Here is a 57,671-nt window from a genome sequence, read left to right as displayed (position 1 = left end):
TTTTTATCATGATTGTCGTTATCCTGCTCTATGTAAAATTTTACTCTCATCAGGCCCTTTCCAGTTGTCCCGTTCGATCCCAGTTGAATTAAATTGTTTGCCGCATTGAAGAGACTTCCAACTGCTTCAAAAACCCCCGCCGCACAGAAGTATTTGCCTTCAAACGCTTTTTTAATCCTTCCTTCTTCATTTTTTATTGAATCCTCAATTTCTTTTTCTAGGTCATCCCATTTTTTACCTGCAGAACATGCTTCTGAAAGCTTTTTATATGTGTTGGCATCAATCCCCAGGTAAGGGTCCGTTGCAAATACCAGGGAGTAAAATATGCTTTCAGAAGGTACATATTCTTCGGTAAAAAGAGCTTTGTCTTCTACCGTCCCCGTGGTCGGGTCGATTTTTATTCTCGTGCGTATCTCCACCGCATAGTTTATAAAATTTTTAAAAATATCATCTGAAACTATGGCCATACGTCTTCCCAAACTTGCTGTTAAAGAATTGTCCGGAAGCAGCTTTGTTATAGAGTTCGCAATTGAAAATAAATCTTCTTTTTTAGCTGTAAATACAAACTCTTCTAATACTACTTTGCCCTTATCCCGGATTTCAAGAAAGCTGGTTTTGTCTGAAATTTCTTTTGACGGCCCGCATATGATTATTTCGCCATCGGTCGGTTGGGGAATATTATCCAAACCCCTACAATTAATACCAGCATTTTTTAAATCATTTTTAAACCTTTCCAGCACAAAAGGACAGGTAATCCAAGCAAAAACCCCCCGGCCGGATCTTACGGGATAAAAAAGAATTTTTGCATCAGTAAAGCTGACGCAGGAAGCCCTTGTATCTTCCGAATCGTTCCCCTCAAAGCCGAATATAACATTCACCTTATCATTGTCCATATTCCACACTCTCATAGCCGCATCTTTAATAACTCCCTTTATACCGCTTGCCCATAATACGGGATATGAAGTATGTCTTTCCCTCTGTACCGGCAAATCAACATATGAGACGCTCTGACCGGTCCCCATGTGGACGGGCGTTTCTGCATAAAAGGTTAGTAGTGCCGCTCGTTTATACATTTTTCAATACCCCCAATTTATAATAGTTTTATGCTCTCTAAAAAAGATAACCCTTTAATATATTTTTCCAGCTCCGTTTTTTTATAATAAACGTTATATTCTGGATTGTCTTGAGACAACACTATCCCGAAATAATTATTGCTGTGTGTGGTTTTCTTTATCTGGATTATCATGGGTGAAGCTCTCCTGGGCTTTGCTCCGCCAATCGCCGATATTTCCTTCTCTTTTTTAAATGCTCTATAAAAATTATCCCTCAGGTCGTCCATCGCACCATTCCAGCTGTGCCAAAAATCCTTTTCCGGTTTCATCAGATAGATATGGGTATTGCCGAGATGCATAAATTTAAGCGAATTGTCATTTCCTTTATATCCCTGAAGCATGCTAGTCATTTTTTCTGCGATTTGCTTTAAATTATTGCCTTCTATCTCATAATAATTTCCATCATGTTTTTCGACCTCATCAATTGAAATGGAGCCAAAGCCTCTGCGCCATCTGGCGCCCAATCCTCCCAAGGAGGAAATGAGCCATAGCGTCTTTTTTAAATCTTCCACTACGATATTTTCGTGCTGAGGAAAGTAAAAAAAGCTGAGGTCAAAGATTTTTGAAGGAGAAAAGGATTTTCTTTTAATATGATCATAAGCCTTTGGTACATCCCCTTCTTTTTTTCTTCTATCGTTCATGCATAAAAATGCCGCGCATATATCCGATTCCGTAAGCCCCGATGTTATTTTTAATCTCAATCTTGATGCATTCTCCTGGGAACCCCAAATGTAAGATTCTTTTTCTTTCAATTTGTCCAGCGAAGAAGCATGAGTCCCCTTCCAAAATCTATACCACCATCTCAACATACCCTTTATTGAAGGCTCCCTCAATTCCACATCGCTTGAATCTGCTCCGCTCATTATAAGCGGTGTCAATATTCTGCATCTCACTCTGTACTCTTTCATTTTCTCATCCCCTTCCGAAAGCAATCAGATTGCTGCCTATAAAGCTTTTTATGCTCTGCTGCCCGTCTTTTTCTTCCAGCACGCTTGCAGAAAGTATTTTTTGAGCCACTTCTTCATCGGTAACTTCAGCCCATATTGCGGTACCGGCAGGTAAAACTTTCCTTACAGTTTTTTTATCCAAGTTATTTGAATTAATACCCATTATTTTATAGCCATTTGATGCCATTGACTTTATCTTTAATCCATTTATTTCCGGCGGGAAAGTGCTGCAAACTGCAGGAGTTAAAAACACAATTCTTATAATATCTCCTTGCCTTACCCGGGTTATCAATTTTTGATGCTTCAAATTGAAATCATCCGCTTTTATCGTATAATTTACGCTTCTCATTTCTCCCCCTAGTTTCAAAGCCCTGGGATATTCATTGAAAAAACTGTAAATCATATCATCAGAGGTTTTATTTCATATAATTTTTCAATATTTCTATGCTTTTTGTCAGTATATATATTTGCAGGCTTGGGGAAACACAGAATTACATCTTTGCTTTCCCTTTTTTCAATGAAAGGCCCGTACACCATTTTCAAAATTTTTGAGGTGTTTATCCTTTTGTGCTGTGTTATCCTGCCGCAAATCGCTCCTGCAACGGTATGCGGAAAAGGCGGAAAGGTCGATTGAACGTCGCTACCTATATTGAAGGGCTTGCCCCGGCCGAAAAAGAGAACATCATAAGGATTTAAAGTAAATTTCAGCATTGTCATACCCCTTCCTCCAAATTCCATATCTAAGCAATAAATCCCGCTATTGCAAAAAGATTAGCAAACTCTCTATATCCAAATTCGTATCGCGTAAATTCATCGATAATGGTTTTTATAAATTCTTTGGTAAGCATATTCTCTTTATCCTTAGATTTTTTCCGAGTAAGAATTCGCTTTATCTCAGAACCCAAGATATCCGTCAGTAACTTCGTTTTTTCTTGCGAATTCTCATCGGTTAAATCTTCCACAATCCTTAATAAATCGCTGCAAATAGACGGTGATAATTGATCATTTTTAAAAACATTGATTAAACCGTTCATGAAATTATACATTTCCCATTTTCCGCCGCTTACCCTTTCTTCTCCCGACCGGGTTATGAGCTTTATGCAAAAAGCATTTCTTTTATAGTGATTCTTCGCCATCTTTTCCGCTTCATTCGCTTCCGTCAACGCAATGGATAAGGGAAATTTATGATGAACAATTACAATCCCCCCACTCATACTCGCTTTCGACCCCAAAATCTTTTTGAACTCCTCCTGAAGACGGAAAGCACAATCCAGAGCTTCCCCTGCGGGCAAAAACGCCAGCACATCGTCCCCTCCTGCATAAATCAATTTTCCCCAATGATCGTTTTCGACTATCCCTCTTACCTTTTCTAATGCAAAAATCCCCAGTTTCCTGCTAAAGGTTTGATGGAGCGAAGGGGTGATAGGATGTGTTTTATGCAATATATCCTTGTTTTTTGAATTTTCGTTTATGTGTTTTAATTCTTCAATTAATGATTCCCTCAACAAGGAATGAACAGTTTTTTCTATCTCCGGATTCATTTTGCCAGCCAGCCACTGGCCCATATGGTCGCCGTCCATCTGTAAGATTGCATAATACCTGTTCGCATCGATATTATGTTGATTTAAAAACTTCACCATCTCATCAATATCATTTTCATCCACATTCAGCCCGTACTCATTTTTGAAATATTCCTTCCTGTAGCTTTCCTGCATGAGCCACTGGCCGTCGATCTCATTGAGGGGGCTATCTTTTAACGCAGGGACGGAACTGCCGCTCGGAATTTTTTTGCCGTTATTTTTGGCTTTTATTTTATTGTCGAATTCATTGAATTTATATTTAAACTCCCGGGGATCAGCGATTGTTTTCTTTGCCGTAACAGCGGCCATTTCAGAAGTGGACGGGAATCTTATTTCTTCACATTGTTCCCCGACCCCTAAAATATCCGCAAAAACCCGGGGAAAAAGTCTTTTCGTCAGGCAAACACCGCAGAGCCGTTCTTTTTCTCTTATAATGCCCGGATGCTTATTTCCAAGCGCCTCCCAGTTTGCATCGATTATTTCGTTTTCTCCGCACAGATGACATATTTCGGCAGATTTATTATTATGCTTTTGAGAAATTTTAAGATCCCTTACACTCTTTCTCGCCCCAAGCAATCTTTCTGTAAGCTTTATCAAAAGCGGATATGCGTGGCCGATTTCCGAAAGAGGCGTTTTACTTTTTCGAAAGGTGCTGTATTTGATTATCATTTTTACAAGGCTATAAAGTTCGTCTTCCCCTATCGCTTCGCAATATTCATTTAGAGCATCATTGCAAACAGATTGATCGTTCAAATTAATATCTTCGCCCATCCACGGCAAAACCGCCCAATACACCTGAAAATACGATTTCAGGTGTCCTTCCACCTGCCTTTCCATTTTTATTTTTTTCTCCTTATCCGCCTCTTCGGTCAGTTGACATAATTTTTCTGTCACTCTTTTTGCAAGATTGGCCAGTTCCGACTCCAAGGCTTTCTCACACTTTTCGGCAATATACTTTTTCTCATATGGTATGATAGCCAGGAAACGGTTGGGAAGATTTGCTATTGTGATTTTTTCTATACTATCATCAAATAAATTTTCTTTAGTTTTAAGGAACATTTCTAAATATTTTTCTGTTATTCGGCCAAAATCTTTATCAATTCCACCTACATTAAACTTTTGTTCCTTAAACCACTTATCCATTAACGGCTGACCCAATAAATTCGGATAAATGACGGCATCCGGGCCCAATTCCTCTATCAAAAGCTCTATGCTTTTCCATGTAAGATAGGATAGCAAATAGCTTCCTGACCATAAATCCTGAGTCTTTCTGGCCGTTGAAATAAAACTTTGAACGGGGCTGATGGTATACAATAAAAACGCAGGTTTTGGCAAAGCTGATGCAACAGAACTTACCTGGACGATATGGTCGTAAATGGAATGGTTGGGCGTTCGGGAATCTGCGGGGTGGGTGTACATCCAGGGGAAAATCAGCGGATAAAACCTCCATAAAAACAGAAAGGCAAATCTCATTTTTTGCGAGCGGTCTCCGAAAGGTATTTCTCCTATTCCTTTAAATAATTTTTTAACTTTATCGTGTTCAGATTCAGAAATCCGCTTTAACACATTGTATATTTCGCATTCGTTAAACATATCAAAAAAATATACATTATCTCCCCTAACCGTGGGATTTCTTGCATTTTCATCGAATTTCAGCAGCACTCTGTTCATCGGATACGAAATATAGTCAGCATTTTTTATCTTTTCAGCTAATTCTTCCGGCTCATCTATGCATTCATCCGAACATATATAATCGAGTAATCTTTCAGCTAAAACTTCATGGGTGTTTCTGTGATAATTGCCATCCGGGCATGAATGGGTATCCAGTTTTAAAATTTCCCTTGCATTTTGGTTGCCACCGATAGAAAGGACCCATTGTTTATGAGGAGGATCATGAAGTAATGCCTTGAGTTTTAAATTCCAGTCAACCATCTTAAGACACCCCTCCGCTTTCTTTATTAAAATTTTCCGAAATTGTCCTTCCACACATTACAAATAATAATAAATCTATTAGTCAGGGCGATGTTATTTTCATTTTATAAAATTTTTTATTGTTAATATTTTTCTACATAAATTATCATATTCCTGCTAAAAATTTCATATTTTTTAAAATAAAACAAACAAAGGGAAGTCGGCTACTCGTAATATAGCAAATTAACCAAATTTAGCCTTGTACACTACAGCGTTTTGAATTCCCTTCAGCTTTATTGACCAAAAAAAGAAAGCAGTGTGCATTTTTTTGCACACCGCAATATGGCATTTGAGCGCTACACATCTTAATTATACGGCAGGAGATACTCTTATCCCTTTAACGCCCGTTATTCTGTCGGCAAGTCTATTAGGTGTAAGAAGTTTTACGGATTAATTTAGGAATCTACAGAAAGGGTGGCGGCGGATTGGCTTGTTTCTTCTGTTATTATTTTTTATAACGCGGAATTGTTTCCACATTTCTATCTTCATTGCGTATCAGATCAATATACGGAAAGCGGGCAACTTTAACGCGAATCTCCTTCTGCGGCGTACCCGGGGTTCCCCAGATCAATGTGAGTTCTTTTCCTTCTTCCGCATATTTCGGATCAATAAATCCCAGAGAAATCATCCTGTTGTAATAATAGCTGCAAATTCGGCCGGTGCTAATGCCGACCATCTTTCCATCCGCCATGACCTTATCCGCGCGGTAAATAAATCCTTCGTCAGGCCATCCGGCAATATTTTCCTGATAAGCCATATCAAGCGGCTCTGCATCGATTCTTTCACAAGGTTCTACTTCCCTGCCCTGGAACTGAGTAGCATAGACTGCTGCAATATCCGCTGCGTTCCACTCCAGGGTAACCACGGTTCTCGGGGGATTCTGGGCGATTTTTTCCAGGGCCTTCCTGCCGGGAAATTCATGATTGAATTTTATGAGGAAGCCCGCCAACATTGTCTGCGTTGGCCCCCTGGACGGCAAACGGTTCGACGAGCTCCCCTGCAATCTTATCAATATAGACGCCGGCCTCGATCTCCCGAAGGTCTTCAATATCTTACAGGACATTTTCGAGAAATACGCCGCCTGGAACCGGCAGATGATCGAGGCTATTATACAAAACGAACCCCTGCAAAAAATATTCGACATCGGTGCCGCTGCTCTGGAAAACCCCATAGCCCTGTTCGATGCCTCCCTCGCCCTGATCATGACCGCGGGGAAACTGCCGGAGAACTACCAGGGCACCATCTGGGAGGAGGTAATACGGTACGGGTATTCCCCCGTGGAAAACCTGCCCTTTCCAGAGCGGAAAAGGATGAGCGAATGGGTCCGCATCAGGAAAGAACCGTTTTTTTATAAAAGCAACCCCTCGGACAGATATACTCAAATGATAGCCGGTCTTAGCATTAACGGAAAACACTTCGGAAACTTCGGTCTCATCGACATCAATAAACCCTTCACCCTTGGCCAGCTATCACTTGTCTATCACCTGAAAAATATAATGGAGCTGGCCATCTCCAAAAACCGGGAGCTCACAGACATAACAGAAGAACCCCTTTACTTCATCAATAGGTTGATCAACGGTTTCGAAGTGGAAAAGAAGGTGGTTGAGTACCACTTAAAAAAGAGAAAATGGGGCCTCGAAGACGGTTTTTACATCCTCAATTTCTCACCTCCCGAAGAAAGCCTGGATGAAAAGCTGTTTATGACTTACATTTACCGCATAAAAAAGCTGATTGGAAAATCCATTATCTTTGCCTACGAAAATTCAGTCATAGCTGTCCTCCGTGAAAAGGACTATTCTCTCGATGATCCAGGCTTTTTACGGGAGATCGACGACCTGCTTTCCCGCATTGACATCAAATGCGGGATCAGCCTGAAGTTCTACAACTTTATGAGCATAAAATATCCTTACATCCAGAGCAAAACCGCTCTGACGGAAGGGGCCAAAAAAGATCCCCACAAGCTGAGATATTACTTTCGGGATTATTACATAGACCATATTATGAACTCCCTGGACAATTCGACCAGCCTGAAGAGCCTGTGCCATCCTCAAGTACAGAAACTGAAGGAATACGACGAAAAAAACAACACCGAATACGTCCGGTGTTTGTATACCTACCTTCAAAATGGCATGAATATCTCACAAACCGCCAGGAAGCTTTTCATCCATAGAAATACCCTGACCTACAGGCTGAATCGAATAATCGAAATCCTGGGGACCGATCTCCGCCGCGAAGAGGAGCTCTTTCTTCTCTTCTTCTCCTGTTTAATAGCGGAATACCTTTTCTAGAAGGGGCGCGTCCGACCGACCGCCAGGAACGAGATTCGCGTGGTTTTAATGGTTTATATCCTTCTCAATGCTCTCCTCCAGCGCCGTCGCATAGCCGAGGCCACATCATATCCTATGACGCATATGCTTTTTGCATTTTTCCAAACATAGAGCCATTAATTGAAGGGTCAATATCATGCTTGTATACCCCTTGGTCTTGGGCCCGACCTGCTCCTCCCAGCACAAGATGAGTCAGGGGACGGTTCTCTGACTCAACTACTTTACTTTTGAGTCAAGGAACCGTCCCCTGACTCTATCCCCTGACTCTATAATTATGATAGGATATATCTCTTTGTTTTTCATCCATTTTATTTTATCAACTCCACCATATCAATTATTTAATTTTTTTGTACCATCTTATATTAAACTGTTTGAATCGGGAGAATTGGATAAGAGAGCTCAAATTCTTAAGGAAAGGCTAAAAAGTTGTATATTACGTCCCCACCACTGTAAAGTAAACAGGCTGGAAAACCAGATGGGATTCTGCAGGGCAGGGGCGGAAATGGCCTGTTATTTAACACCATCGCGAATTCTTATCAATCTAACGCGATAAATAATTTTGTATGAAATCTTCTGGTGAAATTGCTTTATTGCTTATCTTTCGAAATTTTTTGTCCCTGGTGATTATAAAATCGCCTTTTATTTTCTTTAAACATTGCATTTGTAAGGCATCTTCCAAATCAGTAAACTCAGTAAAAGACATGGCCTTTTCTATATCTTTATTTGTTATACTTACAACATTCATTATATTAAATAATGCCTTTATTGCCATTATCCTTTCCTCATGGGTAAGGTTTTTGCTAATGAAATAATATATATCCGTTATTGAAAATGCAGCTATATGAGCAATTATCTTCTTTTCTTCCGCCAGTTTCAATATATTGTAAGCATCTATATCAAAAGGGCTTCTTTTCAGTAATACATCTAGAATAATATTTGTATCAATCAATATCTCCATATTTTAGTTTTATCCTCTCTTCTCTAATTTGTTCAGCCGTTACATCCTTTTTTTCTCTATTTGCTAAAAGCCCATATAAAAAATCTGCATTGGGAGTCACCTGGTGTTTTACTGGTACAAGTTTAGCTACTTGCTTACCATTCCTTGTTATAATAATTTCTTCTTTATCTACAATTTCCAAATATTTTCCCACTCTTGTTTTAAATTCAGTTGCACTAACAATCATTTTAACACCTCCTACTTTTGATTAATTAAATTATATCACTATTAATTAATCATTTACAATATTTGTTGACCAATTATTATAAAGGCAACTCATAGGATATAGAAAAATAGGCCTCTTGGCTGCTTAGTTCAAATACTTTTTCCATTCCTTCTTTTCCATGTGCCTCGGAAAGCGATTTCCAACATATTTGCGCAAAGATCGGCATTTTCAAGTTCAGTATCCTCGACCAAGATTTTGTTCAAAACTTCTATATCCAGTCCCTCATGTTTGCCGCTTATGCCTAAAAGTGGAACAACAAATTCTATTGAATAAATCATCATTTAAAAGCATCCTGGATAACTTTCTGTAATCGGAAGAATTCTCTATAATATAATTAGATACTATAGGTACTAATGACAACGGATATCGCATCTCGGGCGGCGTAGATTGAAAATTATCTTCTTCGATAAGCCTGAAAAGTATGAGGACTTCTTCTGCCGGGGGTTTTTTATGATCGCTCACGCATTTAGATAATATGCCAAGCATCTCAATAACTAATGTTTTTACAAGAGCATAAAATTCATTATCAAACATGAAAGTATACACCCCACCGGATGCTTTTTACCGGACTTCTCCATTTTATTACTTTTACTGTTGCCTCAATATCATTAAGAGGGACTAATAATCCATTAAAACCATCGCAAACCAAATCTCTGTTTCCCCTCACATCCGTTGCAATCACCGGCTTCCCCGCCACCATAGCTTCCATAATGCATCACAAATTCAATTCTTTTATCATTTTTCGGCCAACACGGCTGTGTTGAAATATTTTTTTCATAAATGCCCGCTCTTGCATCTTCGACTATATTATTTGAAGCAGGTTTTCCGTTTGCCAGATAATCAAACATTTTATTATGGCTTATTCCAACTCTGATTCCCCTTATTTTTAATTAGCATTAGCGATATATTCTTACATAACATCCTCGCGTCTATTTTCAAAATCTCTAATAAAGGTATCATCATCATATATTTGCCTTTCAGGGTCATACACAATAAATAATAAGCCGTATGCTTTTGGTACTTTTGTCATATCTTCAGCGATACCACTGGTTGCAACGGAAGGTGTTGTATTCTTACGAATAAATTTAGTTTCAATCAGCAAATCATCTTGTGAATGATCGGGATTATATGTGGTAATTCCAAATCTTATTGGCGGATATTCTCGCTCGAATTTAGTACTTTTCTTTTTTTCGAGTAATTTGAAGTTTTTCTCATTCTTTTTATATATATTGGCAAAACTAATATAGCATCAAGTTTAGGAATCAGCGGACCGTAATTTTTAGACCAGGAGACTATTGCATCTATATTTTTCGGATTATTTGTTTCTACCGATAATATCACAGAATAATAAGCATTGATTTTATTTATTATGTCATCAATGAATTCTCGACAAGATCGATTTATCTGAATAACATTTAGCCAGTTTAACAGATCACACAAAGAAAATATCATGAAATCTACATTTTTATTTTTTAATACATTTAACACTTGCTCCAGACAGGTTTTTTCAGGAAAAAAGCCTTTTATTATTTCTATATTTGACTTTATAGAGATTTTTTCCGAAAATGATGTAATCAGTTTTCTGGCAATAGGATGAAATAATTCATTTGGCTCTCTCTTTCCCACTCATTTATCTCAATAAAGCCATAAATGAGTTCCCTAATTTCCCAAATTTTATCCTCCAAATACCTCCCCCCTCGTAATGCCTATAAGAATATACGTTCGCCATAAAATTGAGATTTCCTGCCAGAAAATATGCAAGTTCAAAATTCTTTTTACACCAAACGTCTATTAATCAATCGTCTATTGTCATTTCCATATCTATATCTTCTTCTTTAAGCCATTCTATTATCTGTTCTTCACAGTATTTTCGGAGGAACTTATAATAGCGGTCACGTTCCTCAGGATAATCTTCTAAAACATCTTTAAACCTTCTAACCTCCATTCTGCCGCTACCGCTGGCGGCACAAATAGTAATGAAAAAAATGGTGCGCGGCTTTCACCACTTTGTTATTATTAGCTTGAGGAGAAGATACACTACAAAGCACGGTGAGGTGAGTCGTAGACTGCTCTTTGCGGCTTAAATCAGTAGTTTAACCAGTGTAAGAACCATCTTTCAAGCACAAATAAGTGGTTCTACAAGACCGCAAGCTAATCATTGTTTTAGCTCTTTGTTAATTGTGTGATGGTTCAGTCAATGTCTTCCTCCTCAACTACTAAATTAGCAAAGGAGGCTGTGCAATGAAAGTTGTTTATCCCATTTGTTGTGGTGTCGATGTGCATAAGACTTTTCTCGTCGCCACACTCATTACTTCAGAGGGGATAATTCCCCATTACTCTAAAAAGAGGTTTCCAACTTTCAACAATTCCATTCTCAAGTTCAAACAGTGGCTGATTGATAACAACTGCTATGATGTGTGCATGGAATCCACGGGAAAGTATTGGGTGCCCATCTACAACCTTTTGGAAGATACTATCCATATTACCGTCGCCAATCCCAAATGGGTGAAGGCTGTAAAGGGAAATAAGGATGATAAAAAGGATTCCAAGTGGATTGGCGATCTTTTCCGCCTTGGTTTAGTTCCAGGTAGTTATATCCCAGATAAGCCAATTCGTATTCTTCGTGAATATACTCGCTATCGATCTAAACTTGTTTCTTGCAGAACCAGTGAGAAGAACCGTTTCCAGAATGCCTTCACCGTCTGTAATGTAGCCCTTGATGCTGTCGTTTCCGACATGTTTGGCAAATCTGCCTCTTCCATCACGGACTACTTGATTTCTTCTGATACCTTCGACCCGGATTACTGTACTTCTCTTCTTCAAAAATCACTGAAGAAAAAAGCGGATGCTGTGGTTGAATCTATCGAAGGATATCAGATGACCAGGGAACAAAAAGAGCGTATGGTAATGGTTCGTTCTCATCTTGAATACGTAACTAAATCCATTGCTGAATTGGATGAAAAGCTTGATAAAATGGTTAAACCTTATGAAAGTGCTATCAAACTCCTTTGTACCATTCCCGGAGTTGATAGGACATCTGCCATCACTATCATCTCCGAGATTGGCACCGATATGTCTCAGTTTTCCAACTCCAAGGGTTTGTGCTGCTGGGGGGGACTTACACCTGGCAATAATGAATCTGCTGGTAAGAAGAAATCTGTCCGTATTACACGTGCCGGTGTCTACCTCAAACCTGCATTGGTGCAAGTTGCCCATGCAGCCGTGAAGTCGGATAAATCTTCTTACTACAGAATCAAGTATGAACGCATTTGCAAAAGGAGAGGCAAGAAAAGAGCCATTATCGCTATCGCAAGGATGATTCTCACCGCTATATATCATATGCTTGTTACTGGTGAAGTATGGAATCCAAGCGATTTGTATAAGATTGATATGCCACAAGAAATATTAGAAAAGCAGAAGGACAAGGCTATTAAACAAGCAGTGAAACTTCTGATTTCCAATGGTGTCATAAAAGCTTCTGATATTTCTGTGGCGTAAATTATAGCTTAAAACTGAGATTTAATTTTTTGGGCTTTCAAAGGCCTTGGTTTAGTGCGCCCTTTTTTACCTTATGTTGTGTTATTTTTCAAGCTATCACTTTTACCTTTTAATTTAAATGTATCTCAATATCATTTTTCTGCCATATAACCTGGCACCAAAATAATTATAACTTTATAGTTGCTACAACGTGGAAGAATACGGCATTGCCCTGGCTGAAGTACACAGTGCCGGCCTTAACCCCGAAGAATTTGAAGAAAAAATTGCAAAAAATGATTCCTAGCCGTCTTATATATGGAATACCAATCAGTGGCTTTGCTCACAGTTGGGCTGGAGTATGTTTATGCTGAAGGGGAAGTGGACACCAACCTATAGACCATCTACGGTGAACCAAATACTACACTGAAGATTGAACAACCGGCTACAGTAGAGCTTACCTGTGCAACTATAGTAAACCGTATCCCGCAGCTCATCATGTCCCCGCCGGGATTTTTCACAACGGAAAAAATGCCACCGACCAAATACCTGGCCTATCCGATGAACTTTTATGTTGATGATTGCTGTAGATAATTAAATTAGAAAGGAGGGGCAGTTGCCCCTCCTCTTTTTTCTCCTTGATTTCTCGATTGTTAATCAGAGACAACCATTAATCCTTCTAATCCCATTAATTCGACCCCTATAGCCTTTAATGGGAAATCATGTCTACCTATTACACTCTTGACAATTCATCTCTGAACGCAGGTCTATTTGCATATTTGTTAAAAAGCTTCTGTTTGATTTCCAATGCCTGCTCTTTCCCACCTGCTTTTTTCAGATTCCGGATAATAGCACATATTCCCTGATAATCTTTCCTGTTGCCCGCCCTTGCAGCAGTCTGCTCAATATGTTGCAAAACAGCGTGTAAACCTCTTCTTTGAATTCAGGAATAAGATGCTTGTAAAAATTTTCTACTGTTGACGGTCTTCCTTTAACATACTCAAGAAGCTTTTGTTTTTCTCCTTCCTCTATGAGAATACGGGTATATGCATCATAATATGTTTTCTTCTGGTTTTCCAACAGGAAAATGATCTTGGGGTAAACAGAGAACCACTCGCTTGAATCATATGTGCTTTTCAATTCCTAGTAATATTCAAAACTTCCATCCAGAATAAACTCCATTACAATTGCGTGCTGCTCATCAAGCTTGCCGGAAAGCTGATATGATTTGTACCGGTATTTCTTCCACCGATCTACCAGTCCAGGCCATCTTTTATCCTTCTCTTCTCCATCAAGCGCAAACTTTATTGCCGAGTCATAATCCTTTTTCTTCATTGCAGTTTCTATTGCCATTTCCCTGAAGTTTGAGTATTGAACATCGAGTTCGACTTCCACAGTGTATACATAAAAATGGTCCTCTTTGGCCTTATTAACAATTTTTCATATTGTGTGAGACAGGTGAGACAGGGGACGGTTCCTTGACTCATTTTTGAGTCAAGGAACCGTCCCCTGTCTCACCTGTCTCATCTCCCAACATCATGGAAGGTCAAACAATTTCTTCCCAAAATACTCTTCAAAAAGCGCCGGGCGCTCATCAAATTCAACCAGGCATCCGGCAACCTTTACCGCTTTTTTTGCACTCTCAACCCCTTGCGGGCAAATAACTATATATCCAGAAGCAAGTTCCCTGCCGGGTATCGCCAGGGCAGTGCATCCGGCCATATTTGCCGATCTCAACAGATATTTACCAGAGGATTTTTGCAAAAGTTCTCCCGTTTCTCCCAACAATCCTGCCACCGAATCACCAATTCCAAAAAGGTCTACAGGCCCTTCTCTGGTAACAATAACATCACAGGGATTTTCACAACTGTTTTTTTCACTCCATATGGAACGAAGCCATGATAAGGATTGTTGCCTGTCCCATAGTCCATCAGGAGCTTTGATTTCAAAAGTTTCGGCCCCTCGTGCCTCCAGGTTTCTTGCTGCAGGTCTGAGGGCATCAGCCATGTCTTTACCGTCTGGCAAAGTAATGCCGGGCCCTGGATACCCGATCTTGATTCCTGATAAATCTTTATTTTGCCTTTCTTTCAGAAACACCCCGGGCATATCCATTAAATCTTCTACTGTTTTTAGTATTTCTTCAAGATTTCGCCCCAGTATTCCTATTGCAGGCTCAAACCATTTTCCATCAGTAGCTTTATGGTGCTCGCCGGTTCCTAAGCCCAGTCCTTTCCCCATTACCGCAAAAAGCTGTGTAGCCAGAGCAGGCCCCAGTACCGAACCACCGCCATCGGTTCCTATAGCAATATCGGTTATGCCTTTTAGCAGATTAACAGCACCACCGCTGGTGGAACCGGTCATCATTTTCCCTGTGAGAGGGTTTATAAGTCCCGTATCAATAGCTCTTCCGCCGGGTGCCATCCTATCCACCGTGATATGAATGTAACCCTTTTCTGGAGTAAGGCAATCTTTTACCCAGGTAGGCACTCCTTTTTCCTTTATGCCCAAAAGGCAAAGGGGGCGTTCTATATCACTTTTCACATACCTTTCAGCCTGTTCCTGAATATCTCCAACTAGAGAAACTACCGAAGTGCTTAAATGTTTTTGGGCCCTCATAAGGGCTCCTACCAGTCTGATCATTTCAGTAGATTTTTCAAAAGAAGTTCTTTGAGACATGAAATTCCTCCTAATCAGTTCCTAAAAAGCGAGGAATCTGCTCGGATTTTCTACAGTCATTTTTTTAATGATGTCACAGGTCACCCCATGTTTTTGCAGTTTTTCCAGGAAAGACTCATATAAATATACATAGCCATGGCCTCCGAATTTTTTTAAATAAGTCTTCCTTGTAATATCACAGGAAAGCAATATATTGTTTTCAAAACCTTTATCTAACAGCTCAAGCAAATTTTGAATCCTTGCTTCATCAGTGCGATATCGGACCTTCCCTACAGTGTCAAATTGAATAAAAGCTCCCCACCTTAACAGCTCTAATTGCTCATGAATATTTTCGTTTAGATCCTGGTGGCCAAAAGAAATTTTTTCAGGTGAAATGTCTTCTTCATCGAAAATCTTTCTCTGCTCAAGTCCCATAGTTCCAAGTTCGCAATGAGTACTTATAGGTGCTCCGGTAACCTTATGGGATCTTGCTACGGCCCGGAAAACCTTTTGTTCCGACGGAGTTATAACGTTGTAGCTACTGCCTATTTCGCCATATACCCCTGCTTTTATCCCGGTGTTCTCCATATCTGACAAAATCTCATTCGTCAACTTTTCCGCCAATTCTTCAAAAGATAACTCAACAACTTCCGGAGGATAGTATTCTTCTTTGTAATAACCGGTTCCCGCTACGATATATAGTTCATTTTTCTCCGCCAATTCTTTAAGAAGTCCAGGATTTCTGCCCATTCCTATGTTTGTCAGCTCAACGATGGTATTTACCCCTAGTTCCTTGAGAGTATTAAGCTCTTCACTAATAGCCGGAAGGGTTTCCTGGTTGCCAAGAATCGACGTGGTTTCGCCCCTCACACCGGAAAGGTCCATAGCCAGATGTTCATGTACCATGGCTCCCTTGATTTTATCCTTCTTTATTTCGCCGGTGACGGTTTGGATTTTTTTATCCATTCTAAAAAACCTCCTTAGGAAAAAAGGGGAGGAGAAAATTGGCAAACCCAATACCCCTCCCCAAAAACTTTACTACATTAGATGAATCAAATAGAAGATATTTACCAGAATCCCTGTAATTATAGCCGCCAGCGGTGATGATGCGAGCCTTATGATAGGACGGCCAAGAGTTTCGTTTATCATATAAAGTGATGCAAATATAGCAAAGGCAAGCCAGTTCTGCCCCTGCACTCCCGGCGGGTTCATGTTGAGCACCGCCATGGCAGAACCTACGAGAAGGGCAATTTCCAGCACATTATTCATGGAAGTCCTTATATTGTCAGATGCCTCACGGATTGAAGGGAATTTTTCCAGGCCCACGCCCACCAATCGGAGAGCGGACACCTCGGCCAGTATTGTCAAAGCTCCCAGTACAAAGGCCATAATATGACCAAAGAAACCTTCGCCAAATAGCGTTGGCGCGAGCCAGTAACCTACAGGATATACGAAAGTCAAACCCACAACTCCGTAAACACCGGATGCCAGTGATGTCGTGACAATTAGCGGTAGAAACGCCAATCCACGGACGAAGTCAGCAGCCGCCACACTTATGAGCTGGCCTTTATTTCCCGTTGCATATATCTGACTTAAGAGCTGAAAGTCAACTTCGGAACCCGCAAACCATTTCATGTTGCTGATGAGTGCCACAAGACCGCCAATGACCATCAATAAAGGCAGTGAATTAAATATACGTCTGGTGTTAGCCTCAAAAATATTTTCACCTGATGCTTTGTCTTTTGCCCCCATATCTTTAGATATCGCAAAAATTATCAACATTATTACACCAATGAACATTTCCAGAGCTTCCGCATATATTGGGGTTCCGCCTACGGTAATGATTTTTAATGCCGCCAGCTGCCTTGCGATAAGTTCAAGGACAAGAGTAATGGCACCTTTCTTCCAACCAAACTGAGAAAAAATAGCCAGCACAGGAAATAGGGCAAATCCTGCTATAACCGGGGATGACAGTGCTCCTAAGGCATCCAGCATATTGACAGGCATTAATTTGAACAGGGTGTTCAATGCACCAAAAAATGCCGTCACACCTATACCCCAACCTGCGCCCAGGACTGCCGCCAGCCATGAATACGGGGCCACAACCCCCAGAATATCCGTGGGCAAAAATAGCAGCCAGGGGTTGAGAAGGTTTGAAGAAAGCGTAAAAGCAAATCCAACCGACACGATAAATCCCGCACTCAAGCCAAAAGCTACCGAGCTCATTTCAGCCCTTTTCATGCGTCCTTGATAATACTCCGGCATGATGGGACGTATACCATCATGAAATACCGCGCGACCGTAGTGAGAAGCTAAAGAAGTAAGAGCACACAGAACCGCTACCACACCTAACTTGATAAACATTTGTTTGTTCCCCCTTTACACTAATTTAAAATTCCATGTTTTTTAAGGATGCTTTTTACCAACATGGGCACCGCCTCGTCAATAGCTTCAACTGACATACCGAAGGCAATCTTTCCGGCCTGAACAAGCTTGTCTATTTCTTCAGCTTTGGGGCGGCCACCAGCCTTTGCCACAGTGGCACAGTTGGCATAACCTAATATTCCTATTGGAATCGACAGAGCAGCACCGCCCCCGCTGTTGCAGGCACCGAAATAGTAATCGGCCTGGCCCTGTTTTATCTTTTTTGCGGCTTCAAAGTCTGACATTACAGCCACGGTAACATTATCCCCTCCCGCAGATCTTGCGGCTCTTTCAATAGCATCCTTATTCAGGCCTCCCACAACAATGCGTATAGGCATTATTCCCAACTCCTTTCTTTAAAAAAATTTCCTCCGATGGTTTTGAACTTTTATGAACCGCCCACCACCTCCTTATAAAATTATGAGTTCAACAGTAAATTCATATACATAGCTATAAAGTTTATTTCACCTTTTGGAACATCTTTTATACCAAGAGTATCCTCAAAAAGTATTTCGGCCTCTCGTAAAATCTCAGGATGTTCTCTTACGGCAACTTCAGCTTCCTCACTACTCTCCTCTATGGCTTCATTGCAGGCAATACGGGAAAGAGCCTTAGCCAGATGAGTGGCAAACATCCCGCCTATTTCTTTTTCCACCTTAATCTTTAGTTTATTTTCTAAATATTTTATAGCCTTTAGGGTCTTGTCCTTATCCTCTTTGCTTATTTGACCCGATGTATGCAATATCTCAAGTCTTTCAAGAATCTCGCTGTCCATCTTGACTCCCCTTTAACCAATCAAGTTTAGAAAACTACTCCCGTGTTCGGGCTTTTGTATGCCGAAATAATCGGCTATGGTGGCACCTATGTCGGAAAGGGTATCCCTTTCTCCCAGATTCACGGCCTTCAGTTTCTTTCCATACACCAGCAAAAGGGCTTTTTCCCTGGTGTGATGGCTGTGGCCTATGGTGGGATCATTGCCGTGATCTCCTGTGATAATAAGCAAGTCCTGCTCTTTCATCTGCTCTAAAATACTTTTAAGATAAAGGTCCGCCGTCATCAACCTTTCAGCATATCTTGAGGCATCCATAGCATGGCCTGCCAGGTCCGTCTCCTGGACATTGGCGGCGATAAGGCCGGTTTTCTGGGAAACCATTTTTTCCAGAATTAATTCCATGACTCCTTCCGTCTCCACCATGGGAAAGTATTCAGCACCATCACACTCTATCACATCTGCCATCTTGCCGATGAGTGATACGGGATAGCCTTGCCGGTGAAGCAGTGTCGGGACCTGAACTTCGGGGTTTACACCGTATCCCAGGTGTCTTACCATGTAGCCGCTCCTGTAAACCCCGGATTTGGGGCAATCGATGCCGGTAATGGAACCATCCTTGAATTCAACAGCTTTTAAAATATCATCCACGGCAATATCCCTTCCACCCAGGACAATAACCCTGCCGACTTCCACATTTTCCCTGACAATCCTGCCTATGGCCAATTCTTCCTCAAAAGATATATAATCCAGGGGTGCGGTGACATTGTAGTTTTGCCCTGGGTCCGCCTCTATGTTGTCCGCCACTGTCACAAGGCCGTTCACGAGGAGGAAAGGGTGTTCCGGATCCGGTATTTTTACATCATATCCTGCTTTTTTAAGGGCTTTTTCGACCCGGTCCATAAATTTAATAAAAGGTTTTACTACCGGCATTCTGGGCTTGCTCCCCATTATCTCCTGATGCCCCTGATAGGTGTCGGCTCCAAAATGGGCAAGCTTGCTTTTGCCATAACTTCCAAGAGGGTTTGCCGGCCTTTTTATTTTCTCCGAATCCACCAGATACCCGACGCCCAGGGCCTCAAGGCTCGAAATTTTAAAATCTTTTACGGCTTCGGCCACATGCTTTAAGGTATTGGCTCCCTTATCTTGCAGCCGCACTTTCATCACATCCTCCATTTCACCAACACCCAGACTATCTATTACCAGCAATATAACCCTCTTCATCTTATTCTATCTCCCATAGAGTTGAATATGCCCAGAATTCTGGGTTCACCTTTGTGTATCCCCTCTATGATTGCCACCTTTGACCTGGTAACGAAGATCTGGGTCCTGAAAGAATATATCACCGTTTCACCGGGGTAGAGTTTGGTACCTTCGGTTTCCAGTGAAGTATAATAATCGATGGATTCAGGAGAAATATCTCTTGCCTCTAATATAAGTTTTTTATCGGGAATATACGCCTTTTCCAACCGGGAGCGTGGGTAGAAACCGCCGCCGAACACATAAGCTCTTTTTTCATTACTATGGGAAACTTCCGTAACATAAACCATGGACTGAACTTCCGGCTCCTGCCCCCTTGAATGAAGCGGCGTGGTGCCCGTAAGGGAATGGCCGGGTTCTCCGTGTGTAGCTCCCGTCTCCTTTAAAAGAGGCATAGTTGATACACAGGTGACGCTGGGAGCATTGATCTGGGCAATATCAAAGCCCATATCCTTTAACTGCCGTGCCGCCGTTGTTATAGTGTATAAATTTGCCGTAGGCTCTATTTTTGCAGAATCATAGTCATACAGCAGACATGGGAAAGATGTTACTCCTACGATCCTAACGTTTGCAAACTTTTTTATGGCCAATGCAGTCCTTTCCAGATCTTTTAAAGGGATTCCTCCCTCCTGCCCCGGATATATGCAATCGCCATCATCTACAACCCTTAAAAGAATATTTTGCACTATCCCCAGCTCACTGGCCGCATCATTTATCTCCCGAGCTTTTTCCAGGCTGAAACAGGTGACAACTTCAGGTTTCATCTGCAAAGCTTCCTTTAACAATGCTCGGGGCACCTGGACTATGTGGCCCATATGTCCTATAGTAATACCGTTTTTATAGAGAACCCTGGCTTCATCCATATCCACTGCTACAGCACTTTCAATGCCCGCCTGCACTATAGTCTTTGCCACTACAGGATTTCTGCCAAACTGTTTTGTCATAAAGTATAAATTTATTCCAAGCTTTTTGCCCGTTTCTGCTATCAAATTCGCGTTTTTCCCGACCGAATCCAGATCTATACAATAGGTATTGGGCTCTATTAAACCTTTTTTATGAAAAGCCGCAGCAGCTTCTATCAGTTCTGGATTGTTCTTCAAAGTTGCCTCTAAAAACATTTGAATCACCTGACTTTCTCAATGGCTTGTTTTAAAATCCGCAGCACGGTACCACTCCCGGCACGCATGGGGTTCACCCTTATGAGGTAGTCCTTCATTTTAGGGTTATCCTTAATAAATGTGCCCGACGCCCTGTAAAACATTGGAGTTATTTCATACCTTGATTCTGCACCGACGGGATAGGGAGCAGCTCCCAATTTATTGGCTTCTTCAATGACTTTTTGAGAAATAGGTTCTTTTAGCTCCACCAGCACCGTTCGCGACTGGGCATTGGCTATATATGCGGCAATAGCTCCAGGTATCTTACCTTCGTTTACGGCTTTTGCTACCTTTTCTATCTCCTCGCTCTGAATGGCCAGCATGACGGGGACATATACCATAGCTCTGAGGGCTTCCATGGCCTCCGGCCCCTGAACCTGCCCGCCGCCGGAATAATTCATCTCTCTGACTCTTTCGACGACCTTCTTATCCCCCACCACACAGCCTATACCTTCAGGGCCCAATAGCTTGAATAGTGAAAAACATGAAGCATTAGCTCCTAACTGGGTCCCAATATAGCGGGTCTTGAAAACGGTATAATTTTCATCGGTGACAATCGGAACACCGGAGATCTTTCTTATTGCTCTTATGATTTCATACATGTCATACCTGTCAGAAATCGTCTGGCGCGAATGTTGGATGTAAACCATATCGATATCGGAAGTAAGGGCTTCCAAAACTTTTTGTGTCTCATTCATATCGACTTTCACAATGTCAAGGCCCATGGTCCTGAAAGTGGTATCGGTAGTGGAATAAACAGGAGCATCATGGACTAGTATTTTATCCCCGGGTTTTAACAAGGCTTGCAAAGCAAAACGTATGGAACCCGTACCGGCACCTCGAACCAAGGCTACATCCTCCGCCCCGAAAAACTCGGCTATTACCCTTTCAACCCTGGCGGTGGTCCTGGGCCTGCCCAATCCCGGAACCACTCCTACATCTCCCATCGAAAGAAACTCGGTACCGGAAAAATGGCGTGTGATTATATCAACCAGTTTGAACTGAAGCTCTTTTGCCGCTTCTAAATTTATAGATTCCAAAGGAAATATCTCCATTTTTTTACCCCCAAGTATTATTCAATCTACAGAATTTTGTATTGTATCGTAAATATAAATATCAGTACTCGGGCAAAATATGACCGTCCAGGACTTGCCTCTGCACGTCCAATACAAATTGCCTATCGATGGCATGCCTTAAGACTCCGTCAACGCCCCAATTGGTCTTTTTGACCACAAAAACCGCCTCGGTATCATCTTCGTTTAGTTTCGACACCTTGGGATTTGTTAGATTATAATAGGGAAGATTCAGATTGCGATCTTCTGTTTCATCGATATTCCATACAGCGGCATCAATCCTTTTTTCCAGCAGGCTCTTTAAAATCTGGTTGTAAGAAAGCTGAACATATTCTACAGATTTCCCCTCACATTCATATCTGGTGAGAACATAATGGTCTATGGAAGTATTGTCTATGGCAACTTTCATGCCGTCCCTTATCTCTCTATATTCAGGATCGGCAAATAAAATCTTGTGACCTTTGACATAAGAATACTTGCCAAGACTCAATATTATCACTATGTCCCTGCCTTCAGCAATATTTATGTCTGCTGCCAATTTTGACATAACTGCAAAATCATATTTACCCTGCTCTAATGCTTCAATCCTGTTGTAACCGCCCCTCATATATGCCATGTTAAAGGGAATGCTGGCTTTTTCAAAAACTTTATAAAGCCCCGTGGCCAGCCCTTCATATCTTCTGGAATACGGCAGCGGCATAACACCTGTTATACTACTCAACCCGGAAACTCCCCAGAGTTTTTTATAGTCGATTTCTTCAATGTAAGTTCCGAGATGGCCTCTTGCCTCTAACCTTATAGCCCCGGTTTCCTCCAGATATCTCATGGCTGACTGTATGGTACCGCGGCCAAGGTCCATTTTCTCGGCATAGTCACCCACAGTTTCTATCCTATCCCCAGATTTCAGGGACAAGAACTCCCTGGCAAGCCGAAGAACGGCTATTCCATTTTTAGTCAAAAGCTGTCTGTCTATCATTGAATTTTCACCCATACAATATACTATACGTTGTATTTTAATTATAGCACATGTTTTTAAATAATTCAACAAAAAAAATTCCGCCATTACCCCGCCCTGAATAGAAATCAAACATTGAAAAACCGCCCCGGTTTTTGAGCCGGGGCGGCAAAATCGGACAAATCACATATTTCGCGCCACCTCGTAGGCATCCCAGATGGCGTTCATAATGTTTTGCGGGTCTCTCGCATCGCCGATGAGATATAGATTTGCAATTTTCCCGGATAGCGAACGGTAAAGGGCATTATCCGGCCTGTACCCGGTAGCCAGGACAACGGTGTCCGTCGGGATGGTGGTCCTGGTGCCGGAGTCTTTCCTCATGACCACGGCGCCGCCATCCGCCACTTCCAGGAGATATGCGGATGTCATTATATCCACGCCGTGAAATTTCAGGAGGTCTATGAGCATTATCCTGTTCATGTGCGGTACATATTTGCCTGCCCGAATTATGTCCGACAGCGCTTCCACTATAGTCACTTTCTTTCCCTGCTTTGCAAGCCACAGGGCCGTCTCCGACCCCACCAGACCTCCGCCCAGCACCACCACCGTATTCCCGGCTTTCTTTTTACCCAGAAGCAGGTCCGACGCCGTGAACACATTGTCCCTATTTATTCCCGGTATGTCCAGTATGATGGGTACCGATCCCGTGGCAACAACAACCTCATCGGGTTTTTCGTTTGCCACCATGTCCGGGGTAACTTCCGTATTTAGTCTGACATTTACTTTGAGCTCATTAATCTCGTTTATATACCATTCCAGGAGCCTTCTGTCATCCACTTTGAAATCGGGCACCGAGCCCTCGACAACGTGTCCGCCCAGCCTGTCGGTCTTTTCGTAAAGGATAACCCTGTGGCCTCTTATGGCAGCGACCCGGGCTGCCTCCAGGCCGGCTACCCCGCCTCCGATAATCATAACATTTTTTACTTTCTGAGCCGGTTCTATGGCATATTCCTTCTCACGGCCCGTAGCAGGGTTTACCGTACATGACAGGGGTTTGGACTGAAACACCCGTCCAAGGCAGCCATCGTGGCATCCTATACACGGGCGTATTCTCGCCGTCATACCCTCCATTACTTTCTTTGGCCAGTGAGGATCGGTAAGCAGGCCCCTACCGATGCCAATCATGTCTGCCTTGCCTTCTTCAAGGGCCCTGGCGGCAAGTTCCGGAATTTCCAATCTGCCTGCAACTATCACCGGTATATTAACCACTTTTTTCAGTTTTTCGGAAAACGGCAGGTAACAGCCGTGTTCTTGATAAACCGGCGGATGAGCCCAGTACCACGCATCATAGGAGCCGCAGTCGGCATTGAGTTCATCGTAGCCGGCTTCTTCCAGTATCCTGGCCGCCTCAAGACCTTCTTCAACGTCACGGCCCCGCTCGACGAAATCCTCTCCGGGAAGGCCACCCTGACCCCAGTCCTTAATGAAACTTTTAAATTCCTTCAAACACCGGCCCTAAATCAATCACAAGGTCCGGGAAAATAGATACTTTAATTTTATCCCTTTCGTTGTATAGTTCCGGCCTTCCGTACCTTTTATTTCCCTGTAATGTAAAAACACTGACAAACTTCCCTTCGGAATCTACTATCCAGTATTCTTTCACGCCGGCTTTTTCATATTTGTTGAACTTCAACAGCCTGTCTTTCCTTGATGTAGAAGGTGAAGTTATCTCAATTATAAGATCAGGAGTCCCATAATAGCCGGTCCCTTTAAGTCCATTTTTATCACAAACTACCACAAGATCGGGCTGGAGTACATTTTTCGTATCTTCATCTTTCTCGTTTTCTTCTGGAAGCCTTAAATCAAAAGGAGCTGAAAAGGCAAGGCAAGGTTTTCCGGTCAGATATGTTAAAAACTGCTTCAATAGCTGTCCTGAAATAGCCTGATGCTGCCATGTCGGCGCAGCCTGCATATAGGCAATACCGTCAATTATTTCCCATCGTTCATCCTCAGGCCAAGTCAAATAATCGGCATAAGTATATTTATTTTCTTCATCATGGGGTAACGGCACGACACTCAGCCTCCTGTGAATTTATTTTAAGGCTGCTTGATCAACTCTTATAAATACACAATATACATCCAAAAGCCTCTATATATAGATTATATCACAAAAATAATGTTTTCTAATCTGCCCTGTCAATTTCTATCCAGAATTCCACACCGCCTTCTACGTTTGCGACTCATATGCATTTTTATGCGTTTCCTGAATGGCCCTGACTATGGATAAACCGAACATCCCCGATTCAATCTGGGAAAGATCCAGCATAATAAAATTCCTGTCCATCCATTATTTGGTAAAAAAGTGAATAAAACTTCCAACGGTTAATGCTCGGCCTGACAAGTTTGATTAGAATAGAAAAGCCGCGCCTTTTGCACGGCTTTCTCCGTAAAAGAAAAACCCCCGGTTGTAACCGGGGAATGGGAATTGTCAAACAAGGCTGTCATCAGACTCCAGAGGAAAGTTAGTTATCTTCTTGCTCAGGATCAATTTCAATAGAACAAATGCGGTTTGCGGGAATTATGATTTTCTTCATAGTCTCTCTATCAGCGATCTTACCACCGCTTATAACTTTCAAGAAGAGGCAATCGCCCGGCTCAGGAAGAAGAATGGCAAAATTAAAGATGAAAAATAATTTGGCCCCGTTTATGACTTTTTTGCAACAATCTCCACATTCGAACTCAATACCGATTTTTTTGTCTCCGTTGAGCTGCATTTTGTTGAGGGCAGACTCCAGTCCTTCCAATGATGGGTCTTTTTGTTCGGGTAGCCCCTCTTTAAGTTTATCAAAAAATGTGTTCAGGTCAGTATGTTCAGTCATTGAAATCGCTCCTTTCTTTATCTTTTGATAAAATAATATGATTTATAACAGAAATTGTTGCATGATAGACCGGCTATTTTAGTAGAGTTTGTTAATGAAAGGATAAGAAAAAGTTTCATAATGACGACAGAAAGATATAGCTTCAGTCCATACAGCGTACATTAAAAAAGTGCCACACACCTTTCACCAGTGCCTGGCACCTTTCACGGGGGGATTTTTTACTAACAACAATATTAGTGCCGAACGGTTGGCCTGAACATATCCAGGACGCCGAGAACTACATGCGCCAGGCCAAAGCCAGTTATACCGGCGCCGATTGTTCCACCTGTCATATACCCTACGGCAGTAACAACAGCACCGACACCAGTCACTACCCAACTTGTAGTTTTTCCGTTCATGAAAATCGCCTCCTGGATAATATTATTCCCATGATAAGAAAGTTTTATGAATAAAGAGGCCCCCGGTTTAAGGTCGGGGGTTGTAATTAGCTTCTTGTTGCTTCAACAAACCCTGTAATTTTGTGATCATGCCCTTCATTAAAGCTCGTTCTAAAAGAAAAATAATGGGTATGATATCCATTCTGCAATGGTATTGATAGGCCTGTATCAGCTTTTAAATCAGTTTGTAGGCCCTGGCACCTGGATACTTAACTAACTACCATACTGGTCATCATCCCTCCAGGAAAAGACTCCTTATTAACTATGTGATTGTAATCCCTATCATATAAAATGTATTCCCCTCTAACAGTTGGAATTATTATTACATCGGCGGTTTGACCGGGAGCTAAGGTTATCCCGTTCTTTTCATAGGATAAATCCGAATCCGCTGACACCAGCGGATAACTGTCTTCTGCTATTATCCTTCCTGTTAACCCACCGAAATAGAAAGTATGTGCCTCATATCCTGCATTTGCTATTCTTAAAAGGACCCTGTCATTTACTCTGCAGTTTATTCTGGAACCATATGGTTGACTGGAACTGTTGTCGCTATCTATTGTATGAGGATAGACTCTGCCATTTAATATCCAATTATTTGGTTTAAAATCCAGCATATTATAATTTTTTCCAGGCACAACATTCTCATGCATTGTGGTGTCTATTTCACCCATAACCAATACCTTTTCCACATCATAGTTCGAGTTGGTTCCCGCACCATAAGCGGTTTTATAGTTACTATGACCTGGCATGTTATATCCTGCCGGTTTTACAACGATAATGCCGTAAACACCCATTTGTATCTGTTTTTCACTCTTTACTCCACTTTCATAAAGATATATACCGGGCTTTTTAGCCTGGAATTTATATATCAATCCCTTTGGCAAAAAAATATTTCCCCTGTCTACATAGTCTGTAAAAGCTACTAATTCACCATTTATATATTGGGGTTGAACAGGTCTTGAATTTCCAGCAGGCCATTCCTCAACCATGACTCCTTCTATACCAGGAAACATTAGCCCCACCGGTTCGCCTATCTGTTTTATATTAAGAAAACTATTACTCAATCTAATCCTTATATCGTCATTTACTTTCGCCTTTATCGTCGGGCCGGGGAGCCTGGGACCGGTAGCAAGCGTAGCCAGTCCCCAGAAAGGAATATTTTGATTATTTATCGTTATAATGCCTCTCTTCACCCATAAACTGAAAAAAAGTGCAGCCATACTTTCACTCCTTCCCTACAGACTGACTTAATACCCCGACATCTGGACTCAGAAAACCGGCCGGGTATATGGAAATCATAGTCATCATTCCTCCCGGAAATACGCCCCAATTTGTAATCTTAGGCTCTGAGTGAGAGTGGAGCATGAAATGATACTCTCCTGCTTCGTTAAATGATACTACGCCTTCCGGTATTTCACCCTTTTCTCCCAAATACGGGCTTCCACTCCACATAGTCCAGCCCGCCTCTCCTATGCCTAGATTTCTTCGATTTGGGATTATAGTTGGTATTGGATTATCCGGAGTATACCCTAACCCGGTCCACTGAAATATCTGATCATAAGTTTGCCCCGGACCTACTAAAACGGTAAAACGTTTAAAGGACCTGTCCCTGGCTCCATTTTTCAACAGCCTTCCATCCATAGCTATTATTCTGGTATGATTGCCATGAGGGTGTAATGGATGACTGTCAATCCCTGCACCAATATACCTTATCAAGACTTTTTCATTTGGCTCTGCCTTTACCATAGCCCCATAAGGCTGATTGGGCAAATATGGCGCATTATCAGGCAGCATCGTATCTGGAGCACACCGCCCGTTCATGGTCCAGTAGCGAGGATGGTGTTTACTGATCATGTACGGTTTTCCTTCAATAACTGCTTGATGAAGGCTGGGGTCAATTTCTGAAAATATTATCAGATATTCCCTGTCAAATTCCGTATCAGTACCGCTGCCATAGGCGGTCCTGCTGGTATTTTCATCGTAATCATCCGGCCTTACTACAAGACCTCCATACAATCCTAATAATACTTGCTTGTGAGGATTGGTTCCGCTTTCGTAAATATAGGTTCCGGGGCGGGTTGGTGTAAAAGTATAAGAAATGGTCCCCCCATTGGGGGAAGCATAATTCACAAAGGAAATTAAATTTCCACCACTGTATTGAGGTTTAACAAATTGAGAACCCACTTTTACTCCTTTCTGGCCCGGCAGGAAAACAGATACAGGTTCAGGCAGGTTGTTTGTTAAATTTATAGTAACGGCTTCACCTTGTTTAACTATTACAGGAGGTCCCGGCAACTGTGCCGGTTCAGCTGCTCCTCTGGAGTAACCCCAGAAGTATATGCTTTGGCCATCCGGAGTGCTCATATAGCCTTGCTTTGCCCATAGATTTATTACCGCCATTCTTCTCCCCCCTTTACACTTCTAAAACATTTATTTCTGTCATCATTCCGCCTGATGGAATCCCATTGTTAGTGTTCCTTTGCAGACTTCTATTATATAAAATGTATCTGCCTGCATCCGGCAGTGTTATTATTGCATCCACAGTTTGGCCCGGAGCCACATATACTGCATTCCTCCATTGACTTAAGTCTTCTCCATTTAATCCTCGCAGCTCTTTTGCATCCAATCCTATTACTTTAAAAGGAATGCCTGTTATCTGAATGGAATGATTTTCAAAACCCAAATTTACAAACCTCAGTAATACTTTTTCACCGGTGAATCCTTCTATATAGGCAGAGTAAGGTTGCGAAGGAAATGAAGGATCATTTGGCGGTTTTACTGTGTCCGGATAGGCCCTGCCATTTATCATCCAGTACTGAGGACAATAATCAGTCCAATCAAAAACTTGAACATTGGCTACTAAGCGGTGAGGTCGTGCATCCATTTCTGTTACAAATATAATAGCTTCCCTGTCGTATTCAGTAGAAATATCATTATATGCAAACTTTCTTCCCGTATAGTCTGGATCCTTTTCTATCGAAGGTCTAACTATCAAGGGGCCTACCATTCCCATCTGTATATGCTCCACCGGTTCAAAATGGCAGTGGTACATATAAGTGCCCGGGTCTAACGGTTCGTAATAGTACTCAAAATTTCTTCCTACCGGCACCGAGATAGAAGCTTCGGGCACTCCATCCCATAATGTTATCTGGTTGGAAAACCCGTGCCAGTGGATTGTGTGAGTATCATCCAAATCCGGTCTTTGAGGAAAACCTAAATTTGTTAAAGTCAGATATATTTCATCACCTTCGTATACTTCTAACAATGGTGCAAGTAAATTTGCTTTTCCTCTATAGCTAAACACTTCATTTTCAGGCACATCGGTTATGTCACAGAAACCAAAGATATAGTGAACAGTGCCGTCGGGCATGTTTATCCACCCGTCAGTGGCACCAAACCTTTTCTTTATCACAGCCACTTGATTCACCCCTTTCCTAGGCCATATACTCATCGGCACCGATGTCATAGCCTGCGCCCTGCGGTCTTGGATTGTCATCAAAATCAGTGTTTGGTGCAAAATAAGTAGTCGTGCCATCAGTTATAGAACTTACCCCCTGGTCAATGGCAGGAGAACCGCCAGTTATGTGATAATTCCCCAAAATCTCCGGAACTACAGTTACAATTTTTACCGATATAAAATCCGGTTCCATGTTGAAGGCTACAGCTGAAAGTTTTATATTGTATTCTTCTACAAACAGCGGATCCGATACAATATTGTTGCTTCCACCGCCATAAAGATTTGTCAGAATGCAATATCTTGGATTAAAGGTCTGGCTGGTTCCAAATACCTCCAGATCTATAACCGTTACAGGTTCACCATAATTTCCAATTCCCCAAATTCCCCCGGTCCCGCCGTTCAAAGTCTGATCATAGATTCCGGCCCTGTTATCCCAGAAAATATTGTTGAATAATATAGGATTGCTAAAATTATCAGATCCTGGTGGGAGTACGGCCTGGAATGCTGCACTATTGAGTTCACTTGCAAGTCCTGCTCCGTGGGCCAGCCTGTCACTATCTTCGGCTGTAGCTGTAGTAATGTTTTTAGCTATAGTATTGTTTACAATGACAACATTTGAAGCATCATCCAGGGCTATTCCTCCGCCCAAATCTGTAGAAACATTATTTACTATCATGTTGTTGTATATGTTGATTCTATAGTCAAGAGGCTGTAATAATCTTAATCCTCCTCCGTCATCATTGGCCACATTACCTCTTATCAGGTTGTTATATATATCAACTTCTCCGGAACCTCTGGTCAATACAGCCGGCGGTACAGGCTGCTCTCCGCCTATGAGTATTCCTGCTCCTTCATCAAAGGAGTTGTTGAATTGAACCACATTATGATGGATCTTTCCCCTCCTGCTCAGGCCAAAATGTGAAATACCTCCACCGTATTCAGCAGAATAGTTTCCACATATAAAGTTATACTCAATGGAATAATCATCGGCCCCGTTAAATATTCCTATGCCGCCTGCCAGGCTGATGCCGCCGTTATTTAGAATTTGATTATGGCTTATGGTTATATTGGAATTGTAATTATTGCCTGCATAGGCCTTTCCAATGGTAATTCCTCCGCCAAATCCTCCGCCATTGCTCTGTATTACATTGTTGCTTATAACAAGATAGTTGCAGTGGGCATTGATATAGATTCCTCCTCCGTCTTCTCCCCTTGCTCCCGTTATCTTAAACCCGTCAATTTGAGGTCTAAAGCCGGATGAAAACCGGTTTTCCTTAGCTACAACCGTAATCACTTGCCCTCTGCTTATCTCCTTGACCTGACCCGGATCCACCAGCTCCGGTCCGTCAAAATCAATACTATTAAGCTTTGCCAGCCATTGATCTAGATAAGATAAGAAGAACCTGCCATCTACAACGGAACCGATTACCGGATTATTGTTCGGGTCTAATCCTCCCGGCCCCAGGCCTTGAAGCTTCACATTCTTATACAAAATCGGACTTTCAAAATATGTCCCTTCATGACCAATTACAATAGTCCCATCCAGAGCATTATCTACAGCTTCTTGAATAGTCGTATAATCCCCGGTTCCATCTTTTTTTACATGAAGGATATCCGGCCAATAAATATTGTTCTTACGAACATGGAAGGTGATGCCATTTATACTCCTGTTCCCCAGGGCATTGGTCACTATCAATTGGGCAGGTCCTGTGGTTGTAAAGCCTGGAGGAATTTTTGCCTCAATACTTGTAGGGGTCCAGTCAATAATATCAATTTCCACACCATCTAAAGTTACCTTCCCGGAGCTGCCAAATCCTCTCCCGTAAATAGTAAAGGTTCTATCCATGTCATTTGGACTATCCGCATCTGCTTCAACTCTGCTTAGCTTAAATACCTGCGGAACATCATCTTTCAGGTTGCACTGAGGCGGCTGTGAAAAATGGGCTCCACCCACTTCTCCGGTAAACGCTGTGATGGGGAACAATGCTACATCTGCATAAGTGGTTTTTCCCGGCCATACATCAAACACCAATGTTAAAGATTGGTAATTTGGATTATATAATGGGTTGGGATGGTCCGGGTCTCCAGGATCATTTCCAACCACTAAATACATTCCGGGAGCCACTCCCGACGGTATGGGAACATTCCGTGTATAAGTTGACGGCAGCAAAACTTCGAAAACCCCATTTATATCCGAATGGACCGTGGTAATCAGCTTTCCTTTAAAATCCCTTATTCCAACCGGAGTATTGGGTATACCCCTTTTTTCCCCAAAATATATCCTGGCGGGGTCCGTTTCTATATTCACATCATCCAATAAGAAACCTACTATTCTTCCCGGCACCGGTACATCTGTATACAGGAAGAAATCTGCCGTACTATTTCTGCCCTCTATAACTTTGACTATCTTTTTATAGATATCTATTGACCCGGGAGTTTCCGGCGGCTCATAGTAAGGCGGCGGTGTCATAAGGTCTTTTTTGTCCCGGGCCCATTCATCTATACAGCCGGTAGCGGAAATCTCTTCCTTCAAGCCTCGTGCCCTAGAAGTTATGGTGGTATCAATAAAATATTCATCTCCCTCGCCGGTATTTACGGAACCCGTTTGGTCTATTACCTTATATCCGGCCGGCGGTACTACCTCCACTATATAAGTGCCACTCGGTAATGGTTCAAAAGCATATCTTCCGTCGAACACTCCGGGCCTGATTTGATTTGATATATTGGGGACTTCCAAACAAGGTACAGGATTATTGTCCGCATCCGTACAGCCTGTGGGATGCTGCCATGCATCGGTGGTCACCGTGCTAATCAGCTGCCCCTGAACTATTTGCCCGTCTATTTCTTCAGTGGCATAAAGATTTACCGTCACATTGGGTATCCCGGGTTCATAATCTTCGGCTGCTGCCATCCTTGGATCCATTTCATTTCTCATGGTGGCATAATAAACCATACCTGAAATTCCACCGTTTTCCGCCGAGCGGTAAGCCTTTTTACCCCAGTCAATCTTATTGGTCTTGGCAGCCCAGGTTAACTCCGCCATAGTCAGTGCTCCCTGCTCCGTTATAGGTGGCTTCTGTGCAGGGTTGCCATAATCCGGTATGGCTGTTCCCCCGGTTTTTTTAAACCTGGTGAAACCGACTTCAGCTACTGCAAAACGCTCTAATTCAAATACCTCGTTAAACAGATATTTTCCTTTCATATCAGATATGGTCATATATTGAATACTGCCATCTTTAAATCTTGTAAACATTTCGACATTTGGTATCGCTGTATCTCCGGGTTCCGGTTCAGCGTCTTCGTTCTCGTCATAAAATACATCGCCTTCAATATATCCGTACCATCTCGGTATGCCTATATCCCCCATATTTACCGTTTGTCCGGCTGCAACCTGGACTGTACGGAAAGAAATAATATAGTCTAAAGGTTCATCCTATATGGCCATTTGATATATGCCCGGCGGTACGTTTTCTATTGTAAAGGTACCATCAACATTTCCTCTTCCCGTATATACCTGCTGGTCATTTGCCCCAATGTCCGTAAGGGCAATCCAGGGTCTTTCCACGGGTCTTCCTAAAGTTAAAGGTCTAAAAGGTGGTACAAATTCTATAACTGTCATTATCCTGCCGGTTATGGTCCCCACTTCTGAAGGAGGCTTTACTTCAAACTTCATGGGTTTCACAAAACCTATCCATACTAATGGAACCATAAAACCTTCCCTCGGGCTATATCCATCGTTGCCCTCTTGAATCCATACATCGATTTCATGAGTTCCTTCAATAGTAGTAGTTTGTATCCAATCCGTTCCATCCGGCGGTATAGCCTGAACTGCGTATTTTCCGGGCGGAATATTGTCTATCAAGGCCAAGCCATTTTCATCTGTAAGAACAACTCCTCCTGTATCAGGTATGGGAATTGGGTTTCCTGAAGGGTCAAACACTATATCCCCATTTATATCCTTCTCGTATTGGGTTCCTAGTGGATTCCCAAAATAGTCTACGGTTACTTCACCGACAGCATCGCTAATTACAACCCGAAACCCTTCCAATCCACCTTCCAGTGGTATATCATCTTCCCCGTTTACAGGATGATTGTCTTCAAAAACCCGAACTCTTATTTTCGACAGCGGCAGCGGATTTGGATAAAGTTTTACTTCTATAATAGTATCAGCACCCGGCAGCACCGTCACCCAATTGCCACCCATCTTATACCCGGGTGCCAAAACAGAAATTATATATTTTCCCTCGGGTATTGTCACGTTTGCTTGAGAAGTTGCGCTTTCTCCCGTCAAGATTACAGGACTGTAGCTTTCTCCCGGTTTTAACGATGGAAACAAAGATGGATCTCTGCTATTCTCAGGGAGTTCCACTTGAGGGTCTCCTACATTGTTTAAATTGATAATATACTTGAAACCATTTATTAGATTGTCATTAACATCTTTAACAATAATGGTCACGCTTCCGTCAGCCATTATAGGTCTACACCTCCCCTTAAAATAAATCAAGTCCACTGCACTTTTATTGAAGGCCATTGACTTATCTTCTTTGTCGGTTACTACATAATATGATAATAAAATTATAATGAGTTACATCAATTAGATGGTGAGTCAGGGGATGAGTCAGGGGACGGTTCTCTGACTCATGCTGACTCATGACTCAATTACAATTTCTTAATAAAAAATATGCTGCGGGCAAACTGATGTGCGGCAGAATTGGCGGCCCGTCGTCGTGGAAGATTATATCAGGTTCGTATATCTTCACGTATTACTTCCTGAATGAAGCATAAAAAAATAGACAGGGAAAGCGTTCCTTGTCTTTTGTTTTAATTTAAGTCTTATTTGATTATACCTTTTACACGACTGTTGCGTCATCGTAAGTACCGGTACCGTAACCACCCTCAATTTTTGTGCGGCTGAGTTTATTTTCACTGCTTCAAGAATCTGTCAAGATCACTTAGCGATTCAATCTCAAAAATGTTTTCCGCAATCAATTCAAGAGTCTGCCTATCCTGGCCCAGAATTCTTTCTTTGTACCTGCAGGGCAGTTCTCCAAGTTTTTTGCAAAGTTGCCTGATTATGGTCTCAGCTATACCTTTTCCTACACCTCTTTCAATTCCTTTTTCAATTCCTTTTTCAATCCCTATTTCAATGCCCTCTTGAAAGCCTTCTTTTTTTCCTCTTTCCTCGGCATATTTAAATACATTCAGCATTTTAAATTCCTCCCATAATTTTTCTATGGTTTCTTCATCCAGCAGCTTATCTACGAGGATTATCACCGTGGCTATCAGTTGATCAATCTCATGCTGTCTGTTTTTTATCTTCTTTATGATTTCTATTGTTTTTAGAGTTATATCTTTAACCTTATTCTTACCGCTCATGACAGGCAGAAATACTATTCTGGCTATATCGGGTTCCTCATTTTTTCGTATCTTGCTTTCTTCCTCTATAAGAATTTGGTCCGGGTCTTCTATCTTTACTTTTATTATATCGGTTTTATAAGTTATAGATCCTGCGTCAATTTTACCTATATCATAGGTATCTATATCTCTCCAGCATATGATAGCTGTTTTTATAGTTTTTTTATATTGCTCATATAGTCTGACATCATATATCATGAATCTGACCATATCGTCTAAGGTTATGGTCGACTGGTATTCAAGGTGTAGCAAAGTATCATCCTGAAGTCTGAATATATAATCTTCATTGATTCTCCGTGCCTCTATATATGGCAGTTCAGTGGGTACTACTTCTACTATAGGTGCTGTATGAAGTCCTAGAAAATCAAGCATTTTACCCTGTAATGTCTGGGTGGCATATTTGAATACGATGTCATAATTCTGATAAGAAATTTCTCTTTGTTTTTCATTCATTTTATCAACTCCATCATATCAATTATTTAATTTTTTGTAAATAGTTTTATATGGAACACATGTTCGTTATAATTACAGTATATAATATTCAATCATAAAGTTCAATATTTATTTTTAAAATATATTGACGTGTCCCTGCGGTCTTTATGAACCACATCATAGGTTTTGGAAAGGATACCATAGAAGTGGAACAAAAAGATGCCCAGGGCAACCCCGTAAGAACCGCGGCTTTTTACCATGGCATGAAGATAGCCCTCTTTGATGTCAGCGATGTGAATCATCCGGTGGAAAAATTCAAAGAAATCATCGGTGACCGGGGAACGGATTCGGAACTTCTAGAAAACCACAGGGCCTTGCTCTTTTCCAGAGAAAAGAACCTCATGGCCTTCCCCGTCACCGTTATGGAGATAAAAAACAGGGATGATGCAATAAAAGGCAACATCCCGCAGTACGGCGAGTTTTCCTTCCAGAGGGCGTACGTATACGATATAGACCTTCAAAAGGGCTTCAAACTGAAGGGCCGGATCACCCACCTTTCCCCCGAAGACTACCTCAAGTCCGGCAAAGGCTGGTACGACAGCGAAAGAAACGTGGAGCGCATCATATATATCGGCTACACATCATGACAGGCAATAACAGCCTTTGCATGCCAGGTAGCAGTGCTATGAGACAGGGGACGGTTCCTTGACTCAAAAGTGAGTCAGAGAACCGTCCCCTGTCTCAGTCTCACATGGCTAATCTATTTTGAAAATATTTATAGTTGAATGATTTTGAAAATAAAATGGCGCTTCAAACAAAACTTTTTAAATCATAGATGGGGATTTCTATTTTTCTAAATCCTGTATCCACTGTTATGATACCGCATTTTAATGATATTGCGGACGATACTATCAAAGCATCGTGCATTTTTAACCCGTACTCTGCCCTTATCTGTGCAGCTACAGTAGCCACATGTTTATCTACAGAAACCAGGTTCAAATTAGGAAAATTATTAATAAACTTATTTATTTCAGTAACCAATTTTGCATCTTTCATCTTCAAGGGTTTCACGAGCAGTTCAGCAAGAGAGATGACAGAAACATAGCCTTTCACTTCGGCATTTTTTATTAATGTTAGAACTTTTTTTGAAGCCAAGCCAAATTCATCATTTCCTTCTAAAAAATAAATAAGGACATTTGTATCTATCAGCACTTTTTTATCCTGTTTAATGCGGTCAATCAAGACGTCTATTCCCAATCTTCTCTCTCCTTTTTAACATACTCATCCATCTCTTCAGCGCATTTGCCATAGGTTCCCTTTGCGATTCCATAATAGTATTCTACATAATCTTGTGGCTCCGGTGTTAATATAATTCTATTATCTTTTTGTTCTATCCAAAGTTTATTGCCTTTTTTTATTTTTAGTGCTCTGCATATTTGCGCCGGAATAGTAATTTGGTTTTTGCTTGATAGTTTTACAATATGCATGATTTCTTTACCTCCTTCAATGATTCTTTACTTTTAATTATAATCTTTACTTTCAAGAACCTCAACTTTAATATCAGTTCTTCGCATCGACTAGGATATAAAAAAGCTGTGGAAATTCCACAGCTTAACTTTTTCAAATACTCAATAACTAATCTTCGCGTTCTTCATCATCAGTCTCATATTCTTCATCATAATAACCGTATGGTTTCTATAATATTATCCGGAACATATAAGATTATATCGGCAGAACTGTGATTATGTAACCTCCTGCAAATAAGCTCAATAAATTTGCTGTAATAACATATAAAAATGTCCTCATCGGGTGATGCTCCTGTATAAGGGTTAAAAATGCGACAATTTCAGCAATGAATACCAGGATTTCTCCCAATACTAGCGTAAAAATAATATAGTTTGCCAGAGGACCAAAACCATTCAGCCAGATATTTAATGCCCCCTGGGTGATTAAATTAATTGCAAGAAAGACAATCCAGGACTTTTTACATCTGAAACCATATAACCAGAATACGATGGCTTCTATCAAAAGTGTCAAAGCTATTCGCAGAGACACTAAAACAATAGATCTCGACAGTAATTTCCCCGGTGTAAGTGTCCGATTGTCCAGGTTCAGCGTATAGATGTTGTTATATGATTTTAAAGGCTCTTCCAATAATATTTCAAAGGCGCTATCTCCTGTGTTTATTTTTATAGTGTAACTATCGACAAATCTTAAATCGTGTGAATAAAAAGCATAATACGTTTCTACAGCCTTGTCGATTTTGCTGGCTTTTGCATATGTATTATCTGATCCGATGCTTATTTCAAGGTCATCAGGTGCATTTGGGACTATTATCAATATCGATGGCGGCTCTCCCGCATTCCCATAGCATGCGGGTGTGACGGCAATCACCATCAACATCAATAGAATTATTGTAAAGAACAATCTGCTTGTTTTAAACATATTTTTAAACATTAAAGAAGACCCCTTTTACGCCCCCGCTTTTCCGACATCACCCGGCCTTAATGCGCTATTCTCAACTTATTTATTTCTCTAAATCTGCTTCTTCATCTATGCAATTAAAAACTTTCGAACCACAATTCCCACACTTCTCACTATACCAACTAAAATTTAAACCACACTCAGGACAACTCCACCTGGATTTTTGCTCTCTTAACCAATATTCAACCCCGTGTTTTTTTATGAAATCTAGATTTTTTATCACTACCGAGTGGTGAGAATATTTATCATGTCTGAAATCTATGAGTCTCTGGCAAGGATATTCCGGACATTCACAACAAAATTCAATCTTTCTATCTTTAGCACATCTCTTTAACTCACATTTCCTACAATAGACACTATTTACTGTAGTTTTACAACCATGACATGTTACATCTTCTGAAGTCCTTCCTAGATTTTTGGCTAACTCATTAACCTTATTTTCCATATTTGCTATGAGAGTGTCACATGCTCCACAATATAAGCCACAAAATGAATCAAATCGAAAGCTCATTCAACTAAACCTCCAATCAAATAATGATCAGCCATAAATTTTATACTTTTATTAGGTTTCCGTTTGATTGCCAAATCTTTTTATATCGTTAAATAAAGAAGTGTCTGTCAGTTCAAACATAAGCCATTTCCCATCATGATAGGTCGTTGTTTTACCATATACTTGGCAAACAGCGGTGGAATAACTTTGTCTATCAGCTTAAAATTCATCTTTCCTTCCCCAAAATCACTATAAACCTTAAGCAGTTTTCTTTTGCATACAAAGCACAAATGTCTTTCCGCCTCGACGATATTTGTACTCATAGGGATGTGAAGATTTAGATAAACAACTTAATGTATTGTTTATGCGAAGCGGCAACTAACATTTACTCATCTTTTGTGCCCAAAATTCTGTCCACTCTCGATCCATTTTGTTTAAACGATTCTTTTTAAGGTTCTCTTTGATTATCCAAATAATATCTTTGTCTGTACTGGATGTCCATTTTTCAAATATTTTTTTGCCTTCTTCAGGGGTCCCAACTATCGCGACGCTCCAGCAATATGACATTCCCTTTTTCAGAGCTTTAAAACTTTCGTCTTTTCTATCCGGGGTTTTTTTAATTGAATCTGTAATGTCATCCAATATTTGCAGCACTTTCAATACTTGCTCTTTTTGTTTTAACAATTTTGGTTCACAAAGTGCTGCTGCCGCAGCTCTTTTTTCATAGTTGTTACCCCTTGCCCATTCTTCCATTTGTTTTATTAGTTCTTCCATATGATTTTCGCCGTAAATCTGCAAGGCCATTGCTACCGCTTCACGAATTCTCCACCTGGTGTCTGATGCAAGTAAACGTAATTTTTCAAGGTATTCTTTTTTCCCTTCTTTTATAAGCTTACCTAATCCCAGCGTTCCGCAAAAAGCCAAGAATTCCTGTTGTGAATTTACTGGAGCTTTTTCAGGTGTATAGCTGAGCAGGTGCAAAAATTTTTCTTCATTTCCTACCTCTGCAACGGCCTGGGCTAATTCTATGTTGGCGCGGTGGCCAGGTAGTCCCGATTCTTGCATCAGGTAAGAATCCCAATATTCTAAGCTTTTCAATTTCCCAATATACGCTTCAACTTTTTTCATACATTTTCTCCTTTGAGTCGGCCTTGTTTTCCTTTTACCATTCTATCAAGTTTTTGCTTATTCAACAATGCCATAGAAATATTAATTCCTACTCAGTATTTGTTCCACTTTTCCTTCAGTATTAACAGGTTTGGTTCATGTCGGCATATTCCTGCCCATATTAATATACAAGCAACGGGCGTTATCCTTCTGAATACACTTTCCCCAAGTTTCTTCCTATATACTTTTAATGCAATATTTCCTTCTACTGAATCAATCGGCAGTCCATTTTCACCTAGTCTGTAGTTAATGGCATTACCCCTTTCTTTTTAATTTATTTTGTTAATATGATTAGACTGGTAATTATTGTAGGTTTTGTGATAAATATCGGTATTATCCTGACTTTCTCAATCGCGACAGGACATCGCGAATATTAAGCGTGGTATGTTCGTATAACGGTCCCGCATTGCCAACATCTCCCGATCTTAAGGCAAAGGCCAAGCCCTAGAAAGCTCTTTTCTTAGACCTCGACCAGCCGACCGCCGCCACAGTTAGGCCGGGGTATGTGGCGCGTACGCTTTAAACTCTTGCCCTATGCGTCCTCCAGTAATGCATTATTAGACAAAGCTTCGTAAATACTGAAAAATAAAAAGCAGTAATAATTCTGCTTTATATTAATAAAATCATTCTGTATCTTTTGCAGTAGCAACTTGTATCTTATAAGTCTTTATCTCATCTTTAGATTTCCTATCCAAACGGTTTAGCTTCTCAATAATGTTTCCAAAATTAGAATACTTCAGAATAAGTTTATTGAAAAATTCAGGTTCTATATCTTTAATAAAATACAAATAACCAAGTATCTCTTTACCATTACCTTCATTGTATTTTAATTTTTTATAAATCATCTTTTTTATTTGTTTTTTACGAGATAGTCCAACTGTAACCTTACCGCGATCTATTATTAATCCAGTCGCAATTCTTCTGTCCTTGGGAGACATGAAGCTTGTTTTATTTTCATTTAATTTGAATCCATATTTATTTAACGTATTTTTTACTATTTCAACAACTGAGTTGCTAATATATGTTGAGGAAGAAAATAGCATATCATCAGCATATCTACTGTAAGTAATACCATATGTAGACAACTCATTGTTTATCTCATTATCAAAATCAAACATAACGCAATTTGAAATTATTGGTGAACTCACACTTCCAATAGTTAGCTGACCTTCATAGAGGCAAACATTGTTTATGAAATCTATATCCTCCTTTGATAGAGAATCTATTACTAATTTGTCTTTATTAGCCTCAAGCAACTTACTTATATGTCTCTCATTTATAGATTCAAAAAAATCTTTTATGTCCAGATGTAATAAGTGTTTACAGTCTTTGTGTAAATATGCATTCTTTTTAATTGAATTTCCTTTTTGATATGCTGTAGCAAATTTTGATATGGGCATATGAGAGAAAATACTATCGACCATCCAGTATTGTAATGCTTTCAATATTGGAGAAGGGTGATATATTTTACGGATTCCCCCATTTTTTTTGGGAATTGAAAAGCGACTATAATATCTGCTACTGTCCGAATCAATTAAGTTAATTAAAGCAATAGATATGTTTAATTCATCTGCAATTCTTGCTTTTATAGACATTCACGATCTTCCCTTTTAATAAAAATACTTTCTTTATTATATTTAAACTTCCTAGATAAAAATTTGGCGCGCAAACTTGAAAATTTAATATTATCAAGATTAAACATAAAATTTATCCTATTTAAGCTAGACTCGATTGTATAGTTATCATTTCTTTTTATTATAAGTCCAGAATTAGTTAATAAATTAAAAATAAAACTCATTGGAATATTAAGTGGTTTGTTAGTTTCCGTAATAAATTCAAACCTATACTTAAAGCCTTTTATCTGCTTGTAAACCTGTAATACATCATCTTGTGTAATTGGTCCAAGCAAAGAAACTAATTCTAAAATTTCAATAATAAAAGCATTAATTCTGACATTATTTATATCCCGGTTAATTTTTATTTTTTTCTCCATATTAATTAATTCATAAAGTTTTGTATAAACCTGGGTATTCGAAAAAATAGCATTTAAATCAGAATAAATAACATTTTCTGGATTACTGTTTTTTATTTTTTTTATTGGGCCTTCCGTAAGAAATGAATTCTCATTTTTATAGGATGAATCATTAAAAACAACTATTTTCTTAGCTAAATTATCTTTTATAGTAAATGCCCCTAATTCACATGCAGTTCCATAACTTTCAACAAACAATAAAATCGCATCACTCGCTTCAGCTAAAAAACTTTCATATGTTAATAAGTCTAATTCCTGGATTTTACTTTCTTTTTCCCATAAGTTTTCTGCAAAAATACATATAATAGAATTATCATGCTTTTTATAGAATTCTTTCACCCATAATCTATTGGTCATCTCTTTAGAATCTTGCTTTTTCCCACATAAGAAAAAAACTTCGGATATTTTGCATCACTTCTTACATATGAATAGCTTTGTTTAGTTAATTCTTCTAAGAATTTATCAGGATATAGTCTTTGAAATCGATAATCTGGAATCTTTTTCACTGTAACCTCCAAAAAATGATCGGGGTTTCTACTTAAGTGCGAAAAGTGAGCGAGACTCGCCTGACGCGAGTCGAGCGAGCTTTTCGCACGATAAACCTATACAATCTGTCTTGCCCTGCTTACACAAGGCATCTATTTAACCTTTTACTAGAAACCCCGATCTTTAAATATCAGACACTTTTTATATTCTTCATACATCTGGAAAATCCTTCTTACAAATAAATATGTATTTGTCAAGTGAAAAATGGACCTTTTTATAATTAAATTTTACCCCTCTTAAAGATGACATTAATGTAAATAATTAACATTAGAATTTTCATTTCACATAGGGAAAAAACCTTTTCAAGAATCCAGTTGACAACAAGCCTCCCCTCTATGATTAGCCAGCCGATGGGGCCAGCCCCCACCCCCTCGAAGTATGACTATGAAGTTCGAGCATAGAGGGAGATGGGCGGCTGGCGCCTTAACAGGCTATCATACTGGAACCTCTCATTTTAAACCGCACTTAAAAAACTTTTTTCTCCCGAGTTTCAGGTAGCCTTAAATAAACTTCTTAAACTATTCACCACCCCTTCTTATGTATTATACAGCACACTTTTTAACCTCAAAAAGTATAAAAAACAGCAAATTAAACTAACCCGGGACCTTCACGTCAGATTGAATAATCCGAATTAAAAGGTGTAAGATTATTTAATCTGAACTTTTTTGTTTAAAAATGGTATAACTTGGAACAATAAAAATATAGAGGGAAAGACCAGACAATTGCTTTCCCTCTAAATAAAATTGAAATTTGATTGTCATGATTAGTATAACCAAATTTCAAGTAATTATTACAAGATATGCAAAATTAGGGAAAGACAATGATTTTCCGGTAATTTGCGGTTGTAGAAACTGTGGGTATGAGGGAAAGCTACATCGCCACGGTTTTTACCAGAGATATGTCATAACACAATATGAAGTTTACAAGGTTTTCATCCTCCGGGTAAAGTGCCCTTCATGCAATAAAACTTATTCACTAATACCGAGCTTTTTGATACCCCATCGTCAATATTGCTTTTATCATATATTCCTTTGCCTTTATTATTCCTTTGTCAAAAGGTACTCCTATCTTAAGATTTTAGAAGTTTTTAAGGGTCTAAATCCTCATACCTTATTTAGCTCCGCCAATATATATTTTTTTAGAAAGCGCATGATAGATGTGACCCCTCATGTGAATCTGTTCTTTGCAAATATCGATGACATGTATTTTGATATGGCAAAGCCCAGTGTATCCTGTATTGTCAATAAAATCTGGCTGTTTATTGAAAAAAAGCAAGACTTTAACCTTGTATACTTTACAAAAATGCCTGCATACTTTTTTAAAAAAATTTCATAGAGAGAATGCGAAGGGACAGGTATGTACTTTTTTAGGTTTTTCACCTCATTTTGGGGTGTTTTTTTGTTTTCTTTACTTTGTTTTAACCTCAAAGATAGATTTTTAACTGGCCTTTTTTGGTATTTTTTCATCCCACATAATTTTTTAAGGGTAAAAGATAGCCTCCTGGTAAAAATATGGATAAATATCAAAAGGAGGTTACTATCCATGGATGAGAGTTTAAAGCAGAAAATAGCTTTGTTTCGGTATTCTTTGATTGCTCCACTTGTGACGGAGACTTTTGCTCAGCCTACTGCCAGAGAGTATCTTGAAGATGTATGCTCAAAAAAATATGATACTCCCCGGGGCACTAAGGAGGAGTTTGCTCCTGAAACTTTAAAGGAATGGCTGAGGAATTACAGGAAGTATGGCATTGATGGCCTTTACCCCAAAGGGCGCTCTGACAAGGGTAAGTCCAGGAAGCTTCCCGATGAGGCAAAGGAGTTTATCGTAAGTTCTAAGGCCAATTTCCCTAGAAGGTCCGCTAAGGCCATATATCAGGAGCTTATCGCCAAAGGGTATATCGGTTATACCGATATTTCTTTGTCTACGGTTCAAAGGTTTATTTCTAAAGCCGATATTTCTAAGATAAAGCTTGAGCCTGTAGATAGAAGGTGTTTTGAGTTTGAATTTGCCAATGAATGCTGGCAGTCGGATATTTCGGTAGGACCCTATCTTACTATAGATGGCAGAAAGCACAAAACATATATTATTGCCATTATTGATGATGCCACAAGGCTCATTATCCACTCTCAGGCTTTTTTCTCCGATAATCTTTTGGCTTTGCTTTCGGTATTTAAAAATGGTGTTGCTAAAAGGGGTATACCCAAAAAGCTTTTTGTGGATAATGGCAAGGTGTATAAAAGTGATCAGATGCAGTTTGTTTGTGCTTCTTTGGGAACTATTCTTTGCTATGCCCGCCCTTTTTCCCCAGAGTCGAAGGGCAAGATTGAGAGGTGGTTTAAAACCCTTCAGGACCAGTGGATGAATGTTATCGACTGGGCAAGTTTTAAGTCTTTGGATGAACTGAATGTTTCTTTGACTCATTATGTTGAGGAAGATTACAACAATAGAATACATTCTGCCATCGGTGCAAAGCCTATGGATAAGTTTTTAAGCCATATAGAGCGCATAAGGTTTGTAGGTTCAAAGCAGGAGCTTGATTACATTTTTCTTTACAGAATTTCCCGCAAGGTTAAAAATGACGCTACGGTATCTATTGATAATTTGCTTTTTGAGGTTCCCATGAATTACATAGGTGACAGAATCAATATCCGCTATGACCCTTCGAGTCTTGATAAGGCGTTTATCTTCTCGGAGGATGGTAAGCTTATGGATACTATTTACCCTGTGAAGAAAATTGATAATTCCAGGATACGAAGAAATGAAAACGTAAAACCCATGGATTTTTCCTGTTTTACAGTAAACTGATTTGGAGGTGTTTTCTTGTGTTTCAGGCTTTTTATGGTCTTTGTTGTGATCCTTTCCCAAAGGATATGGATGTGAAGCATCATTTTAAATCTCAGGATTTTTCCCAGGCTTTAAATAGGCTTGAGTTTTTGAAAAATACTTTGGGTTTTGGGCTGTTAACCGGTGAGCCGGGTGTTGGTAAATCTTTTTTGCTCCGGTATTTTGTAGGCACGCTTAATCCCAATCTTTACAAGTGCGTGTATATACCTATATCGACGTTGACTGTAATGGAGTTCTACAGGGCTTTGTGCAACGGCCTGGGAGTTATTCCTTTCCATAAGAAGGTGGATATGTTCCGCCAGATCCAGGAGTCTATTTATATGTATCGTCAGAGCAAGAATATCACTCCGGTAATTATTATTGATGAGGCTCAGTTTTTAAAGAATCAGGTGCTGGATGATTTGAGGATTATTTTTAATTTCGAGATGGATTCTAAGGATTATGCTATTTTGATTTTGTCTGGTCAGATTCCTTTCATTTCTCAGCTTTCAAGGCAGCCTCATGAGGCGCTTCGTCAGAGGATTGTGGTTAATTATTGTTTGAAGGGGCTTACGAAGGATGAAACAAAAGAGTATGTTTTATCAAGGTTGAAGATAGCAGGATGTTCTGAGCCTGTTTTTACTGATAATGCTTTTGAGCTTTTGTTTTCCAGCACCAATGGTTGTTTGAGGCCTTTAAATTCTCTTGCCAGAATGTGTCTTATCTCTGGTGCTAATGAGAAGTTAAAGTCTATTGATGCTGAGGTGGTTTTTCAGGCTCAAACGGAGCTTAATATTACTGCTTAAGGTGTGTCTTCTCCTTCAGGGAGGATAGGGCTCTGTAGGGATACAACCTGAGCGTCCTGAGGGAAGGGTTATACGCTTAAATCTTCTCCCCCTCTCTCTGGGGGAGAAGGCACACCTTGCTATATTGGAAGGTTTAAGCGGTTACCCTTTAAAAGCGTAAAATCCTGGGGGTCTAAGGGGGCAAAGCCCCCTGTTTTTTATGCTTAAGGGTGGAGCAATGTGACTTTTTTGTTCTGTTTTCAAGGTGCAGATTGTTTAATCTGATTTTTTATGCAGATTAAAACCTGTTTTTAGTTTAATTTAATTTGATTTTTTGAGGATGGAATAATGTGCTACGGAACACTTATGACATGGTTGTTAAAATCATTGTTTCTGCATCCATTCTCTGGTTTCTTTGAGCCTGAATGAGTTACCGTTCATATTCACTATGTAAGCTTTGTGAGTTAGTCTGTCAATCATTGCAGCTGTCATGACAGGGTCCTTAAATATCTCTCCCCACCTTTCAAATGATAAATTAGTAGTTATAATTGTTGATTTTCTCCCGGCTCTTAATGATAGATTGGTAAACAGCAGTTCAGATCCTTCCTTATCAAAGGAAATGTAACCTAGTTCATCTGCTATAACCAAATCATATTTCTCAAACCTATTTTCAAAGGCCCGCAAGCTTTTCTCTGAACGGCTCTCTTTAAGCTGGTTTATCAGTATAGGCACTGCCGTAAAAAGCACCTTATAGCCTTTAAGACAAGCTTTTATGCCCAATCCTATCGCAAGATGGGTTTTACCTGTACCGGGATTCCCTGCGAGTATCACGTTTTGACCGGTAGATATAAATTCAAGAGAACTTAGCGTCTTAAGCTTTTTTTGGGCATCCTCTGGTAAATCCTCAACCTTTAAATCTTCAATATATTTTTTATACGGGAAACCGGCAAGCCTTATCCTGTTCTGCTTTGCATGTTCTTGCCTTAGATCATGCTCCCTCTCTAATAGCCGTAATAAATACTCTTCATAGCTTACATCTCTTGTACTTGATTCTTTTGCCTCCTCTCCGAAGTATTTCCTTATGGCTGGAAGTCTTAAAAATGTTGCATACCTTTCTATATCCTTATACATTTCCTTCTTACCTTTTATACTCATATAATTACTGTCTCCTTCGTAAATTCTTCAGAAGAAGTGGGTATCAGATATTTAAATTTTTCAAGCATTTCCTCAGCTTTTGCAGTTATTTCACAGACTTTGGCATTATATTCTGCGCTGCTTCCTGTTAAGGTTACATCCTGTGAGCGGTTGCAAATTGCCTTTATCTTTTCGGTCGTTACATCAAGAGGGCTTATCTTTTCTAAAGCTGAAATTGCTTCTTCAACTTCTTCTATGCTTTTTTGTGAAATTAATTCCAGCAACTCTATGAATTGCCTCTCCCTTTTGATATAATACCTACTGTAGATTTGTTGAAGCCTGGGATCTGCCTGATGCATTGCTGTGCTGCTGGCTAGAGCTCCCGGCTTTCTCTTTAATGTGTTCACATAATGCTCTATCTTGATATCCCACTCGTTAAACCCATATCTCCTGTTATGTTCTGCTATTTTGACCCCTTCATAAAAACATAGGATTTTGTTTGAATATACCTTGGTAAATATTTTTTTACCTACGTACATGTCAGGGACAGAATAATGACATGTATCAATAATTATAGTGGAATACTTATCAACACGGGGCTCTACAATCCTTGCAGCATCATACATAGGCATTTTGGGTAATAACCCCTCACGTTCTTCTTCCAATATTTCAAAAGCAGTCTTATTATCGTTAAGCTTTTGTTTCCTGTTATTCAATTGGTCACATACTTTTTCAAGATATTCATTTGCTTCTTCTATTGAACTGAAATGATCCTTAAATGCGAATGCTTTCCTGCGGATGTACTCCACACTCCGCTCCACATGCCCTTTCTCATTTCCGGAACGTATGTTGCAGAACCTGAATTTAAAGCCATAGTATATGGACAGCTTTAGTAATGCCTCAGTAGGCTCCTTCTCATGTGTCCCAACAAATTTTTTTACTGCAACCCTTGTGTTGTCATAAACCATTGTCCTGTAAACCCCGGATATCTTATCAAAAAACAATGCATGAGATTCTTGAAAACATGCCGTATCCTGCTTTGTAAATAATCTTGCATATCTAAAATTACCCTTTGCACTTGTAAAAGTAGACAACTGCAAAACTTTATGCTCATTATCTATGTATAATTTTACTTCCCCCCAATCAAATTCACATACATCTCCTGGATCATATTCAGCTTTTATATAGGCCTCAGCTCCTTTGCTCAATAGATTATTTACTGTATTTACAACAGTGGGATAGCTAATATCATAACCTTCAGCAATCAATGCTTCATATATGTCTGTCTTCTTCTTTTGCTGTTTGGACTGACCGATACTCCTTTTGTATTCATTCTCCTTAAGATAAAAGTAGATTTTCGGAAACTCAGTTTCCTTCATTCTTAAGCCCTCTCACAGGGGCTATTATTTTTTTACCTCCACTTGTCTCTGTTGCAAAAATAGCTGATATTTATAGATATCACGAGATATTATGAGTATACTTGTGATTGATGCGAATATCTGCTTATATTCATACTTGACTTTTTCGGATCGCCCCCATAATTGAAGTGGATGGTGTTTTTTACCATTACTTCTAATAAATGAGAGTGATCTTTTATGCTTATTAAATGCTCTTCTCATGTTGAGTTTAAAAGGTTTTTACAGCAGAGGATTCCTGTATTGTGGGCTTTGGAGGAAGATAGGCTTAGATCTTTCTCCAGGTCTTTGACTAAGGTCTGGTTTTTGAATCTGGATCCTGCTGTTCCTTTGTTGTCTCGCTGTTTTTCTTCTATGGGCCGGCCTGTTTTGTATGATCCTGTGTGTATTTTAAGGTCTTTGGTGTTGATGTTGGATCTTGGATACCATAGTGTTACTAAATGGGTTCAAGCTCTTCGTTCTGATGATATTCTGGCTGTTTTGTCCGGCTTTGAGCCTCATAAAACGCCAGGTGTGGGAACGTTTTATGATTTTTTTGATAGGCTATGGCTTGAGGATAGGAAGACCAGGATTGAAAGAAGGTTTAAGTTAAGGTCTCCTATTAAAAAGCCGAAAAAGAAGCTCAAAGCAGGTGACAAGCTGCCTGTTAAACATCCGGGGGTTGTAGGTAAGTTGTGTAAAAGGGTTAAGAGTGGTAGAATACCTTTCCCCCTGCGGGCTGAAAGGTTAATTCAGGAGATCTTTGCCCGCTGTTTTGTGGATGTTTCTGTCCATATGGGCCTGATCCCGGATCCTTTGGATCTTGTTTTGTCGGGTGATGGTTCTTCTTTGAGGACGGGATCCAGCCCATATGGTGTTAAGGTTTGTGATTGTAGGAAAAATGGTATTTTTAATTGTGATTGTAAGCGCCGTTTTTCTGATCCTGAGGCTTCTTGGGGCTGGGACAGTTACCGTAATGAGTACTATTATGGTTATTCTCCTTATGTTTTAACGGCAGCAGCAAGTGTGTGTGATTTGCCGATGTATATCAGGCTTGTTCAGGCTCGCCGTCATGATTCTGTAACGGGTGTTGTTTCTTTGGCTGAGTTTAAGGAGCTTTATCGGTATTTGAAGGTAAATAAGTTTTTGGCAGATTCTGCTCATGATGCTTATCCTTTTTATGAGCTTTGTGAGTTTTTGGATATTGAGCCTTTTATCGATCTTAATTCTAAGGGTAAGGGCAATTTTAAGAATTTGCCTTCTGTCAGTGTTAATGAGTTCGGTATTCCTATTTGCCCCAAAGGATATGCCATGTATTTTTGTGGTTTTAATAAAAGCCGCAGTCGTTTGAAGTGGCGATGTCCTTTGAAAGCCGGCAGCAGACGTTTGAGAAAGAATATTTCCTGTGATTGCCCTTGTTCTGATTCCCCTTATGGGCGGACGGTTTATACTAAGCCTCAGGATGATTTAAGGATTTTTACTAAGACTCCCAGGGATTCTAATGCTTGGCGTAAGGTTTATGCTATGCGGTCTTCTTCGGAACGCTCGTTTAAACGGATTAAGAATGATTATGAAATTGAGCGCTGTAGGGTAAGAAGCCGCAAGAATTGGTATTTCTTTATTCATTTTGCTGCTATGAATTGTCATCTTGATGCTTGGGTTGCTAAGGCTGAACATGAGCATTTTGATATTTGGCATGAGGTTTTGGGAAAAGCTTTGGCAGCTTAGAATTTAGAATCCCATAAGTTAAATATGTTCCATAATTTGCCTTTTAAAATGGTTTTTTTAAAGGGTTAGTTTGTTATTGTCTTTTTTGAGGTTTATTTTAGTAAGTATTGCTGTTTACTTGTTTTTTGTTCTTCACTTCCTTCTTTTGGTAAAAGGTTGTGTTTTATTGGTTTTTTTGTTGGGTTTGTTAGTTTTTTACAGGGAATTATTAACTGTTTCCGAAATTACTCTAAAATTCTATTTTTTCTATGATTTCATCAGTTAGCTTCCTCTTGGATCTGTTTTTAGAATCATATGTAGGCTTTTCGACTATACTGTCAGTCAATTCTCTTATATCATCAATAGTACCGGCATCTAGAAGTTTTTGCCTGCTTGCCTCATATTCCGCAATATACTTTCTTACAGTCTTTACGTTAACACCCAACTCCCTTGCTATAGCCTTTTTTGCTTTATTTTCCAAATATGCTGCTATGATAATTTGTTGCTTCTGGCTCAACTTAATCAATTCCTCTTGCCCCCTCTTATGCATGTTTTACATAAGAGAGTTTACCTGTCATGGGGGGATTTTTCAATTATAACCGGGGTCCATTTTTAGATTAGCATAAACATAAATATATTCTATCCCGAAAATAAATACCAGTAAAAAAGACAAAAAACCAGAACCACCTAAACCCAGATAAAGTAGTTTTTTAAAACTCTCTCCGGGTTTATGTTAAAAGATATTTAATATTCTTGTTATGCTACACTTTCCACGGTAACCTTTAACCCTAGTGCTTCTAATTTTTTGATAGATTGTTTTATAATCGTTTCTTTTTTACGTTCTTCGTAATAGTTAGCACCCAGTTCAATGTAAGTTTGCTTTCGTTTTAAGATATAATAAACGATTGTTAGAATACTATGTGCAACGGCGACAAGCAGCTTTATTGGCTCCTCTATGTGCGGCAATGCGGTGGTATTGGGCCGATAAATAGGTATCTTTTGTGCGAGCAGCAGAAGGGAATTGGTTCATGTCTGTTCCGATTTCTGCCAGAATATGTTCAGCAGTGCGCCTTCCTATTCCTGGTATTGTATCTATAAGCTCCAGGTCTTCTTCAAAAGGGAGCATTCTCTTTTTGATTTCTTCATCTAATAAGGCGATTTGTTCATCAAGAAAATCAATATGACATAGTTGGGTTTTCAACATCATTTTTTGGTGCGGTCCTATGAGTCCCTTTAATGCTTGCTTAAGTTCCTCTTTTTTGTCTTTTAATTTTCTTTGAGCAAGTTGAGCCAGTATGTTAGGATCTTCGGTTCCATCAATCAACGCTTCTATCATTGTACGGCCAGATTTACCAAGTACATCTGTAACGACAGAAGATAGCTTAATATTTGCTCCTTCCAATACCTTTTGTATCCGGTTGACTTCCCATGTTCGTTCTTCAATAAGACTTCGACGATAACGAATTAACTCCCGTAATTCGCGCTGTTCTCTTGATGGAATATAACTTCCTTGTAATAAGCCTAGTTGTAATAGCCCTGCAATCCACTCTGTGTCTTTTACGTCTGTTTTTCGGCCCGGCACATTTTTAATATGCTTTGCATTTACCACCATAGGATGAAGTTCTTCGAGTTCAAGAATGTTATAGATGGGTTTCCAATAAGAGCCGGTACTTTCCATGGCAACATAGGTGCAACCTTTACTTTTAATCCAATCTACCATGGCTAATAAATCATCGGTCATCGTGGAAAAAGTACAAATCTCTTTTTCTTCAGGTGTAATAACACATGCGACGACGTTCTTTTTATGAACGTCTAGGCCACAACACCGTGGATAGATTACCTCCATAATGAACCATCCTTTAACGGCTGTTTAAATTTGAAGGGCTGGTGCAACAACCTCAACTGATTATTCTATCCCGCGTGCTTCCAATACGGAGCAACAATCTGTGGTGCACCTGGTCGTTGGGGATCAGTCTAAACCTCGGGCCCAAAGCACCAAGTAATAACGACCTGCTTTAACCAGCCGTTAAAGAGATTATAAACAATTTAAAGGATATTTTCATTATCTGATGGTGATGCATTTTGCATCATGAATGTCTAAACCCTCATTTACTCTATTACTCCAATGATCAGGCTCATTAGAAACTCGAATCAGAGCAGGAGGTGAATCTGGTTCTTCAGGATAGGGTGAATGGAAATGATAAATCCAATCACCTGTAGGACCTAACCAGAATTCACAGATTTTTCCTTCATATGTCACTTGTTGTAGCAGCCCCATATATCTTAAATGGTAATATTGGGTTATTGTGTATATTTGTATATTTAAGAATTGTTTCAACTCTATAGTTCTGATTCATCCAACTCTTAATGAAAGGGCCATCTATATATAAACCAGCTAGATTATTACATCGTTTACAAACGTTATGTTTATGCTAATCTAAAAATGGACCCCGGTTATAATTGAAAAATCCCCCCATGACAGGTAAACTCTCTTATGTAAAACATGCATAAGAGGGGGCAAGAGGAGTTGATTAAGTTGAGCCAGAAGCAACAAATTATCATAGCAGCATATTTGGAAAATAAAGCAAAAAAGGCTATAGCAAGGGAGTTGGGTGTTAACGTAAAGACTGTAAGAAAGTATATTGCGGAATATGAGGCAAGCAGGCAAAAACTTCTAGATGCCGGTACTATTGATGATATAAGAGAATTGACTGACAGTATAGTCGAAAAGCCTACATATGATTCTAAAAACAGATCCAAGAGGAAGCTAACTGATGAAATCATAGAAAAAATAGAATTTTATCTTAAGGAGAATGAATACAAAAGGAGTATCGGTCAGTCCAAACAGCAAAAGAAGAAGACAGACATATATGAAGCATTGATTGCTGAAGGTTATGATATTAGCTATCCCACTGTTGTAAATACAGTAAATAATCTATTGAGCAAAGGAGCTGAGGCCTATATAAAAGCTGAATATGATCCAGGAGATGTATGTGAATTTGATTGGGGGGAAGTAAAATTATACATAGATAATGAGCATAAAGTTTTGCAGTTGTCTACTTTTACAAGTGCAAAGGGTAATTTTAGATATGCAAGATTATTTACAAAGCAGGATACGGCATGTTTTCAAGAATCTCATGCATTGTTTTTTGATAAGATATCCGGGGTTTACAGGACAATGGTTTATGACAACACAAGGGTTGCAGTAAAAAAATTTGTTGGGACACATGAGAAGGAGCCTACTGAGGCATTACTAAAGCTGTCCATATACTATGGCTTTAAATTCAGGTTCTGCAACATACGTTCCGGAAATGAGAAAGGGCATGTGGAGCGGAGTGTGGAGTACATCCGCAGGAAAGCATTCGCATTTAAGGATCATTTCAGTTCAATAGAAGAAGCAAATGAATATCTTGAAAAAGTATGTGACCAATTGAATAACAGGAAACAAAAGCTTAACGATAATAAGACTGCTTTTGAAATATTGGAAGAAGAACGTGAGGGGTTATTACCCAAAATGCCTATGTATGATGCTGCAAGGATTGTAGAGCCCCGTGTTGATAAGTATTCCACTATAATTATTGATACATGTCATTATTCTGTCCCTGACATGTACGTAGGTAAAAAAATATTTACCAAGGTATATTCAAACAAAATCCTATGTTTTTATGAAGGGGTCAAAATAGCAGAACATAACAGGAGATATGGGTTTAACGAGTGGGATATCAAGATAGAGCATTATGTGAACACATTAAAAAGAAAGCCGGGAGCTCTAGCCAGCAGCACAGCAATGCATCAGGCAGATCCCAGGCTTCAACAAATCTACAGTAGGTATTATATCAAAAGGGAGAGGCAATTCATAGAGTTGCTGGAATTAATTTCACAAAAAAGCATAGAAGAAGTTGAAGAAGCAATTTCAGCTTTAGAAAAGATAAGCCCTCTTGATGTAACGACCGAAAAGATAAAGGCAATTTGCAACCGCTCACAGGATGTAACCTTAACAGGAAGCAGCGCAGAATATAATGCCAAAGTCTGTGAAATAACTGCAAAAGCTGAGGAAATGCTTGAAAAATTTAAATATCTGATACCCACTTCTTCTGAAGAATTTACGAAGGAGACAGTAATTATATGAGTATAAAAGGTAAGAAGGAAATGTATAAGGATATAGAAAGGTATGCAACATTTTTAAGACTTCCAGCCATAAGGAAATACTTCGGAGAGGAGGCAAAAGAATCAAGTACAAGAGATGTAAGCTATGAAGAGTATTTATTACGGCTATTAGAGAGGGAGCATGATCTAAGGCAAGAACATGCAAAGCAGAACAGGATAAGGCTTGCCGGGTTCCCGTATAAAAAATATATTGAAGATTTAAAGGTTGAGGATTTACCAGAGGATGCCCAAAAGAAGCTTAAGACGCTAAGTTCTCTTGAATTTATATCTACCGGTCAAAACGTGATACTCGCAGGGAATCCCGGTACAGGTAAAACCCATCTTGCGATAGGATTGGGCATAAAAGCTTGTCTTAAAGGCTATAAGGTGCTTTTTACGGCAGTGCCTATACTGATAAACCAGCTTAAAGAGAGCCGTTCAGAGAAAAGCTTGCGGGCCTTTGAAAATAGGTTTGAGAAATATGATTTGGTTATAGCAGATGAACTAGGTTACATTTCCTTTGATAAGGAAGGATCTGAACTGCTGTTTACCAATCTATCATTAAGAGCCGGGAGAAAATCAACAATTATAACTACTAATTTATCATTTGAAAGGTGGGGAGAGATATTTAAGGACCCTGTCATGACAGCTGCAATGATTGACAGACTAACTCACAAAGCTTACATAGTGAATATGAACGGTAACTCATTCAGGCTCAAAGAAACCAGAGAATGGATGCAGAAACAATAATTTTAACAACCATGTCATAAGAAGGGGTGGTGAATAGTTTAAGAAGTTTATTTAAGGCTACCTGAAACTCGGGAGAAAAAAGTTTTTTAAGTGCGGTTTAAAATGAGAGGTTCCAGTATGATAGCCTGTTAAGGCGCCAGCCGCCCATCTCCCTCTATGCTCGAACTTCATAGTCATACTTCGAGGGGGTGGGGGCTGGCCCCATCGGCTGGCTAATCATAGAGGGGAGGCTTGTTGTCAACTGGATTCTTGAAAAAGTTTTTTCCCTATGTGAAATGAAAATTCTAATGTTAATTATTTACATTAATGTCATCTTTAAGAGGGGTAAAATTTAATTATAAAAAGGTCCATTTTTCACTTGACAAATACAAACGTTATTTATGGAAAAGGGGTTTATAGGAGTTAAATTACCCCCAATTCCCCGAGGTATAACATGCTCTTGTGTAAATTCTCTTTTTTCCTTTTCATTACCACAATAAAGGCAGATAGACATATCATCATCCTTTGTCAATGTTAGCTAACAGTCCGTGTTCCCGACGTCCACCAGCTCTAAGCCGATGGCCAGGTTCTACTTAACTCATATGTCAGGTTCGGGCGAGCCGGGTTATGCCTGACTAGGGCTGAGGGATGTGGCACGCCCGCCTGTGAAAACTACTACCCGCGCCCTTGCGGGAACACAATGTTAGCCGAAGTAGCCCATAATTTAGCTTCTTCTTCCCTTTTGCTGTTTAACGAACCAGCTTTCAATAAACTTTTCCTCTTTGAATTTATCATATAGTTCATTGACGGAATTGCTTAAATTCATGTAATACTTGCTATTGGAAATTCTTTCTTTGATTTCTTTTACGTGAGATTTCCTAAATTTAAACGACTTATAATTATTGGCTTTATATAAGTCATATATTAGCTTTCCTCGTCTAATTAATCGTTCTCCGTTTGGATCGATTATCTCATATTCTTCCCAAGGCCAAACGCCCCATTCTTTTAAACCTTCCAAAAGAAATCGTTTTATTCTTTCTGGAAACCAATAGCTGTCCTCAGATAAAAACCAAATAATGTAATCGATTATATCATAGACTTTTGGATTTGGTCCCAAAAGTTCTCCTTGTACGAAATGACATGCAATAGTACTGGCATCATAATTTCCAAAATTTTCATGCCTAAAGCAAAGATATATTTCACATTCAGGTATTTTTTTATTTGTTGTTAACCCACTACCAGTTATATCACCTACTAATTCTCTTTGCTTTTGCCTCTGTAATGATTCCTGGTATAAATTCTCAAAAACAGAATCAAACTCTCCACCAAAACCTTTTATAGTTAGTTGCGGTGCATAACAAGCTAAGTAATATGGATACGAAAAACACATTTCACTTAATCCCGGCGATGATCTAATAAACTCTAAAACATCACTAGGGTAAGTAATTTGTGATATTTCCAATTCATCAGCTCTTTGTTGCCATAACATCTGCATTGCAGCCCATGCAACTTCCGCACCCCTACAGCATTCCTTTGAGTTTTTTGGTAAAAGAGGGAATCCCCAGCGATTTAGATGAAAATCTGAACCTAAAAACTCAATTACATCAATCCACCAATCATCTGTAACTACTTGAGGTTCAAATCCCTTGTTTATCAATATATCTCTAGCATAAATTAATGTTGAACCTTCTGGTTTCATTATTTTCATTATCTCTGAAACAACAAAATCAATACCTTTTGAACTTAATATTGCAAATTTATCTGCTAAAGATGGAGAATAAGCAAGAACATCATCAATTGTAATGTTATGCCAAATGGGTATTATGACTTCTTCTTTTTCACGATTAACGCGTTGAACTAAACCATCAAGTTCCCACTGAGTCCATTCTTTATCAAAAAAGGCTTTACTTAATACAACTATCCCAAATCTAGACTTAGACAAACCAAGGTCGATTGATCTTCGTATGCTGTCCCCTGGTTTCAATGAGAATTCATCATACCATACCTCAATATTGTTTTCTTTTAATTTTTTAGCTAAAGGACGCACAAAATCATCTTTATCATCACTTGCATGACTAATAAAAACATCATATAGCATATTTTTACCATCCTTATATTAATTCACTTATAAGGGCTATTTCAACTAACGTCCACATGTTGTCGATGTCGTTTTGACTTAGTAGCCACTGCGGACTTAGTCAAAACGATGTGGTCGCGCCTACTTCATGAACCTTCACCTTCGAAACTGCTTCGTGATTCAACCTATCTCTTCGAGTCAACATCTCCGTACACCACGACCCGTCAGCGGCAACATGTTGTTAGGCTACGTCTTTTATTATTTTAATTTTGACTTAGCTTCAATAATAAAAGCTTGCCACCTTTTATTATTAACTCCATAAATATCCTTGAAATTTTCAATTAAAGAAACAGCGGTAGATACAGGCGCGCTAAGCAATGTATCCACGACGATGCCGACAAATGTCTTCCCAACGGAAATAAAAAAGTTTTTCGGATCCATGTATTTTAAAAAGACTTCTATTTTAGCTTTTTCCAGTTCATTTTCCACTTCAAGCTTTACATCTTTAATTTCAGCTTGAGAAATGTTTTTTGATTATGAAATAATCCATTGTCTAAAATATTTAAGTGTATTAATTTCCTGAACTTCTTCGATGCAAGGATGATACGGT

The 57,671-nt window shown here is 39.8% G+C and carries 55 protein-coding genes and 4 pseudogenes (1 of these 59 running past the window's edge); 9 read left to right on the top strand and 50 right to left on the bottom strand.

What is annotated here, in order from left to right; genetic code table 11:
• From cmr4 to AC6I1H_RS14295, 6 genes are all read right to left on the bottom strand, one after another.
• Positions 1-1,073, bottom strand: the 5' portion of a protein-coding gene (cmr4, locus tag AC6I1H_RS14320; protein WP_497738202.1) for a type III-B CRISPR module RAMP protein Cmr4. Its footprint begins 34 nt before the window's first position; the window shows 1,073 of its 1,107 coding nt (coding positions 1-1,073); its start codon is at positions 1,071-1,073; the stop codon falls past the left edge of the window.
• A gap of 17 nt (positions 1,074-1,090) precedes the next feature.
• Positions 1,091-2,020 (bottom strand): type III-B CRISPR module RAMP protein Cmr1, encoded by a 930-nt coding sequence (gene cmr1 / locus AC6I1H_RS14315; RefSeq protein ID WP_497738201.1) that lies wholly within the window; start codon positions 2,018-2,020, stop codon positions 1,091-1,093.
• A gap of 4 nt (positions 2,021-2,024) precedes the next feature.
• Positions 2,025-2,462 (bottom strand): type III-B CRISPR module-associated Cmr3 family protein, encoded by a 438-nt coding sequence (locus AC6I1H_RS14310; RefSeq protein ID WP_497738200.1) that lies wholly within the window; start codon positions 2,460-2,462, stop codon positions 2,025-2,027.
• Complete coding sequence (locus AC6I1H_RS14305) at positions 2,459-2,776, bottom strand: type III-B CRISPR module-associated Cmr3 family protein (RefSeq protein WP_497738199.1); 318 nt, start codon at positions 2,774-2,776, stop codon at positions 2,459-2,461. The genes AC6I1H_RS14310 and AC6I1H_RS14305 overlap by 4 nt, the downstream gene beginning before the upstream one ends.
• Positions 2,777-2,799: 23 nt before the next feature.
• The gene (gene cas10 / locus AC6I1H_RS14300; protein WP_497738198.1) at positions 2,800-5,571 is read right to left on the bottom strand and encodes a type III-B CRISPR-associated protein Cas10/Cmr2; all 2,772 of its coding nucleotides are present in this window, start codon (positions 5,569-5,571) and stop codon (positions 2,800-2,802) included.
• 484 nt (positions 5,572-6,055) lie between these two features.
• On the bottom strand, positions 6,056-6,562 hold the full coding sequence (locus AC6I1H_RS14295) for a hypothetical protein (protein ID WP_497738197.1): 507 nt from the start codon (positions 6,560-6,562) through the stop codon (positions 6,056-6,058).
• On the opposite strand from AC6I1H_RS14295, the gene AC6I1H_RS14290 reads away from it, so the two are divergent.
• A complete protein-coding gene (locus tag AC6I1H_RS14290; protein WP_497740812.1) occupies positions 6,543-7,898 on the top strand; it encodes a PucR family transcriptional regulator in 1,356 nt (451 codons plus the stop codon). The genes AC6I1H_RS14295 and AC6I1H_RS14290 overlap by 20 nt on opposite strands.
• 580 nt (positions 7,899-8,478) lie before the next feature.
• On the opposite strand, the gene AC6I1H_RS14285 is transcribed toward AC6I1H_RS14290, so the two are convergent.
• The 7 genes from AC6I1H_RS14285 to AC6I1H_RS14255 all read right to left on the bottom strand — a co-directional run bounded on the left by AC6I1H_RS14285 (position 8,479) and on the right by AC6I1H_RS14255 (position 11,105).
• Positions 8,479-8,895 (bottom strand): type II toxin-antitoxin system VapC family toxin, encoded by a 417-nt coding sequence (locus AC6I1H_RS14285; protein ID WP_497738196.1) that lies wholly within the window; start codon positions 8,893-8,895, stop codon positions 8,479-8,481.
• Entirely contained in the window at positions 8,879-9,121 is a 243-nt protein-coding gene (locus AC6I1H_RS14280; protein ID WP_497738195.1) for a type II toxin-antitoxin system Phd/YefM family antitoxin, read from the bottom strand. Before AC6I1H_RS14280 ends, AC6I1H_RS14285 begins: the two co-directional genes overlap by 17 nt.
• 128 nt (positions 9,122-9,249) lie before the next feature.
• A complete protein-coding gene (locus AC6I1H_RS14275) occupies positions 9,250-9,441 on the bottom strand; it encodes a hypothetical protein (RefSeq protein ID WP_497738194.1) in 192 nt (63 codons plus the stop codon).
• A gap of 245 nt (positions 9,442-9,686) precedes the next feature.
• The gene (locus AC6I1H_RS14270) at positions 9,687-9,860 is read right to left on the bottom strand and encodes a glycosyltransferase (RefSeq protein WP_497740811.1); all 174 of its coding nucleotides are present in this window, start codon (positions 9,858-9,860) and stop codon (positions 9,687-9,689) included.
• A gap of 210 nt (positions 9,861-10,070) precedes the next feature.
• Positions 10,071-10,262 carry a PD-(D/E)XK nuclease domain-containing protein gene (locus AC6I1H_RS14265; RefSeq protein ID WP_497738193.1) on the bottom strand — a complete coding sequence of 64 codons (192 nt, stop codon included), beginning with the start codon at positions 10,260-10,262 and terminating at the stop codon, positions 10,071-10,073.
• A 44-nt stretch (positions 10,263-10,306) separates the two neighbouring features.
• On the bottom strand, positions 10,307-10,786 hold the full coding sequence (locus tag AC6I1H_RS14260) for a hypothetical protein (RefSeq protein ID WP_497738192.1): 480 nt from the start codon (positions 10,784-10,786) through the stop codon (positions 10,307-10,309).
• Between the two features lie 169 nt (positions 10,787-10,955).
• Positions 10,956-11,105, bottom strand: a complete 150-nt coding sequence (locus AC6I1H_RS14255) for a UPF0158 family protein (protein ID WP_497738191.1) — start codon at positions 11,103-11,105, stop codon at positions 10,956-10,958.
• Between the two features lie 296 nt (positions 11,106-11,401).
• Between AC6I1H_RS14255 and AC6I1H_RS14250 the strand changes: the two genes are divergently transcribed.
• On the top strand, positions 11,402-12,658 hold the full coding sequence (locus AC6I1H_RS14250) for an IS110 family RNA-guided transposase (RefSeq protein WP_497738190.1): 1,257 nt from the start codon (positions 11,402-11,404) through the stop codon (positions 12,656-12,658).
• 810 nt (positions 12,659-13,468) lie between these two features.
• Here AC6I1H_RS14250 and AC6I1H_RS14245 read toward each other — a convergent pair.
• From AC6I1H_RS14245 to AC6I1H_RS14140, 22 genes and pseudogenes are all read right to left on the bottom strand, one after another.
• Positions 13,469-13,714, bottom strand: coding sequence for a hypothetical protein (locus tag AC6I1H_RS14245; RefSeq protein WP_497738189.1), 246 nt, complete (start codon positions 13,712-13,714; stop codon positions 13,469-13,471).
• A 63-nt stretch (positions 13,715-13,777) separates the two neighbouring features.
• Complete coding sequence (locus AC6I1H_RS14240; RefSeq protein WP_497738188.1) at positions 13,778-14,029, bottom strand: hypothetical protein; 252 nt, start codon at positions 14,027-14,029, stop codon at positions 13,778-13,780.
• Between the two features lie 141 nt (positions 14,030-14,170).
• Positions 14,171-15,310: a hypothetical protein gene (locus AC6I1H_RS14235; RefSeq protein ID WP_497738187.1), complete on the bottom strand. Its 1,140-nt coding sequence runs from the start codon at positions 15,308-15,310 to the stop codon at positions 14,171-14,173.
• 21 nt (positions 15,311-15,331) lie between these two features.
• Positions 15,332-16,255, bottom strand: coding sequence for a phosphotriesterase family protein (locus AC6I1H_RS14230; protein WP_497738186.1), 924 nt, complete (start codon positions 16,253-16,255; stop codon positions 15,332-15,334).
• 72 nt (positions 16,256-16,327) lie between these two features.
• Positions 16,328-17,653 (bottom strand): YhfT family protein, encoded by a 1,326-nt coding sequence (locus tag AC6I1H_RS14225; RefSeq protein WP_497738185.1) that lies wholly within the window; start codon positions 17,651-17,653, stop codon positions 16,328-16,330.
• Positions 17,654-17,673: 20 nt separating this feature from the next.
• Positions 17,674-18,051 (bottom strand): DUF2620 domain-containing protein, encoded by a 378-nt coding sequence (locus AC6I1H_RS14220; RefSeq protein ID WP_497738184.1) that lies wholly within the window; start codon positions 18,049-18,051, stop codon positions 17,674-17,676.
• A gap of 80 nt (positions 18,052-18,131) precedes the next feature.
• On the bottom strand, positions 18,132-18,488 hold the full coding sequence (locus AC6I1H_RS14215) for a PRD domain-containing protein (protein ID WP_497738183.1): 357 nt from the start codon (positions 18,486-18,488) through the stop codon (positions 18,132-18,134).
• A 12-nt stretch (positions 18,489-18,500) separates the two neighbouring features.
• Positions 18,501-19,706 carry a phosphopentomutase gene (locus AC6I1H_RS14210; RefSeq protein ID WP_497738182.1) on the bottom strand — a complete coding sequence of 402 codons (1,206 nt, stop codon included), beginning with the start codon at positions 19,704-19,706 and terminating at the stop codon, positions 18,501-18,503.
• Complete coding sequence (locus AC6I1H_RS14205; RefSeq protein ID WP_497738181.1) at positions 19,703-20,860, bottom strand: YhfX family PLP-dependent enzyme; 1,158 nt, start codon at positions 20,858-20,860, stop codon at positions 19,703-19,705. The genes AC6I1H_RS14210 and AC6I1H_RS14205 overlap by 4 nt, the downstream gene beginning before the upstream one ends.
• A 5-nt stretch (positions 20,861-20,865) precedes the next feature.
• On the bottom strand, positions 20,866-21,954 hold the full coding sequence (locus AC6I1H_RS14200; RefSeq protein ID WP_497738180.1) for an aminotransferase class V-fold PLP-dependent enzyme: 1,089 nt from the start codon (positions 21,952-21,954) through the stop codon (positions 20,866-20,868).
• A 61-nt stretch (positions 21,955-22,015) separates the two neighbouring features.
• The gene (gene yhfZ, locus AC6I1H_RS14195) at positions 22,016-22,948 is read right to left on the bottom strand and encodes a GntR family transcriptional regulator YhfZ (protein WP_497738179.1); all 933 of its coding nucleotides are present in this window, start codon (positions 22,946-22,948) and stop codon (positions 22,016-22,018) included.
• 162 nt (positions 22,949-23,110) lie between these two features.
• Entirely contained in the window at positions 23,111-24,433 is a 1,323-nt protein-coding gene (locus AC6I1H_RS14190) for an FAD-dependent oxidoreductase (protein WP_497738178.1), read from the bottom strand.
• A complete protein-coding gene (locus AC6I1H_RS14185) occupies positions 24,420-24,998 on the bottom strand; it encodes a Uma2 family endonuclease (protein WP_497738177.1) in 579 nt (192 codons plus the stop codon). The genes AC6I1H_RS14190 and AC6I1H_RS14185 overlap by 14 nt, the downstream gene beginning before the upstream one ends.
• A gap of 451 nt (positions 24,999-25,449) precedes the next feature.
• Entirely contained in the window at positions 25,450-25,806 is a 357-nt protein-coding gene (locus AC6I1H_RS14180; protein WP_497738176.1) for a hypothetical protein, read from the bottom strand.
• Between the two features lie 233 nt (positions 25,807-26,039).
• Positions 26,040-26,204, bottom strand: coding sequence for a hypothetical protein (locus tag AC6I1H_RS14175; protein ID WP_497738175.1), 165 nt, complete (start codon positions 26,202-26,204; stop codon positions 26,040-26,042).
• An 86-nt stretch (positions 26,205-26,290) separates the two neighbouring features.
• Positions 26,291-26,410: pseudogene (locus AC6I1H_RS14170) on the bottom strand (YmaF family protein); the annotation flags it as partial.
• A 42-nt stretch (positions 26,411-26,452) separates the two neighbouring features.
• Positions 26,453-27,463 carry a ferroxidase gene (locus AC6I1H_RS14165; RefSeq protein WP_497738174.1) on the bottom strand — a complete coding sequence of 337 codons (1,011 nt, stop codon included), beginning with the start codon at positions 27,461-27,463 and terminating at the stop codon, positions 26,453-26,455.
• A 4-nt stretch (positions 27,464-27,467) separates the two neighbouring features.
• The gene (locus AC6I1H_RS14160) at positions 27,468-28,643 is read right to left on the bottom strand and encodes a multicopper oxidase domain-containing protein (protein ID WP_497738173.1); all 1,176 of its coding nucleotides are present in this window, start codon (positions 28,641-28,643) and stop codon (positions 27,468-27,470) included.
• A gap of 13 nt (positions 28,644-28,656) precedes the next feature.
• Positions 28,657-29,661, bottom strand: a complete 1,005-nt coding sequence (locus AC6I1H_RS14155; RefSeq protein ID WP_497738172.1) for a multicopper oxidase domain-containing protein — start codon at positions 29,659-29,661, stop codon at positions 28,657-28,659.
• A gap of 16 nt (positions 29,662-29,677) precedes the next feature.
• Entirely contained in the window at positions 29,678-33,067 is a 3,390-nt protein-coding gene (locus tag AC6I1H_RS14150) for a choice-of-anchor Q domain-containing protein (protein WP_497738171.1), read from the bottom strand.
• A gap of 66 nt (positions 33,068-33,133) precedes the next feature.
• Positions 33,134-34,171 (bottom strand): carboxypeptidase-like regulatory domain-containing protein, encoded by a 1,038-nt coding sequence (locus AC6I1H_RS14145; protein WP_497738170.1) that lies wholly within the window; start codon positions 34,169-34,171, stop codon positions 33,134-33,136.
• Positions 34,172-34,623: 452 nt separating this feature from the next.
• Positions 34,624-35,568 carry a DUF4351 domain-containing protein gene (locus AC6I1H_RS14140; protein ID WP_497738169.1) on the bottom strand — a complete coding sequence of 315 codons (945 nt, stop codon included), beginning with the start codon at positions 35,566-35,568 and terminating at the stop codon, positions 34,624-34,626.
• Between the two features lie 149 nt (positions 35,569-35,717).
• Here AC6I1H_RS14140 and AC6I1H_RS14135 point away from each other — a divergent pair.
• Positions 35,718-36,188, top strand: a pseudogene (locus tag AC6I1H_RS14135) (beta-propeller domain-containing protein); the annotation flags it as partial.
• A 169-nt stretch (positions 36,189-36,357) separates the two neighbouring features.
• Here the strand turns inward: AC6I1H_RS14135 and AC6I1H_RS14130 are convergent.
• The 8 genes and pseudogenes from AC6I1H_RS14130 to AC6I1H_RS14095 form a co-directional block, all read right to left on the bottom strand.
• On the bottom strand, positions 36,358-36,804 hold the full coding sequence (locus AC6I1H_RS14130; RefSeq protein ID WP_497738168.1) for a type II toxin-antitoxin system VapC family toxin: 447 nt from the start codon (positions 36,802-36,804) through the stop codon (positions 36,358-36,360).
• Entirely contained in the window at positions 36,795-37,034 is a 240-nt protein-coding gene (locus AC6I1H_RS14125; protein WP_497738167.1) for an AbrB/MazE/SpoVT family DNA-binding domain-containing protein, read from the bottom strand. Before AC6I1H_RS14125 ends, AC6I1H_RS14130 begins: the two co-directional genes overlap by 10 nt.
• A 235-nt stretch (positions 37,035-37,269) precedes the next feature.
• Complete coding sequence (locus tag AC6I1H_RS14120; protein ID WP_497738166.1) at positions 37,270-38,004, bottom strand: hypothetical protein; 735 nt, start codon at positions 38,002-38,004, stop codon at positions 37,270-37,272.
• A gap of 70 nt (positions 38,005-38,074) precedes the next feature.
• On the bottom strand, positions 38,075-38,542 hold the full coding sequence (locus AC6I1H_RS14115; RefSeq protein ID WP_497738165.1) for a DUF3795 domain-containing protein: 468 nt from the start codon (positions 38,540-38,542) through the stop codon (positions 38,075-38,077).
• Positions 38,539-38,845, bottom strand: a pseudogene (locus tag AC6I1H_RS14110) (DUF3788 family protein); the annotation flags it as partial. The gene AC6I1H_RS14115 and the pseudogene AC6I1H_RS14110, both read right to left, overlap by 4 nt.
• 54 nt (positions 38,846-38,899) lie before the next feature.
• Complete coding sequence (locus AC6I1H_RS14105) at positions 38,900-39,649, bottom strand: HEAT repeat domain-containing protein (protein WP_497738164.1); 750 nt, start codon at positions 39,647-39,649, stop codon at positions 38,900-38,902.
• A gap of 662 nt (positions 39,650-40,311) precedes the next feature.
• Positions 40,312-41,283, bottom strand: coding sequence for a retron St85 family RNA-directed DNA polymerase (locus tag AC6I1H_RS14100; protein ID WP_497738163.1), 972 nt, complete (start codon positions 41,281-41,283; stop codon positions 40,312-40,314).
• On the bottom strand, positions 41,274-42,125 hold the full coding sequence (locus AC6I1H_RS14095; protein WP_497740810.1) for a retron St85 family effector protein: 852 nt from the start codon (positions 42,123-42,125) through the stop codon (positions 41,274-41,276). The genes AC6I1H_RS14100 and AC6I1H_RS14095 overlap by 10 nt, the downstream gene beginning before the upstream one ends.
• A 900-nt stretch (positions 42,126-43,025) precedes the next feature.
• Here AC6I1H_RS14095 and AC6I1H_RS14090 point away from each other — a divergent pair.
• From AC6I1H_RS14090 to AC6I1H_RS14080, 3 genes are all read left to right on the top strand, one after another.
• On the top strand, positions 43,026-43,601 hold the full coding sequence (locus AC6I1H_RS14090) for a DUF6431 domain-containing protein (protein WP_497737574.1): 576 nt from the start codon (positions 43,026-43,028) through the stop codon (positions 43,599-43,601).
• Between the two features lie 207 nt (positions 43,602-43,808).
• Complete coding sequence (locus AC6I1H_RS14085; protein ID WP_497737573.1) at positions 43,809-45,071, top strand: transposase; 1,263 nt, start codon at positions 43,809-43,811, stop codon at positions 45,069-45,071.
• Between the two features lie 17 nt (positions 45,072-45,088).
• Positions 45,089-45,895: an ExeA family protein gene (locus tag AC6I1H_RS14080; RefSeq protein WP_497737572.1), complete on the top strand. Its 807-nt coding sequence runs from the start codon at positions 45,089-45,091 to the stop codon at positions 45,893-45,895.
• A 363-nt stretch (positions 45,896-46,258) separates the two neighbouring features.
• Here the strand turns inward: AC6I1H_RS14080 and istB (AC6I1H_RS14075) are convergent, their stop codons facing one another.
• The gene (gene istB / locus AC6I1H_RS14075; protein ID WP_497738158.1) at positions 46,259-47,029 is read right to left on the bottom strand and encodes an IS21-like element helper ATPase IstB; all 771 of its coding nucleotides are present in this window, start codon (positions 47,027-47,029) and stop codon (positions 46,259-46,261) included.
• A complete protein-coding gene (locus tag AC6I1H_RS14070; RefSeq protein ID WP_497738162.1) occupies positions 47,026-48,387 on the bottom strand; it encodes an IS21/IS408/IS1162 family transposase in 1,362 nt (453 codons plus the stop codon). Before AC6I1H_RS14070 ends, istB (AC6I1H_RS14075) begins: the two co-directional genes overlap by 4 nt.
• Positions 48,388-48,603: 216 nt before the next feature.
• Between AC6I1H_RS14070 and AC6I1H_RS14065 the strand changes: the two genes are divergently transcribed.
• Positions 48,604-50,130, top strand: coding sequence for a transposase (locus AC6I1H_RS14065; RefSeq protein WP_497738161.1), 1,527 nt, complete (start codon positions 48,604-48,606; stop codon positions 50,128-50,130).
• A gap of 229 nt (positions 50,131-50,359) precedes the next feature.
• Here the strand turns inward: AC6I1H_RS14065 and AC6I1H_RS14060 are convergent, their stop codons facing one another.
• Together AC6I1H_RS14060 and AC6I1H_RS14055 are read right to left on the bottom strand one after the other, a co-directional pair.
• On the bottom strand, positions 50,360-50,635 hold the full coding sequence (locus AC6I1H_RS14060) for a hypothetical protein (RefSeq protein ID WP_497738160.1): 276 nt from the start codon (positions 50,633-50,635) through the stop codon (positions 50,360-50,362).
• A gap of 230 nt (positions 50,636-50,865) precedes the next feature.
• Positions 50,866-51,955, bottom strand: a pseudogene (locus tag AC6I1H_RS14055) (IS110 family RNA-guided transposase).
• 681 nt (positions 51,956-52,636) lie between these two features.
• Between AC6I1H_RS14055 and istA the strand changes: the two are divergent.
• Positions 52,637-54,238, top strand: a complete 1,602-nt coding sequence (gene istA / locus AC6I1H_RS14050) for an IS21 family transposase (protein ID WP_497738159.1) — start codon at positions 52,637-52,639, stop codon at positions 54,236-54,238.
• Entirely contained in the window at positions 54,235-55,005 is a 771-nt protein-coding gene (gene istB / locus AC6I1H_RS14045) for an IS21-like element helper ATPase IstB (protein ID WP_497738158.1), read from the top strand. Before istA ends, istB (AC6I1H_RS14045) begins: the two co-directional genes overlap by 4 nt.
• A gap of 331 nt (positions 55,006-55,336) precedes the next feature.
• Here istB (AC6I1H_RS14045) and AC6I1H_RS14040 read toward each other — a convergent pair whose 3' ends face one another.
• The 3 genes from AC6I1H_RS14040 to AC6I1H_RS14030 all read right to left on the bottom strand — a co-directional run bounded on the left by AC6I1H_RS14040 (position 55,337) and on the right by AC6I1H_RS14030 (position 57,550).
• Positions 55,337-55,498, bottom strand: coding sequence for an HNH endonuclease (locus AC6I1H_RS14040; protein WP_497738157.1), 162 nt, complete (start codon positions 55,496-55,498; stop codon positions 55,337-55,339).
• 210 nt (positions 55,499-55,708) lie between these two features.
• Entirely contained in the window at positions 55,709-57,082 is a 1,374-nt protein-coding gene (locus AC6I1H_RS14035; RefSeq protein WP_497738156.1) for a toll/interleukin-1 receptor domain-containing protein, read from the bottom strand.
• Between the two features lie 237 nt (positions 57,083-57,319).
• Complete coding sequence (locus tag AC6I1H_RS14030) at positions 57,320-57,550, bottom strand: hypothetical protein (protein WP_497738155.1); 231 nt, start codon at positions 57,548-57,550, stop codon at positions 57,320-57,322.
• Positions 57,551-57,671: the final 121 nt, after the last annotated feature.

The sequence above is a fragment of the Biomaibacter sp. TOL genome (genome assembly GCF_059717795.1).
Note: the sequence above shows the minus strand (reverse complement) of the source record. Positions and strands in the feature narration are given on the sequence as shown.

What these genes read in the sequence shown, in the direction of transcription:
- AC6I1H_RS14280 (WP_497738195.1), bottom strand. Translation starts at nt 9,121, where the DNA reads ATGATTGTTAGTGCAACTGAATTTAAAACAAGAGTGGGAAAATATTTG.
- AC6I1H_RS14085 (WP_497737573.1), top strand. Translation starts at nt 43,809, where the DNA reads ATGGATGAGAGTTTAAAGCAGAAAATAGCTTTGTTTCGGTATTCTTTG.
- AC6I1H_RS14200 (WP_497738180.1), bottom strand. Translation starts at nt 21,954, where the DNA reads ATGGAGATATTTCCTTTGGAATCTATAAATTTAGAAGCGGCAAAAGAG.
- AC6I1H_RS14165 (WP_497738174.1), bottom strand. Translation starts at nt 27,463, where the DNA reads ATGGCTGCACTTTTTTTCAGTTTATGGGTGAAGAGAGGCATTATAACG.
- AC6I1H_RS14250 (WP_497738190.1), top strand. Translation starts at nt 11,402, where the DNA reads ATGAAAGTTGTTTATCCCATTTGTTGTGGTGTCGATGTGCATAAGACT.
- AC6I1H_RS14210 (WP_497738182.1), bottom strand. Translation starts at nt 19,706, where the DNA reads ATGAAGAGGGTTATATTGCTGGTAATAGATAGTCTGGGTGTTGGTGAA.
- AC6I1H_RS14040 (WP_497738157.1), bottom strand. Translation starts at nt 55,498, where the DNA reads ATGTCTATCTGCCTTTATTGTGGTAATGAAAAGGAAAAAAGAGAATTT.
- AC6I1H_RS14175 (WP_497738175.1), bottom strand. Translation starts at nt 26,204, where the DNA reads ATGAACGGAAAAACTACAAGTTGGGTAGTGACTGGTGTCGGTGCTGTT.
- AC6I1H_RS14145 (WP_497738170.1), bottom strand. Translation starts at nt 34,171, where the DNA reads ATGGCTGACGGAAGCGTGACCATTATTGTTAAAGATGTTAATGACAAT.
- AC6I1H_RS14035 (WP_497738156.1), bottom strand. Translation starts at nt 57,082, where the DNA reads ATGCTATATGATGTTTTTATTAGTCATGCAAGTGATGATAAAGATGAT.
- AC6I1H_RS14090 (WP_497737574.1), top strand. Translation starts at nt 43,026, where the DNA reads ATGATTAGTATAACCAAATTTCAAGTAATTATTACAAGATATGCAAAA.
- cas10 (WP_497738198.1), bottom strand. Translation starts at nt 5,571, where the DNA reads ATGGTTGACTGGAATTTAAAACTCAAGGCATTACTTCATGATCCTCCT.
- AC6I1H_RS14070 (WP_497738162.1), bottom strand. Translation starts at nt 48,387, where the DNA reads ATGAAGGAAACTGAGTTTCCGAAAATCTACTTTTATCTTAAGGAGAAT.
- AC6I1H_RS14230 (WP_497738186.1), bottom strand. Translation starts at nt 16,255, where the DNA reads ATGGATAAAAAAATCCAAACCGTCACCGGCGAAATAAAGAAGGATAAA.
- AC6I1H_RS14100 (WP_497738163.1), bottom strand. Translation starts at nt 41,283, where the DNA reads ATGTCTATAAAAGCAAGAATTGCAGATGAATTAAACATATCTATTGCT.
- AC6I1H_RS14270 (WP_497740811.1), bottom strand. Translation starts at nt 9,860, where the DNA reads ATGGTGGCGGGGAAGCCGGTGATTGCAACGGATGTGAGGGGAAACAGA.
- AC6I1H_RS14295 (WP_497738197.1), bottom strand. Translation starts at nt 6,562, where the DNA reads ATGTTGGCGGGCTTCCTCATAAAATTCAATCATGAATTTCCCGGCAGG.
- AC6I1H_RS14225 (WP_497738185.1), bottom strand. Translation starts at nt 17,653, where the DNA reads ATGTTTATCAAGTTAGGTGTGGTAGCGGTTCTGTGTGCTCTTACTTCT.
- AC6I1H_RS14235 (WP_497738187.1), bottom strand. Translation starts at nt 15,310, where the DNA reads ATGTCTCAAAGAACTTCTTTTGAAAAATCTACTGAAATGATCAGACTG.
- AC6I1H_RS14120 (WP_497738166.1), bottom strand. Translation starts at nt 38,004, where the DNA reads ATGTTTAAAAATATGTTTAAAACAAGCAGATTGTTCTTTACAATAATT.
- AC6I1H_RS14125 (WP_497738167.1), bottom strand. Translation starts at nt 37,034, where the DNA reads ATGCATATTGTAAAACTATCAAGCAAAAACCAAATTACTATTCCGGCG.
- AC6I1H_RS14140 (WP_497738169.1), bottom strand. Translation starts at nt 35,568, where the DNA reads ATGAATGAAAAACAAAGAGAAATTTCTTATCAGAATTATGACATCGTA.
- AC6I1H_RS14220 (WP_497738184.1), bottom strand. Translation starts at nt 18,051, where the DNA reads ATGCCTATACGCATTGTTGTGGGAGGCCTGAATAAGGATGCTATTGAA.
- AC6I1H_RS14255 (WP_497738191.1), bottom strand. Translation starts at nt 11,105, where the DNA reads ATGGAGGTTAGAAGGTTTAAAGATGTTTTAGAAGATTATCCTGAGGAA.
- AC6I1H_RS14305 (WP_497738199.1), bottom strand. Translation starts at nt 2,776, where the DNA reads ATGACAATGCTGAAATTTACTTTAAATCCTTATGATGTTCTCTTTTTC.
- istB (WP_497738158.1), top strand. Translation starts at nt 54,235, where the DNA reads ATGAGTATAAAAGGTAAGAAGGAAATGTATAAGGATATAGAAAGGTAT.
- AC6I1H_RS14105 (WP_497738164.1), bottom strand. Translation starts at nt 39,649, where the DNA reads ATGAAAAAAGTTGAAGCGTATATTGGGAAATTGAAAAGCTTAGAATAT.
- AC6I1H_RS14065 (WP_497738161.1), top strand. Translation starts at nt 48,604, where the DNA reads ATGCTTATTAAATGCTCTTCTCATGTTGAGTTTAAAAGGTTTTTACAG.
- yhfZ (WP_497738179.1), bottom strand. Translation starts at nt 22,948, where the DNA reads ATGATAGACAGACAGCTTTTGACTAAAAATGGAATAGCCGTTCTTCGG.
- AC6I1H_RS14150 (WP_497738171.1), bottom strand. Translation starts at nt 33,067, where the DNA reads ATGGGGGATATAGGCATACCGAGATGGTACGGATATATTGAAGGCGAT.
- cmr1 (WP_497738201.1), bottom strand. Translation starts at nt 2,020, where the DNA reads ATGAAAGAGTACAGAGTGAGATGCAGAATATTGACACCGCTTATAATG.
- AC6I1H_RS14160 (WP_497738173.1), bottom strand. Translation starts at nt 28,643, where the DNA reads ATGGCGGTAATAAATCTATGGGCAAAGCAAGGCTATATGAGCACTCCG.
- AC6I1H_RS14205 (WP_497738181.1), bottom strand. Translation starts at nt 20,860, where the DNA reads ATGTTTTTAGAGGCAACTTTGAAGAACAATCCAGAACTGATAGAAGCT.
- AC6I1H_RS14115 (WP_497738165.1), bottom strand. Translation starts at nt 38,542, where the DNA reads ATGAGCTTTCGATTTGATTCATTTTGTGGCTTATATTGTGGAGCATGT.
- AC6I1H_RS14215 (WP_497738183.1), bottom strand. Translation starts at nt 18,488, where the DNA reads ATGGACAGCGAGATTCTTGAAAGACTTGAGATATTGCATACATCGGGT.
- AC6I1H_RS14310 (WP_497738200.1), bottom strand. Translation starts at nt 2,462, where the DNA reads ATGATTTACAGTTTTTTCAATGAATATCCCAGGGCTTTGAAACTAGGG.
- istB (WP_497738158.1), bottom strand. Translation starts at nt 47,029, where the DNA reads ATGAGTATAAAAGGTAAGAAGGAAATGTATAAGGATATAGAAAGGTAT.
- AC6I1H_RS14275 (WP_497738194.1), bottom strand. Translation starts at nt 9,441, where the DNA reads ATGATGATTTATTCAATAGAATTTGTTGTTCCACTTTTAGGCATAAGC.
- AC6I1H_RS14180 (WP_497738176.1), bottom strand. Translation starts at nt 25,806, where the DNA reads ATGACTGAACATACTGACCTGAACACATTTTTTGATAAACTTAAAGAG.
- AC6I1H_RS14290 (WP_497740812.1), top strand. Translation starts at nt 6,543, where the DNA reads ATGAGGAAGCCCGCCAACATTGTCTGCGTTGGCCCCCTGGACGGCAAA.
- AC6I1H_RS14285 (WP_497738196.1), bottom strand. Translation starts at nt 8,895, where the DNA reads ATGGAGATATTGATTGATACAAATATTATTCTAGATGTATTACTGAAA.